This window comes from Micromonospora sp. NPDC005252, assembly GCF_042872475.1.
Classification (GTDB): Bacteria; Actinomycetota; Actinomycetes; order Mycobacteriales; family Micromonosporaceae; genus Micromonospora.
On record NZ_JBIAKN010000007.1, the window covers coordinates 285,161 to 342,831 of the forward strand.

Annotated in this window: 47 protein-coding genes, 2 tRNA genes and 1 pseudogene (2 of these 50 running past the window's edge); 25 read left to right on the plus strand and 25 right to left on the minus strand. The window is 71.6% G+C overall.

The genetic code is table 11. From position 1 onward, the window contains the following. The 4 genes from ACFYPH_RS21600 to ACFYPH_RS21615 all read right to left on the minus strand — a co-directional run. On the minus strand, positions 1 to 2,402 hold the 5' portion of the coding sequence (locus ACFYPH_RS21600) for a permease (RefSeq protein ID WP_387184115.1). It extends 766 nt beyond the left edge of the window; only the first 2,402 of its 3,168 coding nucleotides appear in the window; the start codon lies at positions 2,400 to 2,402; the stop codon falls past the left edge of the window. Positions 2,403 to 2,409: 7 nt separating this feature from the next. Continuing rightward, on the minus strand, positions 2,410 to 3,129 hold the full coding sequence (locus ACFYPH_RS21605; RefSeq protein ID WP_363936349.1) for an ABC transporter ATP-binding protein: 720 nt from the start codon (positions 3,127 to 3,129) through the stop codon (positions 2,410 to 2,412). Continuing rightward, positions 3,126 to 4,058 carry an ABC transporter ATP-binding protein gene (locus tag ACFYPH_RS21610; RefSeq protein ID WP_354855436.1) on the minus strand — a complete coding sequence of 311 codons (933 nt, stop codon included), beginning with the start codon at positions 4,056 to 4,058 and terminating at the stop codon, positions 3,126 to 3,128. Before ACFYPH_RS21610 ends, ACFYPH_RS21605 begins: the two co-directional genes overlap by 4 nt. 206 nt (positions 4,059 to 4,264) lie before the next feature. Beyond that, positions 4,265 to 5,245: a DUF5937 family protein gene (locus ACFYPH_RS21615; RefSeq protein ID WP_387184119.1), complete on the minus strand. Its 981-nt coding sequence runs from the start codon at positions 5,243 to 5,245 to the stop codon at positions 4,265 to 4,267. A gap of 70 nt (positions 5,246 to 5,315) precedes the next feature. Here ACFYPH_RS21615 and ACFYPH_RS21620 point away from each other — a divergent pair, with 70 nt between their 5' ends. Then, entirely contained in the window at positions 5,316 to 6,131 is an 816-nt protein-coding gene (locus ACFYPH_RS21620; RefSeq protein WP_355063857.1) for an isocitrate lyase/phosphoenolpyruvate mutase family protein, read from the plus strand. Between the two features lie 138 nt (positions 6,132 to 6,269). Here ACFYPH_RS21620 and ACFYPH_RS21625 read toward each other — a convergent pair whose 3' ends face one another. After that, positions 6,270 to 6,542, minus strand: coding sequence for a DUF6458 family protein (locus ACFYPH_RS21625; protein WP_007457129.1), 273 nt, complete (start codon positions 6,540 to 6,542; stop codon positions 6,270 to 6,272). A gap of 148 nt (positions 6,543 to 6,690) precedes the next feature. Between ACFYPH_RS21625 and ACFYPH_RS21630 the strand changes: the two genes are divergently transcribed. The 8 genes and pseudogenes from ACFYPH_RS21630 to ACFYPH_RS21665 all read left to right on the plus strand — a co-directional run bounded on the left by ACFYPH_RS21630 (position 6,691) and on the right by ACFYPH_RS21665 (position 20,661). Continuing rightward, positions 6,691 to 6,763 (plus strand) — tRNA-Gly (locus ACFYPH_RS21630). Between the two features lie 48 nt (positions 6,764 to 6,811). After that, positions 6,812 to 6,886 (plus strand) — tRNA-Val (locus ACFYPH_RS21635). Between the two features lie 132 nt (positions 6,887 to 7,018). Then, on the plus strand, positions 7,019 to 7,669 hold the full coding sequence (locus ACFYPH_RS21640; RefSeq protein ID WP_354855433.1) for a TOPRIM nucleotidyl transferase/hydrolase domain-containing protein: 651 nt from the start codon (positions 7,019 to 7,021) through the stop codon (positions 7,667 to 7,669). 132 nt (positions 7,670 to 7,801) lie between these two features. Continuing rightward, positions 7,802 to 8,802, plus strand: a pseudogene (locus tag ACFYPH_RS21645) (NAD-dependent epimerase/dehydratase family protein). A 283-nt stretch (positions 8,803 to 9,085) separates the two neighbouring features. Beyond that, on the plus strand, positions 9,086 to 12,724 hold the full coding sequence (locus tag ACFYPH_RS21650; RefSeq protein WP_387184124.1) for a LamG domain-containing protein: 3,639 nt from the start codon (positions 9,086 to 9,088) through the stop codon (positions 12,722 to 12,724). Between the two features lie 130 nt (positions 12,725 to 12,854). Continuing rightward, the gene (locus ACFYPH_RS21655; RefSeq protein WP_387184127.1) at positions 12,855 to 19,745 is read left to right on the plus strand and encodes a polymorphic toxin-type HINT domain-containing protein; all 6,891 of its coding nucleotides are present in this window, start codon (positions 12,855 to 12,857) and stop codon (positions 19,743 to 19,745) included. Positions 19,746 to 19,768: 23 nt separating this feature from the next. After that, a complete protein-coding gene (locus ACFYPH_RS21660) occupies positions 19,769 to 20,239 on the plus strand; it encodes a hypothetical protein (protein ID WP_387184129.1) in 471 nt (156 codons plus the stop codon). A 161-nt stretch (positions 20,240 to 20,400) separates the two neighbouring features. Beyond that, positions 20,401 to 20,661, plus strand: a complete 261-nt coding sequence (locus tag ACFYPH_RS21665) for a MafI family immunity protein (protein WP_355139264.1) — start codon at positions 20,401 to 20,403, stop codon at positions 20,659 to 20,661. Positions 20,662 to 20,796: 135 nt separating this feature from the next. On the opposite strand, the gene ACFYPH_RS21670 is transcribed toward ACFYPH_RS21665, so the two are convergent. Then, entirely contained in the window at positions 20,797 to 21,771 is a 975-nt protein-coding gene (locus tag ACFYPH_RS21670; protein WP_387184132.1) for an Acg family FMN-binding oxidoreductase, read from the minus strand. Positions 21,772 to 21,965: 194 nt separating this feature from the next. On the opposite strand from ACFYPH_RS21670, the gene ACFYPH_RS21675 reads away from it, so the two are divergent. Then, positions 21,966 to 22,604, plus strand: a complete 639-nt coding sequence (locus tag ACFYPH_RS21675) for a response regulator transcription factor (RefSeq protein WP_234581614.1) — start codon at positions 21,966 to 21,968, stop codon at positions 22,602 to 22,604. Positions 22,605 to 22,619: 15 nt separating this feature from the next. Here ACFYPH_RS21675 and ACFYPH_RS21680 read toward each other — a convergent pair whose 3' ends face one another. The 5 genes from ACFYPH_RS21680 to ACFYPH_RS21700 form a co-directional block, all read right to left on the minus strand. Next, a complete protein-coding gene (locus ACFYPH_RS21680) occupies positions 22,620 to 24,296 on the minus strand; it encodes a GAF domain-containing protein (RefSeq protein ID WP_387184236.1) in 1,677 nt (558 codons plus the stop codon). A gap of 96 nt (positions 24,297 to 24,392) precedes the next feature. Next, complete coding sequence (locus ACFYPH_RS21685) at positions 24,393 to 25,388, minus strand: Acg family FMN-binding oxidoreductase (protein WP_387184135.1); 996 nt, start codon at positions 25,386 to 25,388, stop codon at positions 24,393 to 24,395. A gap of 242 nt (positions 25,389 to 25,630) precedes the next feature. After that, the gene (locus ACFYPH_RS21690) at positions 25,631 to 26,476 is read right to left on the minus strand and encodes a universal stress protein (protein WP_354855426.1); all 846 of its coding nucleotides are present in this window, start codon (positions 26,474 to 26,476) and stop codon (positions 25,631 to 25,633) included. Positions 26,477 to 26,486: 10 nt separating this feature from the next. Further along, entirely contained in the window at positions 26,487 to 28,880 is a 2,394-nt protein-coding gene (locus ACFYPH_RS21695; protein ID WP_387184138.1) for a phosphoketolase, read from the minus strand. Between the two features lie 67 nt (positions 28,881 to 28,947). Continuing rightward, positions 28,948 to 29,808, minus strand: coding sequence for a universal stress protein (locus ACFYPH_RS21700; RefSeq protein WP_354855424.1), 861 nt, complete (start codon positions 29,806 to 29,808; stop codon positions 28,948 to 28,950). Between the two features lie 193 nt (positions 29,809 to 30,001). On the opposite strand from ACFYPH_RS21700, the gene ACFYPH_RS21705 reads away from it, so the two are divergent. The 7 genes from ACFYPH_RS21705 to ACFYPH_RS21735 all read left to right on the plus strand — a co-directional run bounded on the left by ACFYPH_RS21705 (position 30,002) and on the right by ACFYPH_RS21735 (position 36,442). Continuing rightward, the gene (locus tag ACFYPH_RS21705; protein ID WP_007457155.1) at positions 30,002 to 30,238 is read left to right on the plus strand and encodes an HTH domain-containing protein; all 237 of its coding nucleotides are present in this window, start codon (positions 30,002 to 30,004) and stop codon (positions 30,236 to 30,238) included. Next, positions 30,238 to 30,816 carry a Clp protease N-terminal domain-containing protein gene (locus ACFYPH_RS21710; protein WP_355139272.1) on the plus strand — a complete coding sequence of 193 codons (579 nt, stop codon included), beginning with the start codon at positions 30,238 to 30,240 and terminating at the stop codon, positions 30,814 to 30,816. The genes ACFYPH_RS21705 and ACFYPH_RS21710 overlap by 1 nt, the downstream gene beginning before the upstream one ends. Before the next feature lie 93 nt (positions 30,817 to 30,909). Then, positions 30,910 to 31,914 (plus strand): diacylglycerol/lipid kinase family protein, encoded by a 1,005-nt coding sequence (locus tag ACFYPH_RS21715; protein WP_387184142.1) that lies wholly within the window; start codon positions 30,910 to 30,912, stop codon positions 31,912 to 31,914. Next, positions 31,907 to 32,908, plus strand: coding sequence for a YihY/virulence factor BrkB family protein (locus tag ACFYPH_RS21720; protein ID WP_387184145.1), 1,002 nt, complete (start codon positions 31,907 to 31,909; stop codon positions 32,906 to 32,908). The genes ACFYPH_RS21715 and ACFYPH_RS21720 overlap by 8 nt, the downstream gene beginning before the upstream one ends. 71 nt (positions 32,909 to 32,979) lie before the next feature. Further along, positions 32,980 to 34,470 (plus strand): phosphatase PAP2 family protein, encoded by a 1,491-nt coding sequence (locus ACFYPH_RS21725; RefSeq protein WP_354855421.1) that lies wholly within the window; start codon positions 32,980 to 32,982, stop codon positions 34,468 to 34,470. 17 nt (positions 34,471 to 34,487) lie between these two features. Next, positions 34,488 to 35,276, plus strand: a complete 789-nt coding sequence (locus ACFYPH_RS21730) for an endonuclease/exonuclease/phosphatase family protein (RefSeq protein WP_387184148.1) — start codon at positions 34,488 to 34,490, stop codon at positions 35,274 to 35,276. Between the two features lie 47 nt (positions 35,277 to 35,323). Continuing rightward, complete coding sequence (locus ACFYPH_RS21735; protein WP_355063838.1) at positions 35,324 to 36,442, plus strand: hypothetical protein; 1,119 nt, start codon at positions 35,324 to 35,326, stop codon at positions 36,440 to 36,442. A gap of 132 nt (positions 36,443 to 36,574) precedes the next feature. Here the strand turns inward: ACFYPH_RS21735 and ACFYPH_RS21740 are convergent, their stop codons facing one another. Then, positions 36,575 to 37,414: an alpha/beta hydrolase gene (locus tag ACFYPH_RS21740; protein WP_354855418.1), complete on the minus strand. Its 840-nt coding sequence runs from the start codon at positions 37,412 to 37,414 to the stop codon at positions 36,575 to 36,577. Continuing rightward, positions 37,411 to 38,373 carry a TIGR03557 family F420-dependent LLM class oxidoreductase gene (locus ACFYPH_RS21745; RefSeq protein WP_355139284.1) on the minus strand — a complete coding sequence of 321 codons (963 nt, stop codon included), beginning with the start codon at positions 38,371 to 38,373 and terminating at the stop codon, positions 37,411 to 37,413. Before ACFYPH_RS21745 ends, ACFYPH_RS21740 begins: the two co-directional genes overlap by 4 nt. A 377-nt stretch (positions 38,374 to 38,750) precedes the next feature. On the opposite strand from ACFYPH_RS21745, the gene ACFYPH_RS21750 reads away from it, so the two are divergent. Continuing rightward, positions 38,751 to 40,157 (plus strand): cellulase family glycosylhydrolase, encoded by a 1,407-nt coding sequence (locus ACFYPH_RS21750; protein WP_387184151.1) that lies wholly within the window; start codon positions 38,751 to 38,753, stop codon positions 40,155 to 40,157. A 53-nt stretch (positions 40,158 to 40,210) separates the two neighbouring features. Here the strand turns inward: ACFYPH_RS21750 and ACFYPH_RS21755 are convergent, their stop codons facing one another. The 7 genes from ACFYPH_RS21755 to ACFYPH_RS21785 all read right to left on the minus strand — a co-directional run bounded on the left by ACFYPH_RS21755 (position 40,211) and on the right by ACFYPH_RS21785 (position 47,654). After that, positions 40,211 to 40,531: a multidrug efflux SMR transporter gene (locus ACFYPH_RS21755; protein WP_355063834.1), complete on the minus strand. Its 321-nt coding sequence runs from the start codon at positions 40,529 to 40,531 to the stop codon at positions 40,211 to 40,213. A gap of 8 nt (positions 40,532 to 40,539) precedes the next feature. Further along, the gene (locus ACFYPH_RS21760; protein ID WP_387184239.1) at positions 40,540 to 41,805 is read right to left on the minus strand and encodes an RNA polymerase sigma factor; all 1,266 of its coding nucleotides are present in this window, start codon (positions 41,803 to 41,805) and stop codon (positions 40,540 to 40,542) included. A gap of 3 nt (positions 41,806 to 41,808) precedes the next feature. Beyond that, a complete protein-coding gene (locus ACFYPH_RS21765) occupies positions 41,809 to 42,210 on the minus strand; it encodes a YciI family protein (RefSeq protein WP_355063832.1) in 402 nt (133 codons plus the stop codon). Positions 42,211 to 42,304: 94 nt separating this feature from the next. Continuing rightward, on the minus strand, positions 42,305 to 44,440 hold the full coding sequence (locus ACFYPH_RS21770) for an alpha-galactosidase (protein ID WP_387184155.1): 2,136 nt from the start codon (positions 44,438 to 44,440) through the stop codon (positions 42,305 to 42,307). Then, a complete protein-coding gene (locus ACFYPH_RS21775) occupies positions 44,437 to 45,351 on the minus strand; it encodes a carbohydrate ABC transporter permease (RefSeq protein WP_354855412.1) in 915 nt (304 codons plus the stop codon). The genes ACFYPH_RS21770 and ACFYPH_RS21775 overlap by 4 nt, the downstream gene beginning before the upstream one ends. After that, positions 45,348 to 46,304 (minus strand): carbohydrate ABC transporter permease, encoded by a 957-nt coding sequence (locus tag ACFYPH_RS21780; RefSeq protein ID WP_387184158.1) that lies wholly within the window; start codon positions 46,302 to 46,304, stop codon positions 45,348 to 45,350. The genes ACFYPH_RS21775 and ACFYPH_RS21780 overlap by 4 nt, the downstream gene beginning before the upstream one ends. 21 nt (positions 46,305 to 46,325) lie before the next feature. Further along, the gene (locus ACFYPH_RS21785; protein ID WP_354855410.1) at positions 46,326 to 47,654 is read right to left on the minus strand and encodes an ABC transporter substrate-binding protein; all 1,329 of its coding nucleotides are present in this window, start codon (positions 47,652 to 47,654) and stop codon (positions 46,326 to 46,328) included. Positions 47,655 to 47,939: 285 nt separating this feature from the next. On the opposite strand from ACFYPH_RS21785, the gene ACFYPH_RS21790 reads away from it, so the two are divergent. After that, positions 47,940 to 49,943 (plus strand): beta-galactosidase, encoded by a 2,004-nt coding sequence (locus tag ACFYPH_RS21790; RefSeq protein ID WP_387184161.1) that lies wholly within the window; start codon positions 47,940 to 47,942, stop codon positions 49,941 to 49,943. Between the two features lie 37 nt (positions 49,944 to 49,980). Beyond that, positions 49,981 to 50,757 carry a DeoR/GlpR family DNA-binding transcription regulator gene (locus tag ACFYPH_RS21795; RefSeq protein WP_354855408.1) on the plus strand — a complete coding sequence of 259 codons (777 nt, stop codon included), beginning with the start codon at positions 49,981 to 49,983 and terminating at the stop codon, positions 50,755 to 50,757. A gap of 7 nt (positions 50,758 to 50,764) precedes the next feature. Here ACFYPH_RS21795 and ACFYPH_RS21800 read toward each other — a convergent pair whose 3' ends face one another. The 3 genes from ACFYPH_RS21800 to ACFYPH_RS21810 form a co-directional block, all read right to left on the minus strand. Beyond that, the gene (locus ACFYPH_RS21800; protein WP_355139294.1) at positions 50,765 to 51,295 is read right to left on the minus strand and encodes a hypothetical protein; all 531 of its coding nucleotides are present in this window, start codon (positions 51,293 to 51,295) and stop codon (positions 50,765 to 50,767) included. Positions 51,296 to 51,317: 22 nt separating this feature from the next. Then, positions 51,318 to 51,554 carry a hypothetical protein gene (locus ACFYPH_RS21805; RefSeq protein WP_354855455.1) on the minus strand — a complete coding sequence of 79 codons (237 nt, stop codon included), beginning with the start codon at positions 51,552 to 51,554 and terminating at the stop codon, positions 51,318 to 51,320. An 83-nt stretch (positions 51,555 to 51,637) separates the two neighbouring features. Then, positions 51,638 to 51,886, minus strand: coding sequence for a DivIVA domain-containing protein (locus tag ACFYPH_RS21810; RefSeq protein WP_354855406.1), 249 nt, complete (start codon positions 51,884 to 51,886; stop codon positions 51,638 to 51,640). Positions 51,887 to 52,238: 352 nt separating this feature from the next. On the opposite strand from ACFYPH_RS21810, the gene ACFYPH_RS21815 reads away from it, so the two are divergent. From ACFYPH_RS21815 to ACFYPH_RS21830, 4 genes are all read left to right on the plus strand, one after another. After that, complete coding sequence (locus ACFYPH_RS21815) at positions 52,239 to 53,108, plus strand: helix-turn-helix transcriptional regulator (RefSeq protein ID WP_363938390.1); 870 nt, start codon at positions 52,239 to 52,241, stop codon at positions 53,106 to 53,108. Beyond that, complete coding sequence (locus tag ACFYPH_RS21820) at positions 53,105 to 53,326, plus strand: DUF397 domain-containing protein (RefSeq protein WP_354855404.1); 222 nt, start codon at positions 53,105 to 53,107, stop codon at positions 53,324 to 53,326. The genes ACFYPH_RS21815 and ACFYPH_RS21820 overlap by 4 nt, the downstream gene beginning before the upstream one ends. Positions 53,327 to 53,444: 118 nt before the next feature. After that, on the plus strand, positions 53,445 to 54,494 hold the full coding sequence (locus ACFYPH_RS21825) for a HEAT repeat domain-containing protein (RefSeq protein WP_387184166.1): 1,050 nt from the start codon (positions 53,445 to 53,447) through the stop codon (positions 54,492 to 54,494). A gap of 121 nt (positions 54,495 to 54,615) precedes the next feature. Then, a complete protein-coding gene (locus tag ACFYPH_RS21830) occupies positions 54,616 to 55,569 on the plus strand; it encodes a sporulation protein (protein ID WP_355139302.1) in 954 nt (317 codons plus the stop codon). Between the two features lie 71 nt (positions 55,570 to 55,640). On the opposite strand, the gene ACFYPH_RS21835 is transcribed toward ACFYPH_RS21830, so the two are convergent. Continuing rightward, the gene (locus ACFYPH_RS21835; RefSeq protein WP_354855401.1) at positions 55,641 to 56,012 is read right to left on the minus strand and encodes a hypothetical protein; all 372 of its coding nucleotides are present in this window, start codon (positions 56,010 to 56,012) and stop codon (positions 55,641 to 55,643) included. Positions 56,013 to 56,330: 318 nt separating this feature from the next. Here ACFYPH_RS21835 and ACFYPH_RS21840 point away from each other — a divergent pair, with 318 nt between their 5' ends. Next, on the plus strand, positions 56,331 to 56,750 hold the full coding sequence (locus tag ACFYPH_RS21840; RefSeq protein ID WP_355063822.1) for a hypothetical protein: 420 nt from the start codon (positions 56,331 to 56,333) through the stop codon (positions 56,748 to 56,750). A 59-nt stretch (positions 56,751 to 56,809) separates the two neighbouring features. On the opposite strand, the gene ACFYPH_RS21845 is transcribed toward ACFYPH_RS21840, so the two are convergent. Beyond that, positions 56,810 to 57,671, minus strand: the final stretch of a protein-coding gene (locus ACFYPH_RS21845) for a HelD family protein (RefSeq protein WP_387184241.1). The gene runs 1,358 nt beyond the window's last position; the window shows 862 of its 2,220 coding nt (coding positions 1,359-2,220); the start codon falls outside the window, past its right edge; its stop codon occupies positions 56,810 to 56,812.

The following is a 57,671-nucleotide window of genomic DNA, read 5'->3' on the forward strand; positions in this document are numbered from 1 at the left end:
CCGGGGTCCGGAAAGGCGGTGGCGACGATAGTCCGGGCGGCGTCGTCGGCGCCGCCGAGGTCGACTGTCGCGGCCATCCGCAGCGCGGTTCCCGTCCGTGCCGGAGACAGCGTGACGCTCAGGTCGCGCACCCTGCTCGGGACCGGCGGCGCGGACGTGGCGGTCCAGTCCGACCCGTCGGTGGACCCTTGCGCCGACCCGGCGGGCGGCACGGTGAGCGTGACGGCTACGGCGACGGGTCCGCCGACCGGGTCGGCGGTGACCGGCAGGGCGACCGCGACGAGGCGCAGCCCGTCAGCCGTCGCACAGGGGGGCAGCCGGAACTCCCGACCATCGAGCGGTACGGCGGGACCGGTGCAGGACGTGCGCAGGCCGGTGGCGTCCTGCAGCAGCAGCCGGGGCGTCACGGCGAGGGAGGTGCCGCCGGCCGCGGTCCCGCTCAGGACGAGCGGGGCGCCGGCCGCAACGGCGAGGCCGGTGACCCGGGTGCGGGGCGCCAGCGTGGCGCCCACGTCCGCCCATCCGCGGTCGCTGTCCACCGGCCCGCGCAGCAGCGCGTCGGCTCGGGTGGTGTCGACGGCGACCAGGCGCGGCGCATCGCCGGCGGTGCCGAGCCACTGACCGACTGCGGTACCACGGTCGAGGGCCGGACTCACCGCCCCCGCGGTGGCCGCGCTGACGACCGCGCCGTCTCCGGGCACCGGCGCCGTGCTGAGGGTGAGTGCCAGGTCGGTGCCGACGGAGAGCGCGGCCTGGTCGCGCTGCGACTGGTGCCACGTGGCGTCGAAGGCGAGGCCGAAGGTTCCGGCCGCGCAGGCCAGCCCGACGAGCAGCCCGGCGGCGACCGCCTGGGGGCGGCGGGCGCTCTCGGAGACCGCCAGCGGGAGCGCCAACCCGCGGGCGCGGTACGCCAGTCGGTCGGCGCCGCGCAGCGCGGGCAGTACCACCCGGAGCGCCAGGGCGGCGCCTGCGGTGAGCAGCAGCGCCGGCGCGAGCACCCGGACCGCGTCGGCGCGTGGGCTGGCGGCGGTGGGCTGCGCGTGCAGCTGCCACCATCCGGCGGCGGCGAACACGGCGAGCATCAGGTCGGCGCCGGAGCGGGCCAGCAGTTCGCGGCGGGTGCGCCGGTCGCCGGGTGCCCCGACGGGCCGGATCGCCAGCACGGTGAGCACAGCGGTGAGCACCAGCGCACCGCCGACCACCGCGAGAACCTGGGCACTCGTGATGGCCGGCCGGACGGTCAGGCCGGCGTCGTCCAGCGGCGGCAGGTGGGTCAGGCCGGCGTGCAGGACCGACGAGGCCGGTATCGCGAGCGCCGCGGCGACGGCGGCGACGAGCCCGGCCTCGAGTGTCGCGGTGGCGGCGAGTTGGCGGCGGCTGGTGCCCAGGGCGGACCGCAGGGCGGTCTCGTCCGCGCGGATGCCCGCGGTCAGCCGGCCGGCGAGGACGAGTGCCGTCGCGGCCAAAACACCGCCGAGGACGGCGATGGCGAGCACGACGGCGGCGGTGACGTGCCGTTGGTCGTCGGCGGCCCGCAGGGTCAGCGCCAGGTCGGAGGAGACACGTGCGAGCGTGACGCGGTCGCCGAGGGTGCCGGCCAGCCGACGGTCGGCACTGCGGACGGCCCCGGCCATGGTCTCCAGGTCGCGGCGGTTGGGGTGGGACAGGTCCGGATGGGCGGTGACCTCCAGCCGGTCGACGGTGGCGCCGGTGGTGACCAGGTCGGCGAGGTCGACGAGGAACGGGCCGTAGGCGTTGACCGGCTGCAGGAAGCGGCCGTCCCGGTAGCCGGTGGCGGAGCCGGCCGCGGCGAGCGGGTCGCGGTCCCAACCGCGCCCGGGCAGCGGGCGTACCACACCGACGACTGTCACGTCGATGGCCGGGACTGGCGGGTGGGCCAGCTCGGCGCCGAGGCGCACCCGGCTACCGGGGGTGAGGCGGAGGAGTCCGGCGGTGGACTCCAGCAGCACCGCGTCGCCAGGGTGCTGTGGCCAGCGTCCGGTGATCAGCTCGGCTCGGGCCGGCAGATCGTCCAGCCCCGACAGGTACGCCTGGGCCGGGACCGTGGTGCCCGGGGCGAGCGCGGGCGGCAGCGCCCGCAGCACTGTCGACGCCCGCGCGGTCGTTGTCACCGGGAACGGTGCGAGCGCGGAGGCCACCACGGTGCGGGTGTCGGCGGCGACGGACGACGCGTCCCGGCCCTCGACGGCGCCGGTGTAGACGGTCACGTCGACGGCGGCGGGGGCGGCGCGGGCCATGGCGACCTCCAGCGCCCGCTCGGCGGTGCGGGTGACCAGCAGGGTGCAGGTGCCCAGCACTGTCGCGCCGATCGTGACGACCCCGAGCAGGGCCGCCAGCAACGGCCACTGCGCGCGGGCGCGCCGGCTGACCAGCCTCAGCATCGTCGTGTCACCCGGCGTCCGACACGGGCCCGTACGGCCCGGTCGCCTGTTCGTCGAGGTGCCCGTCGTGGATGCGGATCACCCGGTCGGCCAGGGCCATCATCACCGCGTCGTGCGTCGACACCAGCACGGTGACGCCTTCGGATTCCGCTATCCCGCGCAGCAGGGCCATCACCGACAGACCTGTCTCGGCGTCCAGTTGCCCGGTCGGCTCGTCGGCGAGCAGCAGCCGGGGCGAGGCGGCCACCGCGCGGGCGATCGCCACCCGCTGCTGCTGGCCGCCGGACAGCTCGGCCGGCCGTTGGCGGGCGTGGTCGGCCAGGCCGACCAGATCCAGCAGCAACTCGACCCGCCGCTCGCGCTCGGCCGGAGCGACGCGGGCCAGCCGCAGCGGGGCGGCGACGTTCTCCGCTGCCGACAGCACCGGGATCAGCCCGAAGCTCTGGAAGACGTACGACACCTTCTCGCGCCGCAGCCGGGACAGGTCGTCCTCGTCGAGCGCGCCGACGTCGGCGCCGTCGACGTGCACGGTGCCGGCGTCCGGGCGGTCCAGGCCGCCGATGACGTTGAGCAGGGTGGTCTTGCCCGAACCGGACCGGCCGACGAGCGCCACCATGGAACCGGCGGCCACGTCGAACGACACGCCGCGCAGGGCGTGCACGACGGTCGGCCCGGTGCGAAAGCGCCGGTGGACGCCGCGCACGCGCAGCAGCGGCTCGCTGCTCATTCGTCGCTTCCCGAATCGGGGCGGATCGTGATGTGGTCGGGTTCCAGGGCCAGCCGGACCCGTCGGGTCAGCGCCAGCGCCTGGCGGAATTCGCGGGGCACCTGGACCCGCCCGGCCCGGTCCATCACTGCGTACTCCTCGGCGATCACGTGCGTGTCGCCCTCCGCGTCCGTGGTGGTGCGGCGCAGCACCTCGCTGCTGGTGCGCCCGTCCCGGATCGCGATGGTCCGTTCGACCTGGCCGCTGACCTCCGGGTCGTGGGTCACCACGACAACCGTGACGCCGTACCGCCGGTTGACGTCCCGCAGCACGCCGAAGACCTCCGCGGACGTGGCGGCGTCCAACTCGCCGGTCGGCTCGTCGGCGAGCAGGACCCGCGGCTGGTTGGCCAGCGCCACCGCGATCGCGACCCGCATCTGCTGACCTCCGGAGAGTTGCCCGGGGCGCCGGTCGGCGCAGTCGGCGACACCGAGGCTGTCCAGCAGTTCGGCCGCGCGCTCCCGGCGCTCCTTCTTCGCGGTACGGGCCGCCGTCATCGGCAGGTCCACCATCTCCCGTGCGGTCAGGTAGGGAATCAGGTTGCTCGCCGTCTGCTGCCGTACGAACCCGACGGTGTGCCGCCGGTAGTCCACCCGGTCCGCGCGGGACATCGCCAGGAGATTCCACTGGCCGACCCGGACCCGCCCGGCGGTGGGGGCGTCGATGCCGGCCAGGATGGAGAGCAGCGTCGACTTGCCGGACCCGGAGGCGCCGACGACGGCGACCAGCTCACCGCTCTGCACGGCCAGGTCCAGTCCCTGCAGCGCCTGCACCTCGATCGAACCGGTCTGGTAGATCCGCACCAGGTTCTCGCAGACGATGAGCGCGTCCCGGCCGAACTCGGGCGCCCGCGCGGATGGCTGCGGCAGGGACAGCGGTGTGCTGGACATTGCCAGCAGTTTCGCAATCCGCGGCTTCGTTGACCATGCCCCGGGCGGCTTTTCCGCGTTCCGGACGAGGATCTGCTCCGGAACGTGTCAGCGGGCGGGCGGCCCGGTCAGAAGGTCAGCAGCCGGAACTCGCCCACGGCGGGAAGCCGCGGCGGCGGTAGACCGCCTCGGCGATGGGTGACGAGGTGAGGGCGCACCGATGTCGGCTATGCCGTTGCCGAGAGCAGCGCCTCGGCGAGGTCGGTGCGGGCGCTGAGCAGGGCCCGACCCCGGCGGTGGGTCACCACCAGACCGGCCGCGCGCAACGCGGTGAGGTGCTGGGAGACGCCGCCGGGTGACATCCCACTGCGACGGGCCAGTTCGGTGGTGCTCGCCGGCCCGATCAGTTCGGTGAGCAGCCGGGCCCGCCCGCGGCCGAGCACGGCGGCCAGCGCGTCCGAGACGCCGTTCGGCCGCTCCCAGAGGGTACCCAGCCCACTGGCGGGGTAGGCGAGCTGCGGCGCGTCCCCTGCGGAGACGCTCAGCACCGACGGCCAGACGAAGACCGACGGGACCAGCACCAGGCCCGGACCGTCCGCGACGTCCGGGGCCAGGCAGTGCCGCTGCGCGACGACCAGCGTGTCGCCCTCCCACCGGACCTGCCGGTGCAGATCGTTGAGGAGCACCGCCGCGCCGTCCTCGGCGAGCAGGCGGGCGCGTGCGGTGACGTCGGCGTCGAGCAGCAGCCGCAGCCGCGGCCAGTGCGGGGCCAGGGCGATCCGCCAGTACGCCTCGATCTCCTCGCAGAGGCGGCGCAGCCCGGCCGGCGGGTCGGCGTACAGGGCGGCGAGTGCTGGCGTGCGGTCGCCCGGGTACAGGTCCAGGTGGGCGCGGACGGTGTCGGCCCCGGTGGCGCGCAGGGCCGTCAGTTCGGCGGCCAGATCGGGGTTGAGGTCGGCCGGCGGCGGGGTGAGGAAGTCGGCCAGGTAGCCGGGCGGTGCCGGCACCAGCTGCCAGAGCAGACCGCCGTCCGACTCGATCACACCCGCCTCGACCAGCGGCTGACGCACCCGGCGTACCCAGGGCAGGTGGACCGCGTGGTCTCCGGGGTCGCGCAGCACCCGGACGCTCGCGACGACCTCCCACAGGCAGGAGACGGCGAACCGGATGCGGGCGACGGCGCCCGCCGACATGCTGATGGCGACCACGGCACCCCCGATGGTTTCAGCTGGCGCTAAAACATTACCGGCGGCTGCGGGGCCGGCCGAGACTTGCCGCGTGAGCGAACACCACACCCGAGCCGAACTGTTCCGATCCCTGCACACCCCCGGGTCGCCGCTGGTCCTGGTCAACGCCTGGGACGCCGCGAGCGCCCGCGTCGTGGCCGCCGCCGGTGCCCGCGCGGTGGCCACCACCAGCGCCGGCGTCGCCTGGAGTCTCGGGGAGCCCGACGGTGACATCCTCGGCCGCGACGCGGCCGTCGACCTGGTCCGCCGGATCACCGCCTCGGTGCCGTTGCCGGTCACCGCCGACATCGAGTCCGGGTACGGCGCGACGCCGGCGGAGGTCGGCGTGACCGTACGCGCGGTGCTCGACGCCGGTGCCGTCGGCGTGAACATCGAGGACGCCCGACGCGAGGGCGGCCCACCGCTGCGCGACGTGCCCGACCAGTGCGCCCGGATCGGCGCGGTGCGAGGCGCGGCCGACGCTGCGGGTCTGCCGCTGTTCGTCAACGCCCGGATCGACACGTTCCTCGCTGGCGCTGGGGACGTCGCCGAGACCCTGGCCCGGGCCACCGCCTATCTCGCCGCCGGCGCGGACGGCATCTTCGTGCCCGGGGTGGTCGACCCGGTGACCATCCGCGAGCTGGTGCGGGCGGTGCCGGCGCCGCTGAACGTGCTCGCCGGGCCGGGCGCCCCGGCGGTGGGGGACCTGGCCCGGCTGGGGGTGGCCCGGGTGAGCCTCGGCTCGTCGATCGCGCAGGCCGCGTACGCGGTCGCCCGCCGGGCGGCGGACGAGGCCCTCGGCGCGGGCACGTACGACGCGCTGGCGGACGCCCTCGACTACGGCACGCTCAACGCCCTCATGCGGTGAGCGGGGCGGGCTGCGTCACGCTCGCAGCCGGTGCCTCCCGTGGCGCGGCAGGCCACGAAACGCCGGGCCGGCCGCCTCTGTCGAGGTGGCCGGGCCCGGGTGCTCCGCCAGTTCCGTCAGTGGTGGCCGATGGTCGTGTCACAGCGGCGGGGCGATGTCCCGCCGCTCCTCGACCCGGCGGTACTCGACCGGCTCCTCGACCCGGCGGTACTCCACCGGCTGCTCGGTGGCGACGGGGACCGCCTGGCGGCGGCGACCCCAGATCAGCGTGGTCATGATCAGGCCGAGCACGCCGGCGCCCATCAGGATCCAGCCGACCACGTCGAGGTTGATGCCGCCGACGCTCGCGTCGAGCGCGAAGGTGAGGATCGCGCCGAGCGCGATCAGGAAGATGCTGGTGCCGATACCCACGACAGCCTCCTTAGGGGGTGTGGTGCGCTGTCGAGGTCACTCAGTACCCCGGTGGCGACCAGCGCAATCGCCGCCGCCCAGGGTCGCGCGCCCGCCGATCTTGGCATCGGGTAGAGTTTGCCGCGTCGCCGGCGTTCGTCGGGGACGTGCGGACGTAGCGCAGCTGGTAGCGCATCACCTTGCCAAGGTGAGGGTCGCGGGTTCGAATCCCGTCGTCCGCTCGCGATTCGCCTCGACGGGCTTGAGCGTCCGGGTCGGGCGGAAACCACGGGCGATTGGCGCAGTGGGAGCGCGCTTCCTTGACACGGAAGAGGTCACTGGTTCAAACCCAGTATCGCCCACCAGTTCGCAACGGCTCGTCACCGCATTCTCGGTGACGAGCCGTTTGCCGTGGTGACACCACCGGGATCCCGACGCCCGGCAGACCGCGGACAATCCGGTTGTGACATGGGTTGGTCGTTGCGAGACTCGGTCCCGTGCCTGAGCCGGACCGCTTCCGCGCCGCCGTACGCGTCTGGGCGGCCGGCGGTCCGGACGCCGCGACCGCCGCCGACGCGGCCCGGGAGTCGGCGGCCGGCCTGCGTACCGTCGTGCTCGTCGAGGGGGTCAGCGACCAGTTCGCGGTGGAGGCGCTGGCTGAGCGACGGCGCCGCGATCTGGCCGCCGAGGGCGTGTGCGTGGTGCCGCTCGGAGGCGCGATGAGCGTCGGTCGGTACCTGCGGCTCTTCGGCGCGCAGGGCCTCGCCGTGACCGTGCGGGGGCTGTGTGACGAGGCCGAGGAGGGCTTCTTCCGGCGTGGCCTGGAGCAGGTGGGTCTCGGCGCCGGCCTGACCCGGTCGGCAATGGAGGTGCTCGGCTTCGGTGTCTGCGTGACCGACCTGGAGGACGAGCTGATCCGCGCGCTCGGCAGCGACGGCGTCGAGCGGGTCATCGCCGAGCAGGGGGACCTGGCCCGGTTGCGGGTGTTCCAGAACCAGCCCGCCCAGCGTGGGCGCCCGGTCGAGCGGCAACTACGCCGCTTCCTGGGGACGATGAGTGGCCGCAAGGCCCGCTACGCGGGGGCGCTCGTGCGCGCTCTCGAGCCGGGTGCCGTGCCCCGCCCGCTGGACCGGCTGCTCGCCGGTTGACCGGCCCGATCCCCAGTCGACCTGCCCGATCCGGCTGCGCGCGGGCGTCGGTGCGGGGGTTCTGCCGAGGGCAGATCCGCTCGCCGTGAACAAGAGCGCAATCCGCCACACCCATCCGCCAGGGTGGAGCACATGAGATTGCTGGTGTTGGGCGGTACGGGTTTCGTGGGCGGTGCGACGGTCGCCGAGGCGGTTCGCCGGGGCTGGTCGGTGACGGTGTTCAACCGAGGGCTGCACGGGTCGGTTCCGCCCGGCGTACACCGGTTGCGGGGTGACCGGAGCGCGCCGGACGGCCTGGCGGCGCTCGCGGACGGCGAGTGGGATCTGGTGGTCGACACCTGGGACGGCGCGCCGCGCGCGCCGCTGCCCGTGCGCTGGTCGACACCGTGCGGCACTACACCTACGTGTCCAGCGGGTCGGTCTACGCCGACCCGGTGGCGCCCGGCTCGGACGAGACCGCGCCGGTGGCCGACGCCGACCCGGACGCTGCCGACGGCGACTACCAGCAGCTCAAGGCGGGGGCGGAGCGGGCGGTGCGGGAGGTCTTCGGTGACCGGGCGCTGATCGCCCGGGCCGGGCTGATCCTCGGGCCGGGGGAGGACATCGGCCGGCTGCCCTGGTGGCTGAGCCGTATCGCGCGGGGCGGCGACGTGCTCGCCCCCGGCCCGGCCGAGCTGCCGATCCAGTGCATCGACGTGCGCGACCTGGCCAGCTGGATGCTGGACCAGGGCGCCCGAGCGCGGGGCGGGACGTTCAACGCGGTCAGCCGCCCCGGGCACAGCACCATGGGTGAGCTGCTCGGCGAGTGCGTGGCGGTCACCGGCTCCGACGCCCGGCTGCGCTGGACCGACCCCGAGTCGATCCTCGCCGCCGGGGTGGAGCCGTGGAACGACCTGCCGATCTGGTTGCCGCTCGGGCATCCGTACCGCTGGCTGCTGGAGCGGGACACCAGCCGGGCCCACGCGGCGGGGCTGACCTGCCGGCCGGTGGCCGAGACCGTGGCGGACACGTGGCGGTGGTTGCGGGAGGTGGGCACGGTTCCGCCGCGCGCCGGCAGGCCCCGCCGCGCTGCGGTCGGCCTGGACCCGGCCCGGGAGGCCGCACTGCTCGCCACCCAGCCGGCGGCGGGCTGACCGGCGGCCGCCGGATCACTCACGTGGAGGCGCCGGACAGCCGTTCACCGGTGACGGCGGGTGCGGCCGTAGTCATCATTGCGGGCTGGTACCCCATTTGTTATCACGGGCGGTAGCGGACATAGACAAACCTGTAAGCCAGCCCTACAGTTCGGCCGACTAGTTCTCATCAGCACGGGGGTTTTTGATGACCACTGGCCGCTGGCTGCTGCCCGCGCTCCTAAAGAGACGTTCCCTTCTCGTAGTCGGAAGCGCGGTCGCGCTTCTCGGCACATCCGTCGCGGTGCCCGCACAGGCCGTGCCGGCTGCCGCGTCGAAACCGTCAACCGCCATCTCCGAGACCGCCGACCCCGCCTCGGCGTCCGCCGCCGCGCGCCGCTCCGGTAAGCGGGTGGAGGTCGCGTCGGCGCGTACCGAACTGACCCAGGTGTTCGCCAACCCGTCCGGGGGCTTCACGGCGGAACTGGCCGTGGTGCCGCAGCAGGTCAAGCGCCCCGACGGCTCGTGGGCGGTCGTCGACCTCGCGCTACGTCGGGGTGCGGACGGCTGGCGGCCGACGGCGTCGGTTGCGGACGTGCGCTTCTCCGACGGTGGCGATGCCGCCGCGGTGGTCCTGTCCCGCAACGGCCGGTCGTTCTCCCTGTCCTGGCCGGGTGGTCTACCCCGACCCTCGGTGTCCGGTGACTCGGCCACCTACACCGACGTGCTGCCCGGCACGGACCTGGTGCTGCGGGCCACCCGGACCGGGTTCACCCACGTCCTCGTGGTCAAGACGCCGGAGGCAGCGGCGAACCCGCGTCTGCGCGAACTCCGCTTCGACCTGGGCGGCGACGCGCGGGTGGTGCGGGGTCGAGACGGTCGCCTGTCGGCGCTCGCCGGCGACGAGGTCCTCGCCGCCGCCGACAGCGCCGTCATGTGGGACTCCCACGCCGGTGTCGCAACGTCAGGCCAGCGATCGGCGACGGCCTCGGCCGGGGACGCCGCGTCCGCGGGTGGGTCGTCGTCCGACCTCTCGTCGTCGGCGGCGCCGGGTGACAGAGCGCGTGTCGCCGCCGTCGATGTCCAGGTCGCCGACGGTGACCTGGTCCTCCGCCCGGACGCCGCGTTGCTCTCGCCGGCCGGCGCGACCTTCCCGGTCTACATCGACCCGGCCTGGTCCACCGGCAAGTCCCGATGGGCGTACTCGACGAACAACAACAGCAACAACACGGACACCTCGGTGGCCCGGGTGGGCCGGGACCCGGACTCCGGGAAGCTGTACCGGTCCTACTTCGACTTCCCGTTGACCACCGTGCGGGGCAAGCACATCGAGTCCGCGTATGTGCAGATGAAGCTGGATCACTCCTGGTCGTGCGGCAACACGCCGACCTACCTGTACCACTCTGGTGGCATCGCCTCGACTCCGCGTACCAACTGGGCGCCGAAGCTGATCGGCTTGAAGTCCTCGGCCAGCTCGCACGCCAACGAGGGCTCCGGGTGCTCCGACTCGCCACAGCCGGACATGACCGTCAACTTCACCGGGTCCGCGGTGACCAGCGTGATCCAGTCCTCCGCGACCAGCAGTGCCACCAACATCACCTTCGGCTTCTGCGCGTGCAGCGCCACCGACGGGTCGGGCGAGTCCACGACCGACCGGTGGAAGAAGTTCTTCCCGGGCAACGCGAAGCTGGTGGTCGACTTCGACTCCATCCCCGGTAAGCCGAACAACCTGCAGGCGGCCGGCGTTGCCTGCTCGGCCAGCACGACGCTGGTCATCGGCACCCTGAAGCCGACGTTCTCCGCGATCTTCCCGGACGCGGACGGTACGCAGGCGCTGACGACCGGGTACGAGTGGGTCCAGGTACCCGCCAACGGTGTGATCGACGCGTCGACCCCGCGCCGGTCGGCGCCGGCCGGAGCGTCGGTTCCCGCCGGAGGTCGCTCGACGACGGCCGCGGTGACGGCCGGCGAGGGGGTGACATACGCGTTCCGCGCCAAGGCGACGGACCCCGCTCCGTACAGCCGGACGAGTGTCTGGTCCGACTGGTGCAAGTTCATGGCCGACACCAAGGTGCCGCCGGTGACCGCGACGCTGACCTCCGGAACTGGGTTGCCGGGCAGCACGGCGACCTTCCTCATCTCGTCCACCGATTCCACGGTGACCAAGTTCCGGTACGGCTGGGTCAACCCGCCGGTCACCGAGGTCACGGCGGTGGGTCGCATAGTGATGAGGCCACCGAGCGAACCCATCACCGTGAAGCAGGCGCAGGTATCGCTGGTCGTGCCCAAGTACGGATTGAACACGCTCTACATCTCCGCAACCGATGGTGCCGGCAACATCGGCTACGGTTCGCTGGAGTTCACGGCCCCTCGGCCGGCGCCCGCCACGGCCCGCTGGGGTCTGGAGACCTACCCCGGGGTCACGGCGTCGCAGGCACTCGACGACACGCAGCAGTCGCCCCCCTCGGGCAGGACCCCGCTGTCCTCGGGCAGCGTCTCGTGGACCGGAGATCTGCGGCTGATTCGCGGCGAGACCGCCTCGTTCAACGGCACCTCGTCCAGCCTGGCCACAACCGGGCCGGTGGTGGACACCACGGAGTCGTTCAGCGTCGCGGGTTGGGTACGCCTGGCGGCGCTTCCCACCACGGCGGACATGGCGGTCGCCGCCCAGGCCGGCACCAGCACGGCCGGCTTCGTGTTGGGTACCCGGCTGGAGGGTTCCCCGCTGACGCCGCGCTGGTCGTTCCTGATGAAGGACACCGACCTGCAATCCAGTTCCACCCGAGCAGCGGTCAGCTCCGCCCTGACAACGGCGGACGTCGGGCGGTGGACGCACATCGCCGGTGTCTACGACAAGACCGCCGGGAAGATCCGGCTCTACGTCAACGGCAAACTCACCGCCGAGACGGATCGGACCGCGGCCGCGTGGAGCGCCGGTGGCCCGTTCAGCGTCGGGCGGGGCTGGACCTCGGGCGCGCCGGCCAACTGGCTGAAGGGCAACCTGGCCGACGTGCAGGTGTACGACCGGGTGCTGGTCGACCACGACTTCACCGGTCAGCTCGCCGAGGATCCGGACTCCGGAGGCTTCGACGAGCCGGGAATGCTGTCGGCGGTCAAAGTGGGTGACTGGGGCTTCGGCAACGGCATGCCGTGCTACGTGGAGTCGACGGACCCCACCCTGTGCAGCGCGCCGGAGGACGGTCAGTTCGGCCGCAGGCTGGCTCTGACGGCGGGCGCCGATTTCGGCTCTCTCTCCGACGACAAGTTCCTGACGCTGGACCGACAGGGCATCGAGGATCCGGCCCAGCTGACGACAGAGTACGGGCGCTCACAGGACAATCTCGCCGAGCCGCAGAACCCGGTCTGGCAGGACGGCCGCGTGCTGCGTACGGATCAGTCCTTCTCGGTGTCCGTCTGGGTGCGACCTGACGCACAGGCACTGGGCACCATGACCGCCGTCAGTCAGGCCGGCACGCAACAGTCGGCCTTCTACCTCGGCCAGCGTGCCTTCACGGTGGGCACCACGACCGAGTACCGGTGGTGTGTCAGCGTCTTCGGCGTCGACGACGATGACACCACGGGTCAGACCGTGGCGGTTCCGATGACGTCGGGGGTCCTGACGGAGGACGACTGGGCCCGGTGGACGCATCTGGTCGCCGTCTACGACGCGTCCCGGCGCGAGATCCGGCTCTATGTCAACGGAAAGCAGGAGGGGATCAAGGGTTTCAGCAGCGGCACCTTCACCGGCGCCTTCGACGCGACCGGTCCGCTCGTCGTCGGCGCTGCCCGCTTCACCCCAGTGGGCGGAACGACACGGTGGGTCGACCTCTGGCGGGGCGACATCGACAAGCTCGGCCTCTATCAGGGTGCACTGACCGACGCGACGGTCAAGACGCTCTTCGATGCGGAGTCGCCGGAGTCGGTGGAAGCACCCGAGGACTGACCGCTCCGCAGCCCCTGACCGAACCCCACACGTCGACCTCGTCCGTGGAGGCATGGTGAACCCCTACTCAAAAACTCTCCGTAAAACCCTTCAAAAGCCCCATAAAACCGGCAAGGCTCTCCTGGCGGGGTTGCTCAGCGCCGCTTTGTTGACCATGGGGCTGTCGGTTCCGGCGCAGGCCGCGCCGGGCGGCCCCAAGCCCGGGACCGGTCAGCGAGAGAAGCTCGACAAGGACGGCGGCCCGGCGGTCGGTCGTGCCCGGCCGACGAAGGCCGTACCGAACGCCAAGCCCGCCGCGCCCGTGTGGCCCGCCCCGGGCGAGGCGACGGTGACCCTGCCGTCGGACGGCGCGGCAGGCGCGGCCGGTCAGCGCCGCTCCTCGTCCTCGGCGGTGCCCGCTGGTGCGCTGCCGGTGTCGGTCCAGCGGGCGACCGGCACGGCAGGCGCCCGAACCTCGGCGGTCTCGGTCCAACTGCTGGACCGCGCGGCCGTGCCGGCCCGGTGGCGCGACGGACTGATGCTGCGGATCGACGACGCCGGTCAGGCGCCCGCGCGGTCCACGACACCCGCTCAGCCCGGCGCGGCCACCGTCTCGGTGGACTACCGCGGTTTCCGGGACGCCTTCGGTGGCGACTGGGCATCTCGGCTGCGGCTCTGGCAGGTCCCCGAGTGCGGACTGCGCGACCCGCAGCGGGCCGAGTGCGCGGCCAAGCCCCTGATCTCCAGGAACGACGGCACCTCGGTGACCGCCGAGGTGCCGGTGGCCGCCGACAGCGCGGCGGCGCGGACCGCCGGGCAGGCCGGGACGCTCGTCGCGCTCGCCGCGGGCAGCTCGGGTCCGGAGGGTGACTTCTCCGCGACCCCGATGTCGGCCAGCGCCACCTGGTCGGCGGGTACGTCGACCGGTGGCTTCTCCTGGTCGTACCCGATGCGGATGCCGCCAGCGATCGGCGGCCCGGCACCCAGCCTCGGCCTCTCCTACACGTCCGACGCGGTCGACGGCCAGTCCGACGCCTCGAACAGCCAGCCGTCGTGGGTCGGTGAGGGCTTCAGCCTCTGGTCCGGCTACATCGAGCGCAGCTACGTCCCGTGCGCCGACGACATGAGCGGCGGCAACAACAGCTCCAACCGCACCGGGGACCAGTGCTGGCGCTCCGACAACGCGACGATGTCGTTGAACGGTCGGGGTGGCGAACTGATCTTCGAGGCCGGCAAGGGCTGGCACAGCCGCAACGAGGACGGCACGAAGATCGAGAAGCTGACCGGCACCGCCAACGGTGACGACGACGGTGAGTACTGGAAGGCGACCACGCCCGACGGCACGCAGTACTTCTTCGGCCGCAACACGCTGCCCGGTCAGAGCGCCACCACCGAGTCCGCCTGGACCGTCCCGGTCGCCGGCAACCACGCGAACGAACCGTGCAACGGCTCCTCGTTCGCCTCGTCGTTCTGCAACCAGGCCTGGCGGTGGAACCTCGACTACGTCGTCGATCCGCGCGGCAACACCCTGTCGTACTGGTACGAGAAGGAATCCAACTACTACGCCAAGCTCGCCACCTCCACCAACAAGGCGTCCTACGTCCGCGGCGGATCGCTGCGGCGGATCGACTACGGCACCTGGGACCGCAGTTCCACCGACCGCTCGGTCAAGCCCCTGGCCCAGGTCGTCCTCGACATCGCGGATCGCTGCGTGACCGACTGCTCGAACCGGGGCAACTGGAAGGACGTCCCCTGGGACCAGGAGTGCACGGCGGCCGCGGCGGACTGCAAGGAGAACTACGGTCCGACGTTCTGGACGACCAAGCGGCTCTCGACGGTCACCACACAGGTCTGGGACACCACCAAGACCACCCCGGGCTGGCAGCCGGTGGACTCCTGGACGCTGGGTCACACCTATCCGCCCGTCGGTGACGGCAGTGACCACGCCGGAATGTGGCTTACCTCGCTGGTGCACAAGGGCCTGGTCGGGGGCACCGTCGTCATGCCGCCGGTGACCTTCGAGCCGGTGTCGATGGCGAACCGGGTGTTGAGCAAGAACAACACCAGCAACAACCGGATGCGGATCGGCAACATCTTCACCGAGACCGGGGGGCAGATCCAGGTCACGTACAGCCTGCCTGACTGCAAGAGCAACAGCCTTCCGTCCGCCCCGAACACCAATACGCGCCTCTGCTACCCGGTGGTGGGGCCCGACCCGTACGAGCCGGGCAAGGAACTCACCGAGTACTGGCACAAGTACGTCGTCAAGCAGGTGTCCGAGTCGGACATCAAGGTCATGGCCGGCGGCACGGACCACGGCCAGCCGGTGCAGAACACCTACTACGACTACGTGGGCGACCCTGCCTGGCACTACGCCGACGACAACGGGCTGGTGCAGCCGAAGCGCAAGACGTGGAACCAGTTCCGCGGCTTCGGGCAGGTGGAGGTCCGCAAGGGCGACGCCCCGGCCCAGACACTGACCCGCACGACCTTCCTGCGCGGCATGCACGGTGACCGGCTCGCTCCGTCCGGCGGCACCCGTGACGTCACCGTCGGCGCCTCGCTCGGTGGCGAGACGGTGTACGACGAGGACCAGTTCGCGGGCATGGTCCGCGAGCAGGTCGTCTACAACGGCGTCGAGAGCAAGCCGGTCAGCAAGACGGTCAACGTGCCGTGGCGATCGAAGGCGCTCGCGACCCGCACCATCAACAAGGACGTGGTCTCGGCCCACTTCACGAACACCCGGGTCACCTACAACGCGGTGGCGCTGGGGGTCAACGGGGCATCCGGCTGGCGCACCTCGCGTACGGTGTCGGCCTTCAACGAGGACTACGGCAGCACCGAGTCGATCCAGTCCGACGGCGACGTCGGCAAGACCGGTGACGAGACCTGCACCACCTACCTCTACAACCGCAACACCGACGCGAACCTGCTCGGGACGGTCAAGCAGATCACCGTCAAGGCTCTGCCCTGTGCCACCGCGCCCGCCAGCCAGGACGACATCGTGGCGGACGAGCGCAAGTTCTACGACGGCGCCACCAGCATCGACGCTCAACCCACCCGGGGTGAGGTCACCCGGATCGACCGGCTCAAGGACTGGTCCGTCGCCGGTGGCACGGTCTGGCAGACCATCAGCCAGGCCACCTTCGACGCCTACGGGCGGCCGGCGACCGCTACCGACGCCCGTGGCCGCACGGTGAAGACGGTGTACACCCCCGCGACCGGTGGACCCGTCACGAAGGTGACCACCCAGACGCCGGATCCGAACGGCGGCACCGTCGACTGGGAGAACAGCATCGAGGTGCGGCCCTACTGGGGCCAGCCGGTCAGAACCAAGGACTACAACGGCAAGCAGTCCGACCTGGTGTACGACCCCATGGGGCGGCTCGCCAAGGGCTGGAAGGTCGGCTGGCCGCAGGCGGATCACCCGAACAGCCCGTCGGTCGAGTACACCTACTACTACGCGCCCAACCGGGATGCCTACCCGTACACGAAGAGTCGGGTCCTCCACGCCGGCGGCGGGTACCTGACGTCGTACGACATCATGGACGCCTTCCTGCGGCCTCGCCAGACGCAGGCAGCCGGGGTGGGCGGTGGCCGGGTCGTCACCGACACCCTCTACGACGCGACCGGTCGGGCCGTGACCTCCTACCAGGCCCACGCCGAGCCGGGCACGCCCGACGGCGCGCTCTGGTGGGAGCCCGAGTGGTCGGTGCCGGCGTTGACCAAGGCGCTCTACGACAACGCCTCCCGGCCCACCGACCAGGTGTTCTTCGGCACCGACGGGGTCACCAACCTCATCGAGAAGTGGCGCACCAGGACCGAGTACCTCGGCGACACCACGAAGGTGACCCCGCCGCCGGGCGGCACCGTCACCACCACCAAGACCGACGTGCAGGGCCGGACGGTGGAGCTGCGCCAGCAGACCGACCGGACGCAGGTAACGCCGGACCACGTCACGACCTACACCTACAACCGCAAGGGCCAGCTCACCCTCGTCCGGGACACGGCCCAGAACGAGTGGGTCAACACGTACGACGTCAAGGGCCGCCAGACCAGCGCGAAGGACCCGGACAAGGGCACCACCACGACCACCTTCACCCAGTACGACCAGGTGGAGACGGTCACCGACGCCAACGGTGTGCTCGTCAACGAGTACGACTCGTTGGGGCGGCGCAAGGGTCTCTACGTCGGCAGCGTGAGCGCCGCGAACAAGCTGGCCGAGTGGAAGTACGACAAGCTCTACACCGGTCAGACCGTCCGAGGTCAGCTCACCGAGAGCATCCGCTACGAGTCGGCCGGATCGTCGAACGCCTACAAGTGGCAGGTGCGCGGCTTCAGCGACCGCTACCAACCCACCGGCACCAACTACGTCATCCCGACCAACGAGGCTGCGAATCTCGCCGGCACCTGGGTCTATGGCTACGAGTACTCGCCCTACGACGGCAGTCCGACGGCGGTCACCTATCCGGCCGGCGGTGGTCTGACCACCGAGAAGGTCCAGACGACGTACGACTCGACGACCGGGCTACCCACCGAACTGTCCACCAATCTGATCAACGTGGGTCGCTACGTGATCGGCCAGCAGTACACCCAGTACGGCGAGCCGACGCTCACCACCCGCAAGACCGACGGCGGCGTGTACGTCGAGGACAACACCTACTACGACCTCACCACCCGACGCGTCGACCGGATGACGGTCAAGCCGGAGACCGCCGCCGGAACGGTGGTGGACACCGACTACGAACACGACGCCGTCGGCAACATCCTCTGGATCAAGGACACCCCGCAGGTCGGCACGGCGGACACCCAGTGCTTCCGCTACGACGACCTGCGCCGGATGACCAACGCGTGGACGCCCAAGGCGGGTGTCGAGTGCAAGACGGATCCGAGCGTGTCGAACCTGGGCGGCCCGGCCCCGTACTGGCACGAGTGGACCGTCGACGCGGTCGGCAACCGCAGCACGGAGAAGGTGCACACGGCGGCGGGTGACACCACCCGCACGTACACGTCGCCGGCCAGCGGCAAGGACGCCGTACGACCGCACGCGGTCACCTCGGTCCTCACCGAGGCGCCCGGCCAGGCCGCCGTCACTACCCAGTACGCCTACGACAATGTCGGCAACATGACCTGCCGGCCGGCGGCCACCACGGCGAACAACTGCGCCAACGGGACCAACTCGCAGACGCTGAAGTGGAACACCGAGGGCAAGCTCGCCTCGGTGAGCGTCGGCGGGCAGACCGTCGAAACCAACATCTACGACGCCGAGGGCGCGCGTCTGATCCGTCGCGACTCCAGCGGGAGCACGCTCTACCTGCCGGGTCAGGAGATCCGGCGCGACAACAACTCCATCGTCACCGGCACCCGCTACTACAGCTTCGCCGGCAGGATGGTCGCCAACCGTACGCCCAGCGCGCTGACCTGGCTCTACTCGGACCACCAGGGCACCCAGCAGACCGGCATCAACGCCGCGTCCCAGGCGGTCACCGTCCGCCGACAGACACCGTACGGCGACCCCCGCGGCACCCAGCCGCAGTGGACGAACAACAAGGGCTTCGTCGGCGGCGACAAGGATCCGACGGGCCTGACCAATGTCGGAGCCCGGCAGTACGACACCGCTCTGGGACGGTTCATCTCCGTCGACCCGGTGCAGGACCTCGCCGATCCGCAGCAGTGGAACGCGTACGCCTACAGCAACAACAACCCGATCACGTTCTCCGACCCGAGCGGCCTGCGGGCCTGCTCCGACGACGCCTGCGGTCCGGGCGCCGACTACGAGGACATGTACGGCAACTACGTCGAGGTCAAGGGCGACAACGACGGCTGCGGTGGTAGTTGTGGCGACGACGACTGGGCCGAGGCCCGCGCGGCGCACGAAGCCGGTGGCGGCAACGGTGGCGGCGGTGGCAAGGGTGGCGGCAAGAACGGTGGCCCCACCGACGAGGAGATCAAGCGGGCCAAGGAGGTCAAGAAGCAGAACGCCGTCTCGATCATCATCCAGGCCGGCGGGAAGCTCCTGCTCGACTTCTTCGGCATCAACGACATCCTGGACTGCATCCACGGCGATCTGATGGCCTGTGCCTTCACGCTCGCCGGCATGCTGCCCGTGGGTAAGGCCCTCCAGTTCCTCCGCAAGGCCAAGCCCATGGCCAAGACGATCACCAGGGCCGGTAAGGCGCTGTTGAAGTGGAGCCAGGAGACGAAGTGGGCTGACGACGTCCTCGAGGCAGCCGAGAGTTGTCTGGTAAAACGGCACAGTTTCGCGCCAGGGACGAAGGTGGTGCTGGCCGGCGGCGGTTACAAGGCCATCGAGGAGTTGCGCGAGGGTGACCTGGTCCTCGCCACCGACCCGGAGACCGGAAAGACCGAGGCTCGCGAGGTCACCAGGACGCACCGCAACGAGGATGCGGACCTGACGGACCTCACGGTCAAGGCCGACGGCGCCGAGGCGACGGTCATCAAGACCACCCAGCACCACCCGTTCTGGAGTGAGGATCGTCAGGACTGGATCGACGCGGCCGACGTCCAGGTCGGTGAGGCGCTGCGGGCGCTCGACGGCACGGCGATCACGGTCCAGGCCGTCCGGTCGTACGCCGGCCTGGAAGCGATGTACGACCTCACGGTCGCCGACATCCACACGTATTATGTGGTGGCTGGCGCTACCCCTGTGCTCGTTCACAACAACAACTGCCCTGTGTACACGGTGGGCGGGCCGAGGGTTCGCCCAGGGAAAGATATCGATGTAGATGCGGACGGCTTCGTCAATGGGCCTTCTGCTGAGCAACTGAAGTCTCTGGATGTGCAGGGCCTCTCTACGTTCGATTCGGTGGAAAACGCCAGCCGTGTCGGGTTGAAGGGGCAGGTCCGTACCCCTACGGATTCACTTCCAGACGGGTTGGGTGTTATCGCTGACGGCAGAGGGGTCGGGGGTCCACGCGCACTTGGTCACCACACGATTTACCCCACACGTCGCATGTCGTTCGATGAGTATGTAGGCCTCATCCAAGGGATGAACTGGCAGAACATAGGAAAGAAGTTGTGAGTCCAGAAACAGATGCCCTGGGGATGGAGAAATGGCGTGCCTTGGTGGCAGCCGAGCAAGAGGTCGCTCGGTGTCGCGCTGAGGTGAATCAATCACCCTCCCGCGCGGACGTGCTGGCGAAGGCGCTGTCAAGCAGTTCGGCGTGGGATCGGTCTGCCGCCCTGGACTTCCTTCGCCTCCTGCCTGAAGACGTTCCGAAGCTGCTCGACTTGCTGGTCGACCTGTCCCTATCGAGCGGATGGACGCTGCCCGCCCGTGAGGCGATCCGGTCAGCCCGGAAGGAGATCGACCCGTCGCAGTTCGCGCGGGTAGCGCTGGAATGCCTGTCCAACGGGGACGCCGAGGATTATCTCAGGCTGGCTGACGTGCTGGCCGAGGTCGAAGCGTGGGAGGCTCTGAGTGCAGTGATCGGCAGAGCCGCCGAGAGCGGCGATCCTGGCATCCGCGGGGTTTCCCGCTGTTACACCGAAAGTCACGGCGGCATGTTGCCTTGATTGGTGAATAGCCTGCTCTGGTCGAGCTGAGCTGTGTGTTACCCGAATCTCCGCCCCGTGGAGTTCGGGCCCGAAGCCCCGTCGGGTGCGTTCCCGGCGGGGCCTCGGCGCGAGGCGACGGCAGTGGAGGACGACAGCGTCAGCGGCGGGATGGAGGCAAGGTGGAGAGATACCAGCACCTGCGTTCCCTCATCTCGCACCTCCTCGACGAATCTCCGTTGACGTCGACGGACGTCATCGCCGATGTTCGTCATCTGATGAACGTGGGCGAACAGGAGTTGGCCTTCGACACGATGTGCTCGTGGCTATACGAGGATGATCTCCCGATCACCTCCGCCTACTACGAGCGTCTTGTGTCAGCCGCGAAGGAACTGGAAATGCCGAGGTCGATCAGCAAGCTGGACGAGCTCATCGCGGATTAACGGGTTCGGGAGGCTGTTCGCCCCTCCTGCCGGGCGTGCGGCGACCGGAGCAGCGGTCGGTGAGGTCGGGTGGGCTCTCGTGGTCAGCGAGCCCACCCGGCCGATCACCATCGGGTGCGAGCCTGAACCGCCGGCTCAACGGCTGCGTACCGGGTGGTCCAGCACCTCGTCAACGTCGCGGCGCGGGGTGGGACGGCCCGGCTGGCCGTACCCGATGCGCAGCACCATCTGCGGCGCGCCGAACCGCCCCAGCGACACCCGCAGCTGTTCCCGCGCGGTCGGCACCTCGATCGGCTGGGACAGCATCGACACGCTCAACCCCGAGTCGGTGGCGGTGAGCAGCACCCGTTGCAGGGCCTGACCGGCGACCACCTGGTCGATGGCGGTGTTGCCGACCGAGCCGAGCACCCCCACCAGCGGCTCGGGTTCGAAGTCCCGTCCCGGCGCCCGGTCGCGCCCGCCGAAGCCGCGCGTCGGCAGCACGTCCTGCGGCTCGTGCTGCGGGCCGCCGGCCGAGGCGGGTACGCCGTCCGGCGCGGGCTCCCGGCGCAGCCACCGCTCGCGTTCCGCCCGGTAGGCCGGGTCGCGCTCCAGCACCCGGTGCGCGCTGCGGGCGATCTCCCCGAATGCCGTCACCGCGCTCACCCCGATCAGCAACTCCAGCCAGCACCCCTCGGCGCGGGCCGCCTCACCGAGGCGCCACCGCGCGTCGGACGGCACCGGGTCCGGCCGGAACGGCAGCCGGTTGCTGAACCGGCGGGGGATGGCCGCGTGCAGGCTCTGCTCGGCGGGGGTGGGCCGGCGCGGGATGTCCGGCACCAGCCGGGCCAGCAGGTCCGGCTCGGCCGGGTCGGGGCGCAGCCGTACCCGGGCCGGGACGCCGGCCACGGCCAGCGCGACCCGCAGGTTGAACAGGGCTGCACCGCAGGCGATCCGTACGCCCCAACCGCTCGGGTCGGTCGCCGGCAGCCGCCGGGCCGGGTCGGCCAGCACCTCGATCCCACCGTCGCGTAGCCGTAACCGCCACGGCTGCGTGTTGTGCAGCGACGGCGCGCGGACCGCGTCCGCGGCGGCGGCTCGCAGTTGGGCTGTGGTGTAGCCGAGGTCCATGACGGTGCTCCTTCCGGTGGACCGGTCGTTCAGCCGCAACGGCCGGCGCACCCCCCACGGTCCGCCGGTCCAGCCGCGCCGAGCAGGGCCGGACGTCCCGACCGCCCGGGCCCGACCGCCTCACCGACAGTCGGTCCCTCCGGTCGGGACCTTCGGCCCGTGCGCCTGCCGAGCGGCGCGGGTAGAAACGAGGGATGATCCGCGTCTTCCTCCTCGACGACCACGAGGTCGTCCGCCGTGGCCTGGCCGACCTGCTGCAGAGCAGCGGTGACATCGAGGTGGTCGGCGAGTCCGGCTCCGCGCAGGAGGCGTCCCGCCGCATCCCGGCGCTGCGGCCCGACGTCGCGATCCTCGACGCCCGGCTGCCCGACGGCAACGGCATCGACGTGTGCCGCGACATCCGGGCCGTCGACTCGTCCATCAAGGGCCTGATCCTCACCTCGTACGAGGACGACGAGGCGCTGTTCGCCGCGATCATGGCGGGGGCCGCCGGGTACGTGCTCAAGCAGATCCGCGGCACCGACCTGGTCGACGCGGTGCGTCGGGTGGCAGCCGGGCAGTCCCTGCTCGACCCGGCGATCACCACCCGGGTGCTGGAACGCATCCGCAACGGCGTCGAGCAGCCGCGCGAGTTGAAGTCGCTCACCGAGCAGGAGCGGCGGATCCTGGAGTACGTGGCCGAGGGGCTGACCAACCGGGAGATCGCGGGAAAGATGTTCCTCGCCGAGAAGACGGTGAAGAACTACGTCTCCAGCGTGCTGGCCAAGCTGGGCCTGGAGCGCCGCACCCAGGCCGCCGTCCTGGCCACCCGCCTGTTGGGCAAAACGCCCTGAGCCGACCCGCGCCGGTCAGTCGCGCAGGGGCACCGACCAGCACAGCTCGGTGCCGTGCGCCTCGACCGGGCGGATCGTGAAGGTGCCGCCGAGGCGGTCGGCGCGTTCCCGCAGGTTGATGAGGCCACCTCGGGCGGCGGCCGGGTCGCAGCCCACCCCGTTGTCGGTGACCGTCACGCTGACCTGCCCGTCGTCGACGCGTACGGCCACGTCGACGCGGGTGGCCTGCGCGTGGCGGACCGTGTTGGACAGCGCCTCGCGCAGCACGGCGGTGAGATCCGGGCGGAGGGCGTCCGGCACGGCGCTGTCCACCGGGCCGGTCACCTCCAGGTGCGGCTTGAAGCCCAGCGACTCGGCGGCCAACTCGATGGCCTCGCGGATCTCGGTGCGCAGCGCGGCGGTCATCGGCGTCCGCAGCTCGAAGATGGTGCGCCGGATGTCGCGGATGGTGGCGTCGAGGTCGTCGACGGCCGCGTTGATCCGCTTGGCCACCTCGGGGCGGGCCATCATCGGCGCGGCGCTCTGCAACTGCAGGCCGGTGGCGAAGAGCCGCTGGATCACCACGTCGTGCAGGTCGCGGGCGATCCGTTCGCGGTCCTCCAGGACCACCAGCAGCTCCCGTTCCTCCTGGCCGCGGGCCCGTTCCATGGCCAGCGCCGCCTGACCGGCGAAGCTGCCCAGCAGCGCCACGTCCTCGGCACTGGCGCCGCCGCCGCGCTCCGGCCGGTGCGCCACGATCAGCACGCCGTGCAGCGTGTCGGCGGTGGCCAGCGGTGAGACGATCGCGGGCCCGGTGTGCAGCAGCGCCGGCCACGGCGCGGCGTGTGCCAGGTCGTCCACCTGGTCGTGCCGACCCTCGGCCACGGCCGCCCCGAAGCTGGTGTCGGCGGCCGGCAGGACCGCGCCGACCAGCGCCCGGGCCCGCTCGTCGACGCCGTCGACGACCTCCACGGTGAACTGGGCGGTCTCGCTGTCGTGGAGCAGCACCAGCGCCAGCTCCGCCTCGGCGACCTCCCGGGCCCGGCGGGCGACCAGCGTCAACGCGTCGGTGCGGCGCACCTCGCCGAGCAGCACCGTGGTGATCTCGGCGGTCGCGGCGAGCCAGCGTTCCCGCCGGTGGGCCAGGGCGTACAGGCGGGCATTCTCGATGGCCACGCCGGCGGCGGCCGCGAGCGCGACGACGATCTCCTCGTCGTCCTCGGTGAACTGCGCGCCGCCCTGCTTCTCGGCCAGGTAGAGGTTGCCGAACACCTGCTCCCGGATGAGCACCGGCACGCCCAGGAAGCTGTGCATGGGCGGGTGGTTGGCGGGGAAGCCGTAGGAGCGTGGGTGCTGGGTGATGTCCGGCATGCGCAGCGGGCGGGAATCGTCGATGAGCAGGCCGAGCACGCCCCGCCCGTGCGGCAGGTCGCCGATCTGCGCGTGCTGCTCGGGCGTGATGCCGTGCACGATGAAGTCGTGCAGCAGCCGGTCCGGGCCGACCACGCCCAGCGCGCCGTACCGGGCGCCGACCAGCTCGCAGGCCGCCTGCACGATGCGTCGCAGGGTGGTGCGCAGATCCAGGTTGGTGCCGATGCCGACGACCGCGTCGAGCAGCGCCCGCAGCCGCTCCCGGCTGGTCATCACCTCGCCGACCCGGTCCAGCATCTCCTGCAACAGCTCGTCGAGGCGGACCCGGGACAGCGGGCTCAGCCCGAGCGACGGCGTCACCGGGGATTCCGGGCGGGGCTGCGGAACGCTGCTGGTCACCGCGCGATCGTAGCGTCGGCGTACACCGTCGATCGCCCGTCAGGCCCGCTCGCCGCGCACCGCGGAGGTGTCCACCACCTGCTCGCTGGCCAGCCGCGGGGTGTGCGGCGGGCCCGCGTGTGCCGGGTCCGCGATGCCCAGACGCAGCACGAGGTACGGGAAGCCGATGCCGGCGAGCACCTGACGCAGGGTCTGTCGGGTGCCCGGGACCTCGACCACCGCGCTCAGCGGCACCACCGACACGCCGAGCCGGGTGGCGGTCAGCCAGGCGGCGGAGAGCGCTTCACCCGCGCGCAGCCAGCTGTCCCGCTCGTCCTCGTCGCCGTGCAGCAGCGCGTACACCGCCGCCCGGTCGTGGCCGGGGCCGACCGGCAGGCTGCCGGGGCGGCCGAAGTCACGGCCGGGCACGGTGGTCTGTGGCGGCTGCTCGGGGAGCACCTCGGGGGGCAGACCGGTGCCGCTGTCGGCGCGGCTCGTCCAGTACGCCAGCTCGGCGCGCAGCTCCGGGTCCTCGGCCTCGACCGTGTCGGCGTGCCCGGCCGTGGCGGCCAGTTCCAGCACCTGGTCGCGGTCCAGGATCTGTAGGCGGCCGCCCTCTGCGGTGACCGCCTGGGCGATCTCCCCGATCGCGGCGGTCGGCACCGGCTCGTCGCTGACCGGCCGCCGGTCGGTGTGCCGCACCGACATGCACTGCACCATCCGCATGGCGTCCGGGTCGCCCGCGGTCCGGCTCAGGTCGGTCAGCCGGGCCAGCAGGTCGGTGTCGTCCGGGTCGGGCAGGCGCTGCACCACCGCGCGCCAGCCTTCGGCGGCGAGCGCCAGCCGGGCGTGGTGCAGGGCCGCGCCGCAGCTGATCGTGAGCAGCCGCCCCTCCGGGTCGCTGGCCGCGAGCTGCCGGTCGGTGACCGTACGCAGCTCCAGCGCGTCGGGGAGCACCCGCCACCGCCACGGCTGCGTGTTGTGCACCGAGGGGGCCTGGCCGGCGGTGGTGGCGGCCTCCGTCAGCGCGGTCGTCAGCTGACTGTCCTGACTCATCGTCACGACCTTTCCGTCTTAGCCATCGTGCCTCACCTGGCGCTGTCGCGCGGTGTGTTGCCGCTCCATCGTGGGGCAATCCCGGACGCCGGGCAGGGGCCGCAGGTCCCGAATCGGCGGGTCGTTGCGCCCACCTGGTGCCTTGACCGGCGGCCGGCTCGGGTGCCGGCGAATGCGCCGAGCCACCGGGACGCGCTGCTGTCGCGCCACCCGCCGACGCGGGCAGTCGAGCGGGCGCGGCCTCAGCGTTCCCGGACGACCGCGACCGGGCAGCCGGCGTGCTGGATCAGCTGCTGGCTGACCGAGCCGAGCAGCATCCCGGCCAGCCCACCCCGGCCCCGACTGCCGACCACCACCAACTGCGCGGACCGGCTCGACTCGATGAGCGTCCCCGCCGGGCTGCCCGCGACGAGGTCGAGCGTGATGTCCAGCTCGGGGAACGTCCGCCGCCACGGCTCCAGCGCCTCCTCGACGGCGGCCTGCTCGTCGGGCGTCCCGGCCGCCGCCTCGGGGCCGGGGGTCCAGGCGTGCAGCACGCGCAGCGGCACCCGGCGTTGGGCGGCCCGCTCGACCGCGAACCCGAGCGCCACCAGCGACGGCTCCGAACCGTCCACACCGACCGCCACCGGGGCTTCCGGTCCGCTGGCGGTCCCGTCACGGACCACCACGACCGGGCAGTGCGCGTGCGCGGCGACCGCCACCGCCGTCGACCCGGCCAGCAGCCCGCCGAACCCTCCGTGGCCGCGGCTGCCGAGTACCAGCAGCCCCGCGTCGGCGGAGCGCTCCTGCAACACCAGGGCCGGCGGCCCGTCGTACACCTCGCCGGTGACCGTCAGGCCGGGGTGCGCGGCGGCGGCGTCCGCCGCGGCCTTGCGAACCAGGTCGTCCGCCTGTCTCCGGGCGGTGTCGTCCGGCCAGACGCCGGGCGCCACGCCCGGACCGACCCAACTGGCCACCGTCAGCCACTCGAAGACGTACGCCAGCCGCACCGGCTGGCCGCTGCGCTCGGCCTCGGCCAGCGCCCAGTCCAGGGCCACCGACGCGTCGGTGGAGCCGTCGTAGCCGACCAGGATCTCCGCGTCCCGCACGTCGTCCTCCTCAGGGGTTGGTCGGGTCGGTCTCGCGGACCCAGCGCCACTCGGCGACCCGGGGGTCGTCCTCGCCGTGTTCGCGGGTGTAGTCGCGGGCGGCCTGCCGGGCGTCGACCATGTCCTGGCGCAGGTGCGCGGCGCGGGCGCCGAGGCCGGGCACCCGGTCGATGACGTCGATGACCAGGTGGAAGCGGTCCAGGTCGTTGAGCATCACCATGTCGAACGGGGTGGTGGTGGTGCCCTCCTCCTTGTAGCCGCGCACGTGCAGGTTGCCATGGTTGGAGCGGCGGTAGGTCAGCCGGTGGATCAGCCACGGGTAGCCGTGGTAGGCGAAGATGACGGGCCGGTCCGCGGTGAAGATGGTGTCGAACTCCTTGTCGGGCAGGCCGTGCGGGTGTTCGGTGTCCGGCTGCAGGCGCATCAGGTCGACCACGTTGACCAGCCGCACCTTCAGCTCCGGCAGGTGCTCGCGCAGCAGCTCGGTGGCGGCCAGCGTCTCCAGGGTGGGCACGTCACCGCAGCAGGCCAGGATGACGTCCGGCTCGCTGCCGCCGTCGTTGCTGGCCCACTCCCAGATGCCCAGGCCACGCCGGGTGTGCTGGATCGCCTCCGTCATCGTCAACCAGTTCGGCGCGGCCTGCTTGCCGGCCACCACCACGTTGATGTAGTGCCGGCTGCGCAGGCAGTGGTCCATCGTGGCGAGCAGCGTGTTGGCGTCCGGCGGCAGGTAGACCCGCACCACCTCGGCCTTCTTGTTGACCACGTGGTCGATGAAGCCGGGGTCCTGGTGCGAGAAACCGTTGTGGTCCTGCCGCCAAACGTGACTGGACAGCAGGTAGTTGAGCGAGGCGAGGGGCTGCCGCCAGGGGATCGCCCGGGTCACCTTCAGCCACTTGGCGTGCTGGTTGACCATCGAGTCGACGATGTGGATGAACGCCTCGTAGCTGGTGAAAACGCCGTGCCGGCCGGTCAGCAGGTAACCCTCCAGCCAACCCTGGCACAGGTGCTCGGAGAGCACCTCCATGACCCGGCCGTCGGGGGAGAGGTGGTCGTCGCCGGGGACCGTGCCGGCGATCCAGGCCCGGTCGGTCACCTCGAAGGCGGCGCCCAACCGGTTGGACGCGACCTCGTCCGGGCCGAACAGTCGGAACGTCTGCGGGTTGGCGGTGATCACGTCGCGGATCCACGGGCCGAGCACCCCGGTCGCGCCGGCCATCGGCTGGCCCGGCTCCCGGACGTCCAGGCCGTAGTCGCGGAAGTTGGGCAGGGTCAGGTCGCGCAGGACCACTCCGCCGTTGGTGACCGGGTTGGCGCTCATCCGTCGGTCACCGCGTGGCGGCAGCGTGCGCAGCTCGTCGACCGGAGCGCCGGTGGCGTCGAACAGCTCCTCCGGCCGGTAGCTGCGCAGCCAGTGCTCCAGTTCGGCCAGGTGGGCGGGGTTGTCGCGGACGCCCGACAGTGGCACCTGGTGTGCGCGGTACGTGCCCTCCACCTGGGTGCCGTCGACCTCGCGCGGGCCCGTCCAGCCCTTCGGCGTCCGCAGCACGATCATCGGCCAGCGGGGGCGTTCGACGACACCGCCGGAACGGGCCCGCCGCTGGGTCTCGGCGATCTCGTCCAGCGCCCGGTCCATCGTCGCGGCGAGCGTGCGGTGCACCACGGCCGGGTCGTCGCCGGACACCACGTACGGCTGGTAGCCCGAACCCCGCATGATGTCGAGCAGATCGGACTCGGGGATCCGGGACAGCACGGCCGGGTTGGCGATCTTGTAGCCGTTGAGGTGCAGGATGGGCAGCACCGCGCCGTCGCGGGCCGGATTCAAAAAGACGCTGGAGAGCCAGCTGCCGGCCAGCGGCCCGGTCTCCGCCTCACCGTCGCCGACCACGCAGGCCACCACGAGGTCCGGGTGGTCGAACGCGGCGCCGTAGGCGTGGCTCAGGGCGTACCCGAGCTCGCCGCCCTCGTGGATCGAGCCCGGCACGTCCGCCGCGACGTGGCTGGGAATGCCGCCGGGGAAGGAGAACTGCCGGAACAGCCGGGCCATCCCGGCCTCGTCGCGCGCCACGTCGTGGTAGCGCTCCGACCAGGTGCCCTCCAGCCACGTGTTGGCCACGATGGCCGGGCCGCCGTGCCCGGGGCCGGTGACCAGCATCGCGTTCAGGTCGCGGGCGACGATCACCCGGTTGAGGTGCGCGTAGATCAGGTTGAGTCCGGGGCTGGTGCCCCAGTGTCCGAGCAGCCGTGGCTTGATGTCGTCGGGGGTCAGCGGCTCGCGCAGCAGGGGGTTGCCCAGCAGGTAGATCTGCCCGACGGTGAGGTAGTTCGCGGCACGCCAGTAGGCGTCCAGCCGGCGCAGCTCCTCGTCGGTGAGTGCGCGCTGCACGTCGAGAGCGATGTCCATGGTGCTGCCTCTCGCGGGTAGGGGGCGGGTGTCCGGCGTCCAGCCTCGCCGCCGCCGACGCGGCCGGTCAGGGCCGTTGGTCCCGGGTCGGGCGGGCGTCGGGCTCGGTGAGCGGCATCTCGGCCAGGCCGCGTACGACGACCACCGGGGCGGGGGAGTGGTAGAGCAGGGACTGGGCGACCGCGCCGAGCATGGCTCGTCCCGGTTCGTCGCCCCGGGCGGCGACCACCGCCAGCTGGGCCGACCGGGACGTGTCGACGAGCACCTGCCCGGGGTCGCCGCGGGCGACCCGGCACTCGGTGGGCACCCCGCTGTGGCGGTCGGTGTGGCGGGCCAGGGCCTCGCTGAGCTGCTCGGCGACCGCGTGGGTGTCCTCGTTGCTCTCCGCCACCCGCAGCGCCACGAGGCGGGCGTCGCGCCTGCGTGCGCAGTCCACGGCCCACCGCAGGGCGAGGTGTGAGCTGGGCGAGCCGTCCACCCCGACCAGGACCGGGCCCTGCGGCGGCGGTTCGCGGCGGACCACCAGCAGCGGGCAGTTGGCTCGCGCGGCCAACTGCACGGCGGACGTCTCGGCCGGGACGCACTGGCCGCTGCCGGCCATTCCGCTGTCGCCGACCGCCAGCAGGAAGGCCGTCTCGGACCGGCGGATGAGGGTGGGAAGCAGGCCGCTCTCGACGATCTCGGCGCGTACGGTCAGACCGGGTTCGACCTGGTGGGCGAGCTGGGCGGCCCGGGTGATCAGGTTCTCGGCCTCGTTCCGCGGCGCGGCGACGGTCGCCGCCTCGAAGGCCGCGTGCCAGTCGAAGGTGTGCACGACGTGCAGCGGTCGGCCGTGCCCGGCGGCCTCCTGCGCGGCCTGCTCCACGACCGGAAGGTCACCGTCCGAGCCGAGGCCGACCAGCACCTCCGCGTCGGCGGATACCGCCATCCGATATCACCTCCCGGGCGTCGCGCCCGGCACGACCGCGCTGTCTCCTGACTGAGGGTAGTCGGGTGGACGCGGCGGCGGGCCGGTTCGGGCCGCGCCGACGGGCCTGCGGTGGTCCGCGCATCGGGGGGGCGACGCGACCGGACGTCAACAAAGGTTGACAGCGGTGGTGGTGTCAACGTATGTTGACGGCATGAGTCAGGCGACGGAACTCGCGGCGGCAGCCGGCAGCACCGACCCCCGGGTCGGGCTGCGCGCCGTCCGCGCGCTGCGCCGGCTGCTCGAGCGACTCGAGGTGGTCCAGGTGGACAACGCCCGTCGACAGGGCTGGTCCTGGCAGGAGATCGCCGACGCGCTCGAGGTCAGCCGGCAGGCGGTGCACAAGAAACACGCTGGGCGACCGGCGGTCAACTCATCCTGGGAGGCGTGATGTTCGAACGGTTCACCGAGCGGGCGCGCGGCGTGGTGCGGCAGGCGCTGGAGGAGGCGCGGGCCGAGGGTCAGCGGCCGGTCGGCACCGAGCACCTGCTGCTCGCCCTGCTCGCCGACGAGGCCGGCCTGGCCAGCCGGGTGCTCACCGACGCCGGGGTGCGCGCCGACGACCTGCGCGAGCGGGTCCGGCGGCACACCAGCGGCGGAGGCGCTGGCCTCGGCGACGCGGACGCGGCGGCGCTGCGCGAGATCGGCATCGACCTGGCCGCCATCGTGGCCCGCATCGAGCAGTCCTTCGGCCCCGACGCGCTGCGCGAGGCCGTCCCGGCGCCGCGCCGCCGCTGGCGGCGTCGACGCTACCTCGGCGGGCCGTTCTCGCCCCGGTCGAAGAAGGCGCTGGAGCTGTCGCTGCGCGAGGCGCTGCGGCTGCGTCACAAGCACATCGGCACCGAGCACATCCTGCTCGGGGTGCTGCGCGAGGGCCAGGGGCTGGGCGCGCTGGTGCTCACCGAAGCGGGCGTCGACCTCGACGATCTGCGCCGACGGGTGGAGACCGCGCTGCGGACGGCGGCGTGACGCACGCGTACGCGTTGAAACCTGTCTGTGGCACTTCCGACGCCGGCCGGTCATCGGGTCGCTGAAGGCGGCCCGGTGCTGCACACTTGCGCCGTGGATGCTGGACAGGACAGGCGCCCCTCGGGTGGCGACGGCGGGCTGCGCTCCGCCGTGGTGGTGAACCCGGCCAAGGTTGACGATCTCGACGAGCTGCGCCGTACCGTGAACGACGCCCTGAGCGCCGCCGGCTGGCCCGAGCCGCAGTGGTTCGAGACCACCGTCGACGATCCCGGCCGCGGCCAGACCGAGCAGGCCGTCAAGGCCGGCGTCGACCTGGTCTTCGCCTGCGGCGGCGACGGCACCGTGATGTCCTGCGTCAGCGGGCTCGTCGGCACCGACGTGGCCCTCGCCGTGCTGCCGCAGGGCACCGGCAACCTGCTCGCCGCCAACCTCGGCCTCTCCACCGACCTCGCGGCGGGGCTCCAGGTCGCCGTCGAACGCGGTCGGCGGCTGCTCGACGTCGGCGCGGTGGAGGACCAGTACTTCACCGTCATGGCCGGCATGGGCTTCGACGCCCAGATGCTCGCCGCCACCAACGAGACCACCAAGGCCCGCATCGGCTGGCCGGCGTACGTCATGGGTGCCGTGCGGCACCTGCGGGACCGGCCGATGCGGGTGCAGATCCGCATCGACGACCGCCCGCCGGTGCGCCGCCGGGCACGCTCGGTGCTGATCGCCAACGTCGGCCGGCTCCAGGGCGGGGTCCGCCTGCTCACCGAGGCCGAGCCGGACGACGGCTGGCTCGACGTCGCCGTGCTCACCCCGCGCAACCTGCGGCACTGGCTGGCCCTCGGCTGGGCGGTGATCCGCCGCAGCGGCCAGGTGCCGCAGATGGAGGTCTTCCGCGGCCGGACGGTGGTGGTCAGCAGCGACCGGGCGCAGCCGCGGGAGCTCGACGGCGACCTCATCGCCCCCGGTCGGCGGCTGCACGCCGAGATCCGACCGCAGGCGCTCTGGCTCTGCGTCCCGCAACCCGAGGACGCCCCCGACCTGGCCGTCGACGCGCAGGGCGCCGGGGAGCGGGGCGAGCAGCTGATCGAGGAAGCGCGCCGTGAGTAGCACCCGGATCGTGCCGGAGACCCGGCTGATGGCCAACGAGGAGCTGTCGGCCGACGACGCCTGGCACACACTGCGCCGCAAGGGCGGCTGGCACCTGCTGCGCGACGCGTTCATCCGGTTCCGCTACGGCGACGGGTTCAGCCACTCCCGCGCCTTCGCGTTGCAGCTCTGCCTCGCCGTGGTGCCGTTCCTGATCGCCCTCACCGGTCTGATCAGCAAGCTGGGTGTCGAGGAGGGCGGCCAGGTGGTCGCCGACACCGTGCTGGCGCTCACCCCGGGCCAGAGCGCGCAGGTGGTCGGCGAGCTGCTCGGCGAGGGCGAACGCGTCGAGGACGCCGGTGAGCTGGCGCTCACCCTCGGTCTGCTCACCGGGCTGGTCGCGCTGACCACCACGATGGCCCAGATCGAGCGGGGCGCCAACCGCATCTACGGGGTCGAACGGGATCGCCCGGCCCTGCCGAAATACCTGCGGGCGGCCATCCTGGCCGTCACCGCCGGCCTGCCCGCGCTGGCCGGCTTCCTGATCCTCGTCGGCGGCGGGGCGATGGGCGACTCGGTACGCAAGCACTACGAGTGGGGCGAGGTCGCCACCAGCATCTGGGACGTGGTCCGCTTCCCGCTGAGCCTCGGGCTGACCGTGCTCGCCGTGGCCGTGCTGTTCCGGCACGCGCCACGCCGCAACCAACCCGGCCTGTCCTGGCTCTTCTTCGGCGCGGGCATCGCCACGGCCCTGTGGTGGCTGGCCAGCCTGCTGCTCGCCGCGTACGTGCGGTTCAGCGACGGCTTCGGCCAGACCTACGGCGCGCTGACCGGCATGGTGGCGCTCCTGCTCTGGGCCAACCTGACCGGCATGGCGCTCTTCGGTGGGCTGGCCTTCGCAGCCCAGTTGGAGGCGCTGCGCATCGGTGTGGAGGAGCCGGCGCAGCCCGACCTGTGGGAGCCCAAGACCGACCGCGCCGAGCTGCTCGACACCGGGGACATGACGGCGCTCTGAGCGGCGCCCGGGTGTACGCCTGACCCGGATCGGGTACAGCGCCTCGCCAGGTACAACAAGGGAGGTGCGGGGTGACCGCGGTCAAAGAGGTGGCTCGACGTCCGATCGGTCACTTCGCCGAACGGAGCATCGCCGGCCTGGTGGCCGTCACCGGTGCCGGCGTGGCCTTCGGGCTGTTGTTGTTGCTCGTGCGGGTGCGGTGGAGCCCGTTGCAGGACGCCGACCACGCGGTCGCCGAGTGGTTCAACTCGCTCGTCGCCCCGCACCACCCGCTGGTCACCGTGCTTCAGGCGGTGACCGACCTGGGCGGCCGGCCGATCCTCATCTGGCTGGTCACCATCGCGGTGGTCGGGCTGCTGATCCGACGGCAGCCCCGGCTGGCCGTCTACCTGATCATCACCGGGGTCGGTGGGCTGATCCTCGACCCGTCGCTCAAGACCCTCGTCGGCCGGCTCCGCCCGGTGGTGGACATCCCGGTCGCCAGCGCACCCGGCAACAGCTTCCCGAGCGGGCACGCGCTGGGCTCGTTCGTCGCGTACGGGGCGCTGCTGCTGGTGTTCCTGCCGGCGATGGCACCGCGCTGGCGCAAGCCCGCGATCGTCGGCGTCGGTGTGCTGGTGGCGCTGATCGGGCTGACCCGGATCGCGCTGGGCGTGCACTTCGTCTCCGACGTGCTGGCCGGCTGGCTGCTCGGCGCCACGTGGCTGGGCGTGACCGCGTACGCCTTCCGGCTGTGGCGGCGCGAGCGCGGCCGGCCGGTGCCGCCGCTGAGCGAGGGGCTGGAGCCGGAGGCCGGGCACGAGATCGCCCCCGCCCCGGCCGAGGAGCACGTGCTGGCGCACCCCCGCTCGGCGGTGGCCGAGCTGCTGGTCGGCTGGGTGCTGGTGTTCGGCGCGCTGTACGGCTTCGGCACGTACGTCAGCTATCACGCCAAGGGCACCTTCTTCGACACCCTCGACACCGAGGTTCCCCGCTGGTTCGCCGCCCGGCACACCGACATGCTGACCGAGGTGAGCTGGTGGTGGAGCAAGTTCGGTGACACCCACGCGATCCTGCTCATCTCGCTGGTGTTCTGCCCGCTGGTGCTCGCGGTGTGGCGGCGGTGGCGGCCCGTGCTGTTCGTGGCGCTGGCGATGGTCGGTGAGCTGACCCTCTTCCTCGCCTCGGCGCGTGCGGTCGACCGGCCACGGCCCCCGGTGGAGAACCTGGACGGGCAGATGCCCACCTCCTCCTTCCCGTCCGGGCACATCGCGGCGACGATCTGCGTCTGGCTGGCGATCACCCTCATCGTGTTCCCGCGTACCGACCGCTGGTGGCGGTGGGTCTTCGTGGCGTTGGCCGTGATCATGCCGGCCGGGGTGGCGACCTCGCGGATGTACCGGGGGATGCACCACCCGACCGACTTCATGGGCGCGATCCTGCTCTCCGCGCTCTGGATCGCGCTGCTCTACCTCGTGATCCGCCCGAACGCCGACCTGACGGAGGGCAACCAGCCGGCCATCGAGTCCGACGACGTGGACACCCTCGACGACGAGCTGGCGCGCGCCGGCCGAGCCGACTGAGCGCTGCCGTGCGGGTGATGACCTGGAACATCCGCACCGGCGGCCGGGACCGCGGTGGCTCCGACCGGCTGGATCAGGTGGTTCAGGTCATCGACCAGCAGAGGCCGGACGTGTTGGCCCTGCAGGAGCTGCGCGGCTTCGACCGGGACGGGTTGATGGCCACGGTGGCGGGCCGGGTGGGGATGACGCCCCACCTGGCCCGGTCCTGCTTCGGGCAGCCGGTGGCGGTGCTGGTCCGGCCGCCGTACCGGGTTCTCGCCGCGGGGGCGCTGCGCCGGCCGTTCCACCACGCCGCCGCCCGCGTCGTGGTGTCCACCTCGGCCGGCCCGCTCACCGTGCTCGGCACCCACCTCTACCCGTACTCCGGCGGACGCCGACGGATGGAGGTCGACTGGCTGGTGGCGGCGCTGCGCCACGCCCCGGGGCCGCTGACGCTGCTCGCCGGCGACCTCAACTCGCTCGACCCGACGGTCGACCACACCGCTCGCCTGGCCGGCCTGAACGCCCTCTACCGGCGGCGGCATGTGCGCCGGGGCGGTGGCGCCGTGGACACCCGCGCGATCGCCCGCCTGCTCGCCGCCAACCTCGTCGACCTGTGGCCGTCGTCCAACGTCCGAGCGCCGGAGGCCGACGGTCTCACCGTGCCCACCCGCTTCGGCGGGGCCGAATTCGCCGGCATGCGGCTGGACTACCTCTTCGGCAGCCGCGCGGTGGCCGAGCGGGTGCGTGGCTGCCAGGTGATCCGTGGTGCAACAGCGGACACGGCCTCCGACCACTATCCACTGCTGGCCACCATCGACCTGTGACCGCGCGGGGCCCTGGCCGATGGCGTCGCCGGGCTACCGTGCCCACCGTGACCGACCAACCACCGCTCCCCGCGCCGCCCGCCGACAACCCGGCCGCGCCCCCGGTGATGCTCGCGGCCCGAGCCCCGTCGGCTGTCCGCACGGCGGAGCCGGCCGCCGTCGCGCTCCCGCTGGTCGCGGCCGTCGCGCGCGGTGTCGCGCTGGTCTTCGTGCTGCCGGTACGCCTGCTCTGGGAGCTGATCGCGGCTGCCGGCCGGCTGCTGCGCCGGTACCTGCTCACCCCGGTGGGACGGTTCCTGCGCGACTGGCTGGTGGCCCCGTTGGTCTGGGCCCTGGACCGGCTGCTCTGGCGTCCGCTGCTGTGGTGCGCCGACCGTCTACTGTGGCGTCCCCTGCGCTGGGCGGCCCGCAATCTCGTCTGGGTGCCCCTGGTGTGGCTGGCCCGGGGTGTCGCGTGGGTGGCCCGCACTCTCGTGTGGTTGCCACTGGTGTGGTTGGGGCGGGGTGTCGCGTGGGTGGCCCGCACCCTCGTGTGGTTGCCACTGGTGTGGCTGGGGTACGCCCTCGCTTGGACGGTCCGCACGGTGCTCTGGTCGCCGCTGGTGTGGCTGGCCCACCATGGGCTGCGCCCGCCTCTGGTGGCCCTGGGACGCGTGCTGGTCTGGCTCGCCGAGCACCTCATCGTGCGGCCGCTGCGCTGGCTGGGCGCGACGCTCGCCCCCGCCGGACGGCTGCTGTGGCGCGGCGTCGCCGTGCTCGCCGGGGCGTTGGGCACCGCGCTCGTCGCGCTGGCGCGGGGATTCTGGTGGGTCGTGGTCGGCCTGGCGCGGGGAGTCTGGTGGCTCGTCGCGGGGTTCGGCCGGCTGGTCGTGGCCGCGCTGGTGGGAGCGTGGCAGACCGCCGGCTGGCTGCTGCGGTGGGTCTACCGACTGCTGCTGCGCCCGGTCGGGCTGGGGCTGCGCTGGCTGTGGCGGCACACCGTACGTCCGCTGCTGTCGGGCATCCGCTGGGTCTGGTCGGTGACGGTCGTGCCGGCGGCGCGCAGCCTGCGAGCGGTCTGGCGGGCGACCATCACGCCGGCGGCCCGGTGGACCCGCCGCGCGGTGCTCGACCCGGCCCGGGTGGCGTCCCGGGAAGTGCTGAGCGCACTGGGTCTGCGCCGCTGACGACGCCTCAGAGCACGAGGTTGAGCAGCACGGTCAGCACCACCGAGGCCAGGATCGAGAAGAGGATCATCAGGAGGCAGCCCAGGCCACCACCGAGCGGGCGGATCTCTGTGTTACCGAAACGCATGGGTTTCACCTGTCCGTGAGTGCGGGCTGCGGGGTGAGCAGGTGGCGGATCGCGTCGGCGACCGCCGTCGGAGCCGTGGTGGCCACGTTGTGTGCGGCCCGGGGAACGACCACCAGATCGGCGTCCGGGACCAGCCGGGCCACCTGGGTCCGCCAGGCGGCCGGCGCGACGGGATCCCGCGCGCCGGTGACGACAAGCGTCGGCGCCGTGATCCGGACCAGGTCCGCCTCGATCGTGTTGCGGACCGAGTGCGACAACGTCGCCAGGACCCGCCAGGGTCGCGCGTTCCAGACGTCCCGGAGCAGGATCGGCGCCTGCAACGGCGACTCGTGCAGGGTGTCCACCAGCCACCGGCCGAACTGGGCCCGGCGGGACCGGCCGGCCGGGTCGGCGGTCGGCCCGGCCAGCACCAGCGCGCGTACCGCCTCCGGGTGGGTCGCCGCGAGCGCGGCGGCCACCTCGGCGCCGAACGAATGCCCGAGCAGGCAGACCGGCGGCAACCGGTACGCCGCCAGCCAGGCGGCCAGGTGTGCGGCGTGCCGGCGCACGTCGTACGCGCCGTGGGGGTGCGCGGTCAGGCCGAAGCCGGGCAGGTCCGGCACGTACACCGGATGGGTTTGGGCGAGCGCGACGGCCAGCGGGGTGAGGTAGCGGTGCGAGACCGCCAGGCCGTGCACCAGGACCACGGGCGGGTTGCCGGTGCCGGGGTCCGGGCCACGCCGGGTGTGGGTACGCAGCCCGTCGACGAGCCGCCACTCGCTTGTCAAGCCGGCGGCCGGCCGAGGCGCGGCGATGGCGAGCCGCAGCTCGGCCGGCCCGAAGCGGCCGGCGGGCGTCAGCCTCACAGTTGGCGCAGCCGGGGCAGCAGCTGCTCCTGTGCCCAGTCCAGGAACATCGGCTGGCTCTCGCCGCCGACCTGGATGATCGCCACGTGCGTGAAGCCGGCGTCGACGAACTTGCGGAACGCCTCGACGTGCGCGTCCACGTCCGGGCCGCAGGAGATGCCCTCGGCGACGTCCTCCTCGCGCACGAACTGGGTGGCGGCGGCGAAGGCGTCCGGGTCGGGCAGGTCGGCGTTGACCTTCCAACCCATTCCGAACCAGCGGAACTGGTCGTGCACGGTCTTGCGGCACTCGGCCTCGTCCGGGCCGTAGCAGATGGCCACCTGCCCGTAGCGGGGCTGGCCGACGCCACCGGCGTCGTCGTACATCTCGATGATGTGCCGGTCGGGCTCGGTGGAGACGAGGCCGTTGCCGTACTCGGCCGCCAGGGTGGCGGACTGCCGGCCGGAGGCGGCGATGGCCATCGGCACCGGCCGCTCGGGGCGGTCCCAGACGTAGGCGTCGGGCACGTCGAAGTGGTTGCCGGAGAAGGTCAACGTCTCACCGTTGAGCAGCGGCCGGATGATCTGCAGCGCCTCCTCGAACATCTCGTGGCGCTGCTGCACGTGCGGCCAGCCGCCGACGACATGCTCGTTGAGGTTCTCCCCGGCGCCCAGGCCGAGGGTGAACCGCCCGTCCGAGAGCGCCCCGATGGTGCCGGCCTTCTGCGCGACCACGGCCGGGTGGTAGCGGCGGATCGGGCAGGTCACGAAGGACATCAGCTCCGCGCGGGAGGTGGCGTGCGCGACCGCGCCGAGCACCGACCAGGCGTACGGGGAGTGGCCCTGGGCGTCGAGCCAGGGATAGTAGTGATCAGAGATCACCAGTTGGTCGAAGCCGGCCGCCTCGGCCCGCACCGCGTGGTCCACCAGCTGCTTCGGACCGGCCTGCTCGCACATCAGGGTGTAGCCGACGCTCACCATCCGGGTATCTCCTTCTCGCCGACGGTTCGTCCCGAGATACCCAGGTCAGCGGCCGTCAACCCTCTCGTCCGGTTCGGACGGCCGATGCTTGACGGATGCCAGCGACCGGCCTACGGTCGTCTTAACCGGTTAAGACCTACGGTCTGGCGCACATCCTGTGGTGGGGATGATTGCCCCGTGACGGCCCGCTTCCACGCGGGCCGTTACGGCTGTCCGCGTCCCTGACCAGGCTACTGAACCGGTTGCTAGGGCTGATCCATCGCCCTAGGCTGATGCGAGCGTCGCCGGGAGCCGGGCGGCGGCTGTCGGGCTGCAGCCGCCTTCCCCTGTCACGTCCCACCCCTGTCGGGCACCGGGGGTCCTCCCTGAGGAAGGCCATGAAGACTCGACTCTCCGCCGCCGGCTCGGCCCTGCTCGCGTTGCTCCTCGCCGTGCTGGCGTTCAGCCAGCCGGCGCACGCCGCGGCCGGCTTCTCCGTCGCGGGCGGCAAGCTGTACGACGCCAACGGCGCCCAATTCATCATGCGTGGGGTGAACCACGCCCACACCTGGTATCCGCAGCAGACCAGCACGTTCGCGAACGTCAAGGCACTCGGCGCGAACACCGTGCGGGTGGTGCTCGCCAGTGGCGACCGGTGGACCCGCAACACCAACGCCGACGTCGCCAACGTCATCTCGCTGTGCAAGGCCAACCGGCTGATCTGCGTACTGGAGGTGCACGACACCACCGGCTACGGCGAGCAGAGCGGCGCGATCACGCTGGACCGCGCCGTCGACTACTGGCTCAGCCTGAAGGATGTGCTGGTCGGCCAGGAACGGTACGTCATCGTCAACATCGGCAACGAGCCGTACGGCAACCAGAACTACTCCTCGTGGGCCACCGACAACGCCAACGCGATCAAGCGACTGCGGGCCGGTGGGCTGACCCACACGATCATGGTGGACGCCCCGAACTGGGGGCAGGACTGGTCGTTCACCATGCGCGACAACGCCGCCGCGGTCTTCGCGGCGGACCCGGCCCGCAACACGGTCTTCTCCATTCACATGTACGGCGTCTTCGACACCGCCGCCGAGATCACTGACTACCTGGGCCGTTTCCGGGCGGCCGGGCTGCCCATCGTGGTCGGTGAGTTCGGCTTCAACCACTCCGACGGTGACCCGGACGAGGACACCATCCTCGCGTACAGCCAGGCCAACGGGATCGGCTGGCTGGGCTGGTCGTGGAGCGGCAACGGGGGCGGCGTGGAGTACCTCGACATGGCCACCGCGTTCAACCCGGCCAACCTGACCAGCTGGGGGCAGCGGGTCTTCAACGGCGCCAACGGCATCCGGCAGACCGCCCGCGAGGCAAGCGTCTTCGGCGGCACCCCGCCGCCGACCACGCCCCCGCCCACGACGCCCCCGCCCACGACGCCTCCGCCGACCACGCCTCCGCCGACGACCCCGCCGCCCACCACGCCGCCTCCGACCACTCCACCGCCCGCCGGTGGCTGCACGGCGACGTACACGGTGCTCAACCAGTGGCAGGGTGGCTTCCAGGGCGAGGTGCGGGTGACCGCCGGCACGAGCGCGATCACCGGTTGGACCGCCCGGTGGACCCTCGCCAGCGGTCAGAGCGTCACCCAGGCCTGGAACGCGACGGTGACCAGCAGCGGATCCACGGTGACCGCGCGCAACGTGGACTACAACGGCCGGCTGGCTGCCGGCGCCAGCGCCAGCTTCGGCTTCATCGGCAGCTGGACCGGCACCAACCCCAAGCCGGAGGTGAGCTGCACGGCAAGCTGACCGACGCCAGGTGGCCGGGCCCGCGTCGGGCCCGGCCACCGCGCCGGCCGCGGTCAGTGCTCCCCGGTCAGGTTCACGATGACCACCCCCGCGATGATCAGAGCGATGCCGACGAGCTTGACCGGCCCGACCGACTCGCCCAGGAACACCGCGCCGATCGCCACGATGGCCGCGGTGCCCAGACCCGACCACAGGGCGTACGCGACACCGACCGGTATCTCCTTCACGGCCTGGGCCAGCAGGAGGAACGCCAGCGCGTACCCGGTCAGGCATCCCAGCGTCGGCCAGAGTCGGCTGAATCCGGCGGTGCTCTTGATCAGGCTGGTCGCCAGAACCTCCGCGAGGATGGCGATCCCCAGCAGCACGTACGCCATAGGGTTCCTCAGTCCTCGGTGGTCGGTGGACCGGCGGCGAGCCGGGCGGCCCGCATGGTGAGGTAGCGCTGTTCGGGAAGGCTGCTGGTACGCGCGGCGGCGGCGCGATAGTCCGCGATCGCCCGCTCCCGGTCGCCGGCCATCTCGTGCAGGTGCGCGCGGGCGGCGGCCAGCCGGTGGTGCCCCGCCAGCCGGGGATCGTCGCCCAGGGCGTCGAGGGCCGTGAGGCCGGCTGTCGGCCCGTGCACCATGGCGGTCGCCACGGCCCGGTTGAGCGCCACCACCGGGGTGCCGGCGAGCCGTTCCAACACCTCGTACAGCGCCAGGATCTGCGGCCAGTCGGTCGCGTCGGTGCTCGGCGCCTCGTCGTGCAGGGCGGCGATGGCGGCCTGCACCTGGTACGGGCCGACCGGGCCGCGCGGCAGCGCCCGGGTGATCAGTGCGACGCCCTCGGCGATCGCCGCGGCGTCCCAGCGGCTGCGGTCCTGGTCGGCCAGGGAGATCAACTCTCCGGAGGGGCCGGTGCGCGCCGGGCTGCGCGCCTCGGTGAGCAGCAGCAACGCCAGCAGCCCGGCCGTCTCGCTGTCGTCGGGCAGCCGCGTGTGCAGCGCGCGGGTCAGCCGGATCGCCTCGGCCGCGAGGTCGACGCGGCGCAGGGCCGGGCCGGCGGTGCTGGTGTGCCCCTCGGTGAAGATCAGGTAGAGCACCTGCCGGACGGCGGACAGCCGGTCGGCCCGTTCCGCCTCCTCCGGCATCCGAAACGGCAGCCCGGACGCGCGGATACGCTGCTTGGCGCGGCTGATCCGCTGGGCCATGGTCGCCTCGGGCACCAGGAACGCGCGCGCTATCTCGGCGGTGGTGAGCCCGCCGACCGCGCGCAGGGTCAGCGCGACCGCCGATGCGGGGGCGAGCGCCGGGTGGCAGCACAGGAAGAGCAGCACCAGGGTGTCGTCCCGCTCGGCGGTCAACTCCTCGTCCGCTGCCGGCGCGTACTGCCGGTCGTCAGGATCCCGGCGGGCGACCAGGTCCTCCCGGCGGCGCCGGGCCTGCTCGCCGCGGATCAGCTCGATCATCCGGCGGTAGCCGACCTGGATCAGCCAACCGCGCGGGTTGGCGGGCAACCCGTCGGCCGGCCACTGGGTCGCGGCGGCGAGCAGCGCCTCCTGCACGGCGTCCTCGGCGGTGGCGAAGTCACCGAACCGGCGGGCGAGCACGCCGAGGACCTGCGGCGCCAACTCGCGCAGCAGGTCCTCGATGTGGGGATCGGTGGTCAGCCCTCACAACTCCTCGGTGGGTGCGGACATCACCGGGTGCACCTCGATCGGCATGTTCAGCGGCCGGCCACCGGGGCCGGGCGCGGTGGAGATGTACGCGGCCACCTCCACCGCCCGCTGCGGGCTGTCGCAGTCGACGATCCAGAAGCCGGCGAGGAACTCCTTCGTCTCGGCGAACGGCCCCTCCGTGACCACCGGCGTCCCGCCCTCGCCGGCACGCACGATCCGCGCCTGCTGCGGGCCACCGAGGCCCTGCGCGTCGACCCACTCCCCGGCGGCGGTCAGCTTCTCGTTGACCTCGCCCATGAACGCGATGTGGGCCCGGACCTCGTCCGGGGTCCAGGTGTCGATGCTCGGGAAGTCGGTCCCGGTGGCGCTGAACTGCATCAGCAGCATGTACTTCATGGTTCGCCCCTCACGTCCGCGCACCGTGGTCGGTGCTCTCACCCTGAGGTAGAAGCACGCGTCACCGTTCTCGACACTCCGGCGGAAGAAATTTCTAGCTGGCCTCGTCGACCTCCAGCACCAGGCTCTGCTCCGGGTGCAACGCGGGCAGCTGCACACCCACCCGGGCCAGCGCCGCTCCGCTGAGCGTGACACCGGAGGCCAGCCACGGTGGCGCGGCCCGCTCGATGGTCGCCGGGGGCGGTACGTCCGCCACCGCTCGTACGCGGTAACGCCGTGTCGGATCGAGGCCGGGCAGACGTACCGCGCCCGGAACCTGCGCCACCGAGGTGGCGAGCCGGGCCACCGCGTACACCGCTCGGGTCTTGTCACCCGCGACCACGCCGTGCGCCCAGACGGCCGGGTCCGGGTGGTCGACGCGGACCACCCGGCCGGCGTGCAGCAGCGGACGCAGCCGCTTGTGCAACGCCACCCAGGCGGCCAACTCGGCCTGTTCGGCAGGGCTGATCGAGGCGATGTCCCACTCGATCCCGTGGTGGCCGAACAGCGCGGTGGCCGCCCGGAAGCCCAGGTCGTGCACGCGGTTGGTGGTGTGCGAGCGTTCCGGGCCGATGTGCGTGCCGATCAGCTCCGGAGGCAGCAGCAGACCGGTCCAGCGTTGGATGCTGAGCCGTTCCAGGGCGTCGTTGCAGTCGCTGGCCCAGACCCGGTCGGTGCGGGCCAGGATGGCCAGGTCCACCCGGGCGCCGCCGGACGAGCAGCTCTCGATCTCGACGCCGGGATGCCGGCGGCGCAGCTCGTCGAGGAGGCGGTAGACCGCGAGGGTCTGCCCGTGCACCCCGGGCCGGCCGTGGTGCCCGGCCTCGGTGAGGTCCCGGTTGTGGTCCCACTTGAGGTAGCTGATGCCGGGGTGGTCGCGCAGCAGCGCGTCGAGGCGTTCCAGCACGTGGTCGTACGCCTCCGGGCGGCCCAGGTCGAGCACCTGCTGGTTGCGCCAGGCCGGCGGCAGCCGCCCCGGCACGGCCAGCAGCCAGTCCGGGTGCGCGCGGAACAGGTCGGAGTCGGGATTGACCATCTCCGGCTCCACCCACAGGCCGAACTGAAGGCCCTGGCCGGTCACGTGGTCGATGAGCGGTTGCAGGCCATCGGGCCAGACGCCCTCGTCGACGTACCAGTCGCCGAGCCCGGCGGTGTCGTCGCGCCGGCCGCGGAACCAGCCGTCGTCGAGCACGAACCGTTCCACGCCGAGGTGCGCGGCCCGGTCGGCGAGGGCCCGCAGCCGGTCCAGGTCGTGGTCGAAGTAGACCGCCTCCCAGACGTTGAGGGTCACCGGGCGGGGGGAGCGCGGGTGTCCGGGCCGGGCCCGCAGATGCGAATGGAGTACGTCGCTGAGCCCGTCCAGCCCGACGTCGGACCAGACGGCGTAGAGCAGTGGAGTGTCGTACTCCTCGCCGGGGGCGAGCCGGATCTCGCCGGGCGCCAGCAGTTCGCCGCCGCCGAGAGTGGACTCGCCGGTGGGGTGCCGCTCGGCGACGGTGACGTGGTCGCCGCTCCACGCGGTGTGCACCGCCCAGACCTCGCCGTGGCCGAAGCCGAACCCGGCGGCGCCGGCGACCAGCAACAGCGTGGCATCGTGCCCGGTGCGCCCGTGCCGGCCCTCGCGGACCCACGCGCCGTGCTGCCAGGGATGCCGCTGTGGCGAGCGTTCCCGACACCAGCGGCCGGTCAGGTCGAGCAGTTCGGTGGCGACCGCCGGCACCGGCAGCACCGGCGTCAGCCCGTGCACCTCGTACGCGCCGTCGCCGTCGTTGCGCAGGCGATGGCGAATGGTCAGCAGGCCGTACCGGTCCAGCGTGATCTCGACGGTCAGGCCGAGCCCGGCGACCCGGTCCGACGCCCGCACGGTGACCCGCGCCGGAGCGTCGGAGGGCTGGTCGACGTCGAGACCGTCGAGCCGGAACGCGGTGGACCAGTCCTGCCCGTCACGATGCCCGACCAGTCCCGGCCGACCGCTCCAGCCGGCGCTCGCCTCCGGCAGCAGGGACAGCGCGGGCGGCTCGTCGAAGCTGCTCGGCACCACGGGTGGCACTGTCGCGTCGGTGAGCTGGCGCAGGGCGTCGTCGTCGAGGTCGCCGACGTCGCCGCCCCAGTGCACGACGCGGGGCAGCCCCGGGCCGCGCGCGTCGAGCACCAGGTGAGTCCGCGCGCGGCGCAGGTGCAGGATCGTCATCCTTTGGAGGCTCCCAAGGTCAGGCCCCGGACGAAGTGCCGCTGGAGCATAAAGAAGATCACCAGGGTGGGGATCGCGACGAGCACGCTGCCCGCCGAGACCAGGTTGTTGTCGGTGAAGAACTCGCCGCGCAGGTTGTTGAGCGAGCTGGTCACCGGGAACTTGTCGCCGGTGCGCATGAGGACGGTGGCCCAGAAGAACTCGTTGTAGATCCAGGTCACCTCCAGGGTGGCGAGCGCTGCCAGGGCCGGCCGGCACAGCGGCATGGTGACCTGCCAGTACTGCCGCCAGACGCTGGCCCCGTCGACCATCGCCGCCTCGTACAGGTCGCGGGGCAGCGCCTTCATGTAGTTGCTGAGCACGAAGACGCAGAACCCGCACTGGAAGGCCACGTTGATCAGGATCAGGCCCCAGTAGCTGTCGTAGAGCAGTTCGGAGTCGCTCATGAACTCCGGCAGCGGCACCTCGGTGAACAGCCGGAACAGCGGGATGAGCAATGCCTGCTGGGGCAGCAGGTTGGCGGCGGTGAACACCCCGAGCAGGACGAGGTTGATCTTCCAGTTGAACCGGGCGATGACGAACGCCACGCAGGAGGCGAGGAAGAGCGTCAGCAGCACCGCAGGCACGGTGATGTAGACCGAGTTGAGAAAGTGTTTGCCGAACTCCGCTGTCCGCCACGCGGTGACGTAGTTGTCGAAGGTCCAGCCGCCGAACGAGACGTAGCCGTTGGCGGCCGTGTAATCGTAGGAGCGCAGCGAGGTCAGCACCGCCCAGGCGATCGGGAAGAGCCAGGCCAGCGAGACGACGATGAGGAAGCCGTGCAGCAGCAGCCGCGCCGGGGTCAGCTTGCGGCGGCGGACCGGGGTGTCGGTGCCACCCTCGGTACGCCGGGTCACGGTCGCGGTGCTCATTCCCGGTCCTCCCTCATCACGGTCGCCAGGTAGATGGTGATGAAGACCAGCGAGACGACCAGCATGATCGTCGCCAGCGCGGAGCCGAAGCCGATCCGGCTCGCCTCACCCACCACGTTCTGGGTGACCAGCGCCGAGATCAGCTCCAGACCGTTGCGTCCCTTGTTGACGACCCAGACCAGGTCGAACGCGCGCAGCGACTCGATCACCGTCACCACCAGCACGATGATGTTGATCGGCCGCAGCACCGGGAACACCACCCGGAAGAACGTCCGGCTCTCCGACGCGCCGTCGACCGCCGCGGCCTCCCGCAGCGACGGGTCGACGCCCTTCAGGCCGGCGAGATAGAGCAGCATGATGTAGCCGACGTGCCGCCAACCGGAGGCGACCATGACCGCCCAGATGTTGACGTTCGAGTCGCCGTACCAGTCGACGTTGCTGCCGAAGACGGCGTTGATGAGACCCTGGTCGCGGGAGTAGAGCAGCTGCCAGACGAAGCCGATCAGTGCCAGCGAGAGCACCACCGGCAGGTACAGCGCCGTCTGGTAGAAGCGGCTGCCGCGCAGCTCCTTGTCGAGCAGCACGGCCAGGAACATGCCGAACGGGGTGGCGACCACGAACAGCACGGCCAGCCAGAGCAGGTTGTGCTGGATCGCCGGCACGAACGGCGGGTAGATGTTCACGACGTCGCTGTAGTTGCGAGCGCCGACGAAGTCGATCTCGTTCAGTGGGCCGATGCCGTCCCAGTCGGTGCTGGAGAGCACCACGGTCGCCAGCGCCGGCAGCCAGACGAAGGCGGTGACGAGCAGCAGCGGGACGAGCACCATCAGCGTGATGACCACGCGGTCGGTGCGGGACAGGAGCCGTAGCCGCCGGCGACGACCACCCGTTGAGGTGGTCGCGGCCGGCGGCGGCACGGCGCGATCCGCTTGGATCAGGGGCAGGTCGGACACGATGTCCTCCCCCTTCCGCCGTCAGTCAGTGAAGATCGACTTCTTCTGGTTCTCGATGGACGACGTGAGACCGTCGATGTCCTTGGGGTTCTTGATGAACTGCTGGATCGCCGGGATCATCACCGTGGAGGCGAAGTCCGGCCGGGTGTCCCGGTCGAGGAACTGCGCGATCTCGGTGGCCGACCCGACCAGCTCGGCGGCCTTCTTCTGCAGCGCGGTGTAGCCGCTGACGTCGGCGCCGGTGTTGGCGACCAGGGTGGTCGGGTCGCTCTTGACCGTGATGTCCGCGGCGGTCTTGCCGCCGAAGTACTCCATCAGCTTGCGGGCGTTGTCCTCGTTCTTGGGCTTGCGGGCCATCATGTAGCCGTCGATCGGGGCGTCCAGGGCCTTCGCGCCGATGGACGGGTCGATCTCGGGGAACGTGAAGAAGTCGAGGTCGCTCTGTTCGTCGTTGCTGAACTGCTGACCGACGAAGAGACCGAGCAGGTACATCCCGCTCTTCTTCTGCTGCAGCGACTGCGCCGCCTCCTGCCAGGTGCGGCCGAGGCTGTCCGGCTGGTGCAGGGGGAGCAGGCCGGCCCAGGTGTCGAAGACCTTCTTGACCTTGTCGGAGGTCCAGGCCTCCTTGCCGGCCATCAGGTCGACGTGGAACTGGTAGCCGTTGATCCGCAGGTTGAGGATGTCGAAGGTGCCCATCGCCGGCCAGCCGTCCTTGTCGGCGAAGGCGACGGGGATGAGGCCGTCCTTCTTCATCTGCGCGCCGAGCGCGGTGAACTGGTCCAGTGTGGTGGGCACCTGGTAGCCGTGCTGCTGCCAGACCGACTTGCGGTAGAAGACGGCCCACGGGTAGTACGACGCCGGGACGAAGTACTGCTTGCCGTCGTCGCCGGTGGACGCCTTCTTGAAGGCGTCCGAGTAGCCGGAGAGCTTGCCCCACACGTCGCTGATGTCGCTGGCCAGGCCCTTCTGGGCAAAGAAGCGCATCCGGTAGCCGGCGAACCAGGTGAAGACGTCGTCCGGCTTGCCCTGGAGGTAGTTGTTGATGTTCTCCTGGAACGTGTTGTGGTCGACCGTGTTCACTGCGACCTGGACGCCGGAGGCGGTCTTGAACCCGTCGGCGACCTTCGCGAGGACGTCCTTGGGCTTCGGGTCGGACTGGTTGGATCCGAGCGACACGTCCTTGCTGGACCCGCCGGAGCCGGAGTCGTCGCCGCAGCCGGCGAGCAGACCGGTGCCGAGCAGCGCGCCCGTGCCGGCCGCGCCGGCCAGCAGCGACCGTCGGTTGATGCCGGCGACGGAGGGCGGTACGAGCCGAGCCAGGTACTCGGCTTGGGATCGGGGACGGGACATCTGTGCCTCCTGCGGATGAAGAGGTGCTACGCCCAAGGGCCGTCAGGGGTGGTGAAGAGCGCGTCCGGCCTTGTGGATACGATCGTGATCCACCGAGAATCCACATTGGCGAACACGATCGGCCAGTTGGGGCCTCAAGCTACCCCTCCATAGGCCGCTGTCAAGAGGGCTGTTCGCCTCTGATAACCCAGTCGTGATACGGCTGTTACGTGGTAAACGTTGGAAACAAAGTCGATGTTGGAACCTGTTGACTTCGGTACGGCGGCGGGTGCACCCTCAGCTGTCATGCGGCGATGGCAGGGGAACGGCATCTATTTCGGCGGCGACTACAACCCCGAGCAGTGGCCCGAGCAGACCTGGTCGGAGGACGTCGAGCTGATGCGCCGGGCCGGGGTCAACCTGGTCTCCGTCGGCATCTTCTCCTGGGCTCTGCTGGAGCCCGCCCCGGGCCGGTTCGAGTTCGGCTGGCTGGACCGGGTCCTGGATCTGCTGCACGACGGCGGCATCCAGGTCGACCTGGCCACCGCCACCGCCAGCCCGCCACCCTGGCTGGCCCGCGCGCACCCGGAGACGCTGCCCCGCCGGGCCGACGGCGCGATCCTCTGGCCGGGCGGCCGGCAGGCGTACTGCCCCAGTTCCCCGGTGTTCCGCGAGCGCTCCCTGGAGCTGGTGCGGGCGGTCGCCGGCCGGTACGCCGAGCATCCCGCCGTGGTCATGTGGCACGTCTCGAACGAGCTGGGCTGCCACAACGTGCACTGCTACTGCGACGTCAGCGCCGAGGCGTTCCGGGGCTGGCTGCGGGACCGCTACGGCGACCTGGACCGGCTCAACGACGCCTGGGGCACGGCCTTCTGGAGCCAGCGCTACGGCGACTGGGCCGAGATCAACCCGCCGCGCACCGCGCCGACCTTCGCCAACCCCACGCAGCAACTCGACTTCCTGCGCTTCTCCTCCGACGAGCAGCGCGCCCAACTGCGCGCCGAACGCGAGGTGCTGAAGACGCTGGTCCGCCAGCCGGTCACCACCAACTTCATGATCGGCATGGGCGTCAAGCACATGGACTACCACTCCTGGGCCCCCGATGTGGACCTGGTGTCCAACGACCACTACCTGACCGCCGCCAACCCGCAGGCGCACCTCGGGCTGGCGTTCGCCGCCGACCACACCCGGGGCGTCGCCGGCGGTGACCCGTGGCTGCTCATGGAGCACTCCACCAGCGCGGTCAACTGGCAGCCGCGCAACGTGGCCAAGCTGCCCGGGCAGCTGCGCCGCAACAGCCTGGCGCACGTCGCCCGCGGCGCCGACGGGGTGCTGTTCTTCCAGTGGCGGGCCTCGCGGGCCGGCGCGGAGAAGTTCCACTCCGCGCTGGTGCCGCACGCCGGCCCGGACACCAAGGTGTTTCGCGAGGTCTGCCAGCTCGGCGCGGACCTCAAGGCGCTGGCCGAGATCCGCGGCAGCCGGGTGGACGCCGACGTGGCGATCCTGTTCGACTGGGAGGCCTGGTGGGCGGTCGAGCTGGATTCGCACCCCAGCGCCGACGTCACCTACGCGGACCGGATCAACGCCCTCTACGGCGCGCTGTGGCGGGCCGGCGTGACCGCCGACATCGTCCACCCGTCGGCCGACCTCAGCGGTTACCGTCTGGTCCTGGTGCCCACCCTCTACCTGGTCCGCGACGCCGACGCCGAGGCGTTGCGCCGGTTCGTCGAGGCCGGCGGCACGGCGGCGGTCACCTACTTCAGCGGCATCGTGGACCCCAACGACCACATCCGGCTGGGCGGCTACCCGGGCGCGTTCCGGGACCTGCTGGGCGTACGGACCGAGGAGTTCTTCCCGCTGCGCGAGGGCGAGCGGGTCCGGCTCGACGACGGCAGCACCGCCGACGTGTGGACCGAATGGCTGCACGCCGACGACGCCGAGGTGCTGGCGTCGTACACCGACGGGCCCCTGCCGGGCGTGCCTGCGCTGACCCGGCGGCCGGTCGGCGCGGGCGCCGCCTGGTACGTCGGCACCCGGCTGGACGAACCGGCCACCGACCGGCTCGTCGCCCGGCTGCTCGACGAGGCCGGCGTCCGCCCGGCGGCGCAGGCGCCGACCGGGGTGGAGGTGGTACGACGACGCGACGGCGAGCGGACCTGGCTGTTCGCGATCAACCACACCGAGACCGAGGTACGCGTCGCGGCGCGCGGCACCGAGCTGTTGACCGGGACGCGGTGTGCGGGTGAGCTGACAGTGCCGGCCGGCGAGGTGGCCGTGGTCCGCGAGGACCGGGCCGACGAGTCGGCCTGACCCGGCGACCAGCGCGGCGCGAAGGAGGTTCCCTGAGATGCTGGCCCAGCAGCGGCAGACCGCCATCCTCGATCTGATCCGCCAGCGTGGCGGCGTGCGGGTGAGCCACCTGGTCAGCCGGTTCGGCGTGTCCGACATGACGATCCGGCGCGACCTGGAGGTGTTGGCCGAGCGCGGCCTGGTGGACAAGGTCCACGGCGGCGCGACCCTCGCCGGGCCGGGCTCGGCCGAGGAGCCCGGGTTCGCCGCGAAGTCGATCCGCCAGCAGACGGAGAAGCGGGCCATCGCCGAGCGGGCGGCGACGATGGTGGAGCCGGGGATGGCCATCGCGCTGTCCGCCGGGACGACCACCGCCGCGCTGGCCACCCTGCTCTCCGATGTGCACGGGCTGACCGTGGTGACCAACTCGATCCCGGTGGCCGACGCGCTCTACCAGAACCCGCGCGCCGACCAGACGGTCGTGTTGACCGGTGGCATCCGTACCCCGTCGGACGCGCTGACCGGTCCGGTGGCCGAGGCCGCGATCAGCGCGCTCAACGTCGACCTGCTGTTCCTGGGTGTGCACGGGCTCAGCCCGCGTACCGGCTTCACCACGCCGAACCTGCTGGAGGCCGGCGTCAACCGGTGTCTGATCGGCGCGGCCCGCCGGCTCGTGGTGCTCGCCGACCACACCAAGTGGGAGACGATCGGCATCGCCACCATCGCCCCGCTGGAGGCGGCCGACGTGCTGATCACCGACCGAGGGCTGCCAGCGGACGCCCGCACCACGATTGGCGAACAGGTAGGCGAACTGGTCGTCGTGGAGACCGGTTAGGACTCGTCTAATGATCGTTCAGCATGAACAGGAGCGTGTGATGCTGCACGTCCAGGAACACCACCCGCCAGCGTGTCGACGGTAGCGCATCGTTGTAGGTCTGACTGTGCAGCCACTGTGGCTTGGTCGGGAGGAACGGTGCGAGGTCCGGTCGCACGTCCGTAGGCGTGTGTGAGTGGATCAGCTCGGCCGGGTCGATGGATGTGAACGAAACGAACTCGAACCGCTCGGCCAACCGGTGTGCGTCCTCGGGACGCAGGATGATGACGCCCTGGTATTCCCAGTCCGTCGGGCCCGGCATCCGCGAACACGGATTGCCCAACGCGCGCGCTTGCCAGTGAATCTCCGAATAGTCGCCGATAAACGGAAGCTCATCCGGCGGCTCCCAGCGGCTGACCCGGACCTTCGCCTCGTCGAGCTGCCGCTGCTCCTGGCATCCACGCGTCTCGTCAACCGCTGCCGTGTCGCACCCGACCACCGCCAGCAACGCGACCGCCGCAGCGAGCACGGCGGCGTGTGCCCGTCTCCCCATTGTCATCGTCCACGAGGATAGATGTGGGTCAGGGATCATCGACAGGAGAGCAGGGTCCGTCGTGGTCGGCCGGCCGCGCACATCGCCGGCGATCGGGCATGATCCGGTCACAGAAGACCCAGTGTCGTACGTGCTGCGCGTCCTCGGCCGACACGGTGATGCCGCCGATGTCGATCTGTGACGTCGCGGTCAGCGACCGGGCGAGAGCACGGGCCAATTCCAGTGCGCCGGCCAGGTCGACAACCGCCACCGGCAGGTGAATCACGTGCCGGGGCGGCGGTTCGGGCGGCTCGGTGAACGCCAGCACGGCGGCCCGAGGCAGCGGTACGAAGATCCGGTCCGGCGGAATCACCTTCGCTGCCCCTCGGACCAGGCACCCTGCCGGGCCCGCAGCGCCCGCTTGACCCGCGCGTTCTCCTCGCTGAGCAGCGCCAGATCGTGGTGCAGCGCGGTCAGGTCGAGCGCGACGCGGTGCAGGAACCGCCGCACCTCCCGGGGGTCGAGGCCCCTTCGGCCGAAGCCGACGGTGGCGAACTGGTGGTCGCGCACGTGCCGCGGATGCAGCCGTCCGCCGTCGTGGTGCGTGCCTCTGGTCATCGTTCACCTCTGGTCATCGGTCACCTCTGTCGTCGTCGGTCGATGGTGGGTCGGGGTCGCGAGAGCGCCCTTCTTCGTGGTAGGTATTCGTGCAAGTCGGTTCGGAGCCGGGATTCGTACCTCCCGACGCTCTAGTTGAGACCCGACGAGAGCCGGTATGCGACTGCCACTCGCGAGGCCGCCTCTCGTCACCTTCTCGGCTGTTGGCACAGCTGCGGTTGCCGTGTTTGCACCGGGCTTCCCCCCGGGGGCCGGCGATCACCCTCACCCGCGGGCCACGTTTCCAGTGGCCCCGGCATTGGTGCAACGACACCAACGAAGTTCGTCATGAGGGACGTCAGAGAGGGGACCCATGCCCGTCAGGCGTGAATCGTTCGTCCAGACATTGCGTGCCCAGTGGCTCGGCCAGCAGATGCGACAGTTGCGGGAACAGCGCGGCATCACTCTCAAGCAGGCGGCCGAGTTTCTGGAGCGGGACTTTTCGTCCATCGCCCGCTGGGAGCGTGCCGAGTGGCCGTTCCGCCGAGGCGTTGTCGAATCGCTTCTCGATCTTTACGGCGAGCATGACGGGCGCGAGCGCAACCGCTTCCTCCAGCTTGCCGAAGACGCCTGGCGGACCGACCGCTGGGACGACGACTACGACGAGTTGGTGGACGCCTCGTTCATCGACTTCCCCTGGTTGGAGACCAGAGCCGAGCACATTTGCTCGTGGGATGCCTTCCTCATGCCGGGGCTCATGCAGACGGCGGCCTACGCGGAAGCGGTGATCCGTAACGCCGAGGGAGAGCAGGCATCGGATTTCTCGGTCCGCAAGTGGCTGCAATTAAGGGTCGACCGCCAGCGTGTGCTCACGCGCGATCCCGCCGTCCGTGTAGCGGCGGTCATCGACGAAAGCGTTCTTCGTCGACCAGTCGGGAGTCCGGCCGTGATGCGCGGCCAACTACAACACCTCGCCGAGCTGATGCGACGGCAGAACATCGACGTCCGCGTGTTGCCATCGCGGGTCGGCCTGCACGCCGGGCTGGACGGCTCATTCGTTCTCTTCCGGATGCCGAAGCCGTATCCCGAGGTGGCCTATGCGGAGACTCTGGGTGGGCGCCGGTTCATGGAATCTCCGAAGTCGAGACGGTACGCGCTTGCGTACCATCGCCTGCAGGATGTCGCGCTCGATCAGCGCGAGGCGGCCGAGCTGATCGCGAAGATCACGGAGGAACTGCCATGAACGAAGCCCTGCCGGCCGTGGCCTGGCACATCAGCACTCGCAGCAACAGTAACGGCGGGAGCTGTGTCGAAGCGGGGCCTGTTCTCGACGGTTCTGGTCGGGTGGCGGTGCGGGACAGCAAGGACCGCGCGGCGGCGACCCTCGTCTACGGCGTCAGCGGCTGGACTGCCTTCGTCAACGGGGTCAAAGACGGCACGTTCGGCCGCACCGAGCCGTGATCGACTCGACATCGCCGATGTCGGGGTGTCCCGGCCGGCTGATAGCCCCATATCGGCGATGTCGAGTCGATCAAAAGTTGGTGGCGGCAGCGACTGGCCGGGGGGCACCATGTCGAGCGTGGAGGCGCACGAGGTGGCGGACCTGTTCGACCGGGCGGTGCAGCGGTTGCGGCGTACCGTCGAGGACGGCGACTCCGACGACGGGTCGGAGCTGCTCCGGCAGGCGGCTGGCGCGGGCGTGGTGGCCTTCCAGCTGGCTGTCGGCAAACTCGCTGATCCGGACCGCGTGGTACGCGCGGCGGCGTGCGACCTGCTCGGCTACGCGAGCGCTGTGCACGGGGACGACCTGCGTGCGGCCGCCGCGACGGCCCTGATCTCGCTGGCCAGCACCGAAGTCGATCCCGAGGTGCACTGGTCGATTGCTCGCGCCCTGGGCGCGACCTGCGATCCCCGCGCCCTGCCGACCCTTGTCACCCTCGCGGGCAGTCCCGACAGCGACGTACGGTTCCAGGTCGCTGTCGCGGTGCCGGCGGTCCTCGACGATCCTCCGGCCGAAGCCGGCGAGGCGGTGCTGATCGACCTGTCCACCGATTCCGATGCCGCCGTGCGGGAGTGGGCCACCTTCGGGCTCGGCTGGGTGAGCACCGCCGACGGGAACGCCGTCCGCCGGGCGCTGTGGGACCGTACCCGCGACGTCGACCCGGAGGTACGCGCGGAAGGTGCCCGAGGGCTGGCCCGGCGGCGGGACGCACGGGCACTTCCACTGGTACGCGAGATGCTCTCCCACGACGAGGTCCACAGGTTCACCATCCGGGCCGCCGCGTACCTGGCAGATCCGTCACTGCTGCCGCTGCTGGACGGCTTCGATCCCGACGCGGACCACGTCGCCGAGGCCCTGCGCGAATGCGATCCGCTGCGTCGTGACCGGCGGAACGACCTGGCATGGCGGCTACTGCTCGCGGTGCACCGGCGTCGGCCCGACTGGGAGGTCACCGTCGCCGGCGAGCGGTGCAACCTCGACCTTGATCTCGATGTCACCGATGGCGCCGACCGCTCGGGTCACTGGTGTGTCGACGGGCTGCTCCGCCGGGCCGGCGACGATCCCGAGCGCGCAGCCGACCTGGCGATCGGGGATCTGACCCCCGGCATGATCCGCGCGCGACGCTGATCGACACCAGGTCGCCGGTGTGGCGCGCTCACAGCCATCTCACAGGGGTACTGGATAGGGTGCGCGGTGAGTCAACGTCCGACTCCATGGTGGAGCGGTCGGCTGTCGCACAGGAGTTTCGATGGTCTTCAAGAAGATGTTGAGCGCGTTCGGTGTGGGCGGTCCCAGTGTGGACACCGTGCTGACCAACCCCAACACCCGGCCCGGCCTGACCCTCGACGGGCAGGTCAACCTCGTCGGCGGTGACAGCCCGGCGGCCATCGAGCAGGTGGTGATCGGTCTGGTCACCCGGGTCGAAGTCGAGGGCCACGACACGGAGTACGCGGGCACCATGGAGTTTCACCGGATGGCCGTCAGTGGCGCGTTCCAGCTCGCGCCCAAGCAGGAGTTGTCGATCCCGTTCCAGCTTCCGGTGCCGTGGGAGACCCCGATCACCGACGTGTACGGCCAGCGCCTGCACGGCATGACGATGGGCCTGCGGACGGAGCTGTCGGTGGCCCGCGCGGTCGACAAAACCGACCTGGACCACGTGGCGGTGCACCCGTTGCCGGTGCACGAGCGGATCCTGGAGGCGTTCCAGCGCCTCGGTTTCCGGTTCAAGCACGCCGACCTGGAGCGCGGTCACATCCGCGGCGTGCAGCAGACGCTGCCGTTCTACCAGGAGATCGAGTTCTTCGCCTCCCCGCAGTACGCGGGCACCATCAACGAGGTCGAGCTGACCTTCGTGACGAGTCAGCGTGGTGTCGAGGTGATCCTGGAGTGTGACAAGCGGGGCGGCTTCCTCAGCGCCGGGCACGACGCGTTCGGCCGCTACCAGGTGTCGCACGCCGACGTCGACCGCGTCGACTGGGCGCAGGTCGTCGACGGTTGGCTGCGCGAGACGACGTCCCGCTACGGCAGCCTGCGCTCCCAGTACGGCCACGGCCACGGTCATGGCCGCGGGCACGGCGGTATGGGCGGCGTGGGCGGCATGGTGGCCGGCGCGGCGCTCGGCGTCGCCGGCGGCATGATCGCCGGCGAGATGATCGAGGACGCCTTCGAGGGCGACTTCGGCGACTTCGGCGGCGACGAGTAACGCCTCCACAGACGACGGTGGCCTCCGGGAGAACTCTCCCGGAGGCCACCGTGCGCTGTGCTGTCACCCGGTCAGTGCCGGGCCTTGCGCTCCTCGCTGCTGCGCCAGTTGCTGCCGGCCTTGGCCAGGCCGCGGCTACCGAGGTAGCCCAACGTCAGCAGGGTGATCAGGAACCAGGCGTTGTCGGCCCGGAAGATGTCCACTCCGGCCGAGTTCCGCCCGACGACCTGCGACGCGCCCAGTACGGCGGCCACCGCGATCAGGTAGATCCAGAACTCGGTGGTCTTGAAGGCCTGCTTGGTCTCCGTACCGGGTGCCTGCATGTCGTTGCGACGCCCGTCGTGCATGACCGGCATCTGCTGCGTCTCCCGCATCGCTGCGGGATTCTGCGGGTCGTTCATCGGCCGGTTCATCGGCCGGGTGGAAGCAGCCTGCGTGCTCATCTGGTCCTCCTCAGGATGCGATGAGTCGTACCTGCATTCCCTCGCCCCGCTACCGCGTGTCGGCCACGGCACGGTTCGCTTGCACGGCGGGGACGCCCCCCGACTACCCGAGGCCGCCGACCAGGTAACACTCCTCGGCTCGAAAAAGAATCGACGACGGCTGGCCACGCAGTGGTCGGCGCGGTCGTCGGACGGGTCTCACCGTTGGGGCACATCGGGGCGGATGTCCGTTTCCCGCTCGGCACCTGAGCACTGCGGGTTTGGTCGACGGGTGGCCGGGCACGCAGTCAGTTCCACAGCTTCTGCGAGGTGATGGACGTGCGTGAGGACGACATGCGGCAGGAGGCCGCCCGCCAGGCCGAGAACCGGATCGCCGGCGGCGTGTACGGCGAGGGCGCCCTCGACGAGGTCACAGTGCCCCCCACCGATATCGAGAGCCAGATCCAGCGAGACGACCCGCTCGACCCGGCGCACGAGCGGGTCGACCCGCAGGTGCTGCGCGACGGTGGCCCGGTCGGCGGGCAGGGCGCGGTGACCACCACCGGTGGCACCGCCGGCCCGGCGAGCGTGCGGCGGGTCGCCCGCCAGCCGGAGCGGCACCCCGGCAAGGTGGCCCCGACGACGACCGGGGACGCCACCACCGGCGGGTTGAGCACCCCGATGGGGGGCAGCACCAGCGACCAGTCCACGTCCGCCACCGGGCCGGGCAAGTCCATCCGGGACCGCTCGACCGACTGACCGACGGTGAGCCCGCCCCCGCCGACCGGCCGGCCGGTCAGCGGGGGCGCGGCGGTCGGTCAGCGGCAGGGGCGCAGGACGCCCAGGCGCTGGGTGGCCCGGGTGAGCGCGACGTACAGGTCGCTGCGCCCGCGCGGCGACTCCGCCACCATCCGGTCCGGGTCGACCACCAGCACCGAGTCGAACTCCAGGCCCTTGGCCTGCGCGACCGTCAGCACGACCACCCGGCTCTCCAACTCCGGGTGCTCGCCCACCGTGGCCTCCGGCAGCGCGGCGGTCAACGCCGCGCCGAGCGCGTCCACCCGGCTGGCCGGCACGATGACGCCGAGCCGGCCCTCGGTCAGCCCGGCGGCCTCGCGCGTCGCCGCCGACACCAGCTCTGCGGGCAGTTGCTCGTCGGGCACCGCCCGGTCCCACGGTGGAAGGCCGCTCTCGCGCACCGAGCGCGGCGGTCGCAGCGCCGGGTCGATCTCGGCCAGTACGTCGGCGGCGACCGCCATGATCTCGGCCGGCGTGCGGTAGCTGACCGTCAGCTCGGTCAGCCGCCAGCGCTGCGCCACGTAGGGGGCGAGGGCATCGGCCCAGGACGGCGTCCCGGCGAGCGCGCCGGTCTGTGCCACGTCCCCGACGATCGTCATCGACCGGCTCGGGCAGCGGCGCATCAGCAGCCGCCACGCCATTGGCGACAACTCCTGCGCCTCGTCCACGATCACGTGCCCGAACGCCCAGGTCCGGTCGGCGGCGGCGCGCTGCGCGGTGGTCAGCCGGTCGGCCTCCTCCTGCCGCTCCAGCAGCCGGTCGGCGTCGATGAGGTCGGTCACGCCGAGGATCTCACCGCCCTCGGCCTCGTCCTCGACGTCGATCGAGCGGGAACCCCGAGCGATCTCCAGGACGCCCTCGGCGTACTCCCGTTCCATCATC

Bases quoted from the DNA above. Each gene is read 5' to 3' on its own strand.
- ACFYPH_RS21605 (WP_363936349.1), bottom strand. From the start codon at position 3,129: ATGAGCAGCGAGCCGCTGCTGCGCGTGCGCGGCGTCCACCGGCGCTTT.
- ACFYPH_RS21610 (WP_354855436.1), bottom strand. From the start codon at position 4,058: ATGTCCAGCACACCGCTGTCCCTGCCGCAGCCATCCGCGCGGGCGCCC.
- ACFYPH_RS21660 (WP_387184129.1), top strand. From the start codon at position 19,769: ATGGAGAAATGGCGTGCCTTGGTGGCAGCCGAGCAAGAGGTCGCTCGG.
- ACFYPH_RS21670 (WP_387184132.1), bottom strand. From the start codon at position 21,771: ATGGACCTCGGCTACACCACAGCCCAACTGCGAGCCGCCGCCGCGGAC.
- ACFYPH_RS21675 (WP_234581614.1), top strand. From the start codon at position 21,966: ATGATCCGCGTCTTCCTCCTCGACGACCACGAGGTCGTCCGCCGTGGC.
- ACFYPH_RS21685 (WP_387184135.1), bottom strand. From the start codon at position 25,388: ATGAGTCAGGACAGTCAGCTGACGACCGCGCTGACGGAGGCCGCCACC.
- ACFYPH_RS21695 (WP_387184138.1), bottom strand. From the start codon at position 28,880: ATGGACATCGCTCTCGACGTGCAGCGCGCACTCACCGACGAGGAGCTG.
- ACFYPH_RS21700 (WP_354855424.1), bottom strand. From the start codon at position 29,808: ATGGCGGTATCCGCCGACGCGGAGGTGCTGGTCGGCCTCGGCTCGGAC.
- ACFYPH_RS21705 (WP_007457155.1), top strand. From the start codon at position 30,002: ATGAGTCAGGCGACGGAACTCGCGGCGGCAGCCGGCAGCACCGACCCC.
- ACFYPH_RS21710 (WP_355139272.1), top strand. From the start codon at position 30,238: ATGTTCGAACGGTTCACCGAGCGGGCGCGCGGCGTGGTGCGGCAGGCG.
- ACFYPH_RS21730 (WP_387184148.1), top strand. From the start codon at position 34,488: ATGACCTGGAACATCCGCACCGGCGGCCGGGACCGCGGTGGCTCCGAC.
- ACFYPH_RS21745 (WP_355139284.1), bottom strand. From the start codon at position 38,373: ATGGTGAGCGTCGGCTACACCCTGATGTGCGAGCAGGCCGGTCCGAAG.
- ACFYPH_RS21750 (WP_387184151.1), top strand. From the start codon at position 38,751: ATGAAGACTCGACTCTCCGCCGCCGGCTCGGCCCTGCTCGCGTTGCTC.
- ACFYPH_RS21755 (WP_355063834.1), bottom strand. From the start codon at position 40,531: ATGGCGTACGTGCTGCTGGGGATCGCCATCCTCGCGGAGGTTCTGGCG.
- ACFYPH_RS21765 (WP_355063832.1), bottom strand. From the start codon at position 42,210: ATGAAGTACATGCTGCTGATGCAGTTCAGCGCCACCGGGACCGACTTC.
- ACFYPH_RS21770 (WP_387184155.1), bottom strand. From the start codon at position 44,440: ATGACGATCCTGCACCTGCGCCGCGCGCGGACTCACCTGGTGCTCGAC.
- ACFYPH_RS21775 (WP_354855412.1), bottom strand. From the start codon at position 45,351: ATGAGCACCGCGACCGTGACCCGGCGTACCGAGGGTGGCACCGACACC.
- ACFYPH_RS21785 (WP_354855410.1), bottom strand. From the start codon at position 47,654: ATGTCCCGTCCCCGATCCCAAGCCGAGTACCTGGCTCGGCTCGTACCG.
- ACFYPH_RS21790 (WP_387184161.1), top strand. From the start codon at position 47,940: ATGCGGCGATGGCAGGGGAACGGCATCTATTTCGGCGGCGACTACAAC.
- ACFYPH_RS21795 (WP_354855408.1), top strand. From the start codon at position 49,981: ATGCTGGCCCAGCAGCGGCAGACCGCCATCCTCGATCTGATCCGCCAG.
- ACFYPH_RS21800 (WP_355139294.1), bottom strand. From the start codon at position 51,295: ATGACAATGGGGAGACGGGCACACGCCGCCGTGCTCGCTGCGGCGGTC.
- ACFYPH_RS21810 (WP_354855406.1), bottom strand. From the start codon at position 51,886: ATGACCAGAGGCACGCACCACGACGGCGGACGGCTGCATCCGCGGCAC.
- ACFYPH_RS21815 (WP_363938390.1), top strand. From the start codon at position 52,239: ATGCCCGTCAGGCGTGAATCGTTCGTCCAGACATTGCGTGCCCAGTGG.
- ACFYPH_RS21820 (WP_354855404.1), top strand. From the start codon at position 53,105: ATGAACGAAGCCCTGCCGGCCGTGGCCTGGCACATCAGCACTCGCAGC.
- ACFYPH_RS21830 (WP_355139302.1), top strand. From the start codon at position 54,616: ATGGTCTTCAAGAAGATGTTGAGCGCGTTCGGTGTGGGCGGTCCCAGT.
- ACFYPH_RS21835 (WP_354855401.1), bottom strand. From the start codon at position 56,012: ATGAGCACGCAGGCTGCTTCCACCCGGCCGATGAACCGGCCGATGAAC.